48 protein-coding genes and 1 tRNA gene (2 of these 49 cut by a window edge) are annotated in these 57,671 nt (G+C 54.6%); 20 read left to right on the forward strand and 29 right to left on the reverse strand.

The genetic code is table 11. The annotated features are described in order from the left end of the window. On the forward strand, nucleotides 1–481 hold the 3' portion of the coding sequence (locus RIB44_08000) for a UvrB/UvrC motif-containing protein (protein ID MEQ8616521.1). It extends 41 nt beyond the left edge of the window; only the last 481 of its 522 coding nucleotides appear in the window; its start codon lies beyond the left edge, outside the window; it ends in the stop codon at nucleotides 479–481. A 39-nt stretch (nucleotides 482–520) separates the two neighbouring features. Next, entirely contained in the window at nucleotides 521–1,606 is a 1,086-nt protein-coding gene (locus RIB44_08005) for a protein arginine kinase (protein ID MEQ8616522.1), read from the forward strand. Nucleotides 1,607–1,667: 61 nt separating this feature from the next. Here RIB44_08005 and RIB44_08010 read toward each other — a convergent pair whose 3' ends face one another. From RIB44_08010 to RIB44_08020, 3 genes are all read right to left on the reverse strand, one after another. Then, the gene (locus tag RIB44_08010; GenBank protein ID MEQ8616523.1) at nucleotides 1,668–2,471 is read right to left on the reverse strand and encodes a polyphosphate kinase 2 family protein; all 804 of its coding nucleotides are present in this window, start codon (nucleotides 2,469–2,471) and stop codon (nucleotides 1,668–1,670) included. Between the two features lie 166 nt (nucleotides 2,472–2,637). Next, on the reverse strand, nucleotides 2,638–4,038 hold the full coding sequence (gene uxaC / locus RIB44_08015; GenBank protein MEQ8616524.1) for a glucuronate isomerase: 1,401 nt from the start codon (nucleotides 4,036–4,038) through the stop codon (nucleotides 2,638–2,640). A 165-nt stretch (nucleotides 4,039–4,203) separates the two neighbouring features. Beyond that, nucleotides 4,204–4,275 (reverse strand) — tRNA-Cys (locus RIB44_08020). Nucleotides 4,276–4,557: 282 nt separating this feature from the next. Here RIB44_08020 and RIB44_08025 point away from each other — a divergent pair. Beyond that, nucleotides 4,558–4,932 carry a hypothetical protein gene (locus tag RIB44_08025; protein MEQ8616525.1) on the forward strand — a complete coding sequence of 125 codons (375 nt, stop codon included), beginning with the start codon at nucleotides 4,558–4,560 and terminating at the stop codon, nucleotides 4,930–4,932. A gap of 81 nt (nucleotides 4,933–5,013) precedes the next feature. Then, entirely contained in the window at nucleotides 5,014–5,364 is a 351-nt protein-coding gene (locus RIB44_08030) for a hypothetical protein (protein MEQ8616526.1), read from the forward strand. 99 nt (nucleotides 5,365–5,463) lie between these two features. On the opposite strand, the gene RIB44_08035 is transcribed toward RIB44_08030, so the two are convergent. After that, nucleotides 5,464–5,850 carry a hypothetical protein gene (locus tag RIB44_08035; protein MEQ8616527.1) on the reverse strand — a complete coding sequence of 129 codons (387 nt, stop codon included), beginning with the start codon at nucleotides 5,848–5,850 and terminating at the stop codon, nucleotides 5,464–5,466. 429 nt (nucleotides 5,851–6,279) lie between these two features. Between RIB44_08035 and RIB44_08040 the strand changes: the two genes are divergently transcribed. Then, the gene (locus RIB44_08040) at nucleotides 6,280–6,453 is read left to right on the forward strand and encodes a hypothetical protein (protein MEQ8616528.1); all 174 of its coding nucleotides are present in this window, start codon (nucleotides 6,280–6,282) and stop codon (nucleotides 6,451–6,453) included. Between the two features lie 643 nt (nucleotides 6,454–7,096). Here the strand turns inward: RIB44_08040 and uvrB are convergent. After that, complete coding sequence (gene uvrB, locus RIB44_08045; protein MEQ8616529.1) at nucleotides 7,097–9,157, reverse strand: excinuclease ABC subunit UvrB; 2,061 nt, start codon at nucleotides 9,155–9,157, stop codon at nucleotides 7,097–7,099. 122 nt (nucleotides 9,158–9,279) lie between these two features. Then, complete coding sequence (locus RIB44_08050) at nucleotides 9,280–9,708, reverse strand: helix-hairpin-helix domain-containing protein (GenBank protein ID MEQ8616530.1); 429 nt, start codon at nucleotides 9,706–9,708, stop codon at nucleotides 9,280–9,282. Nucleotides 9,709–9,841: 133 nt separating this feature from the next. On the opposite strand from RIB44_08050, the gene nadC reads away from it, so the two are divergent. The 4 genes from nadC (at nucleotide 9,842) to RIB44_08070 (ending at nucleotide 15,035) form a co-directional block, all read left to right on the forward strand. Further along, complete coding sequence (gene nadC / locus RIB44_08055) at nucleotides 9,842–10,801, forward strand: carboxylating nicotinate-nucleotide diphosphorylase (GenBank protein ID MEQ8616531.1); 960 nt, start codon at nucleotides 9,842–9,844, stop codon at nucleotides 10,799–10,801. Between the two features lie 1,042 nt (nucleotides 10,802–11,843). Beyond that, nucleotides 11,844–12,680, forward strand: coding sequence for a PEP-CTERM sorting domain-containing protein (locus tag RIB44_08060; protein MEQ8616532.1), 837 nt, complete (start codon nucleotides 11,844–11,846; stop codon nucleotides 12,678–12,680). Between the two features lie 410 nt (nucleotides 12,681–13,090). Further along, nucleotides 13,091–14,311: an Lpg1974 family pore-forming outer membrane protein gene (locus RIB44_08065; protein ID MEQ8616533.1), complete on the forward strand. Its 1,221-nt coding sequence runs from the start codon at nucleotides 13,091–13,093 to the stop codon at nucleotides 14,309–14,311. 271 nt (nucleotides 14,312–14,582) lie between these two features. Continuing rightward, nucleotides 14,583–15,035, forward strand: coding sequence for an arsenate reductase ArsC (locus RIB44_08070; protein MEQ8616534.1), 453 nt, complete (start codon nucleotides 14,583–14,585; stop codon nucleotides 15,033–15,035). A gap of 124 nt (nucleotides 15,036–15,159) precedes the next feature. Here RIB44_08070 and rpsU read toward each other — a convergent pair whose 3' ends face one another. After that, nucleotides 15,160–15,354: a 30S ribosomal protein S21 gene (gene rpsU, locus RIB44_08075; GenBank protein MEQ8616535.1), complete on the reverse strand. Its 195-nt coding sequence runs from the start codon at nucleotides 15,352–15,354 to the stop codon at nucleotides 15,160–15,162. Nucleotides 15,355–15,659: 305 nt separating this feature from the next. Between rpsU and RIB44_08080 the strand changes: the two genes are divergently transcribed. Next, entirely contained in the window at nucleotides 15,660–15,842 is a 183-nt protein-coding gene (locus RIB44_08080; protein MEQ8616536.1) for a hypothetical protein, read from the forward strand. Here RIB44_08080 and RIB44_08085 read toward each other — a convergent pair. From RIB44_08085 to RIB44_08110, 6 genes are all read right to left on the reverse strand, one after another. Further along, a complete protein-coding gene (locus tag RIB44_08085) occupies nucleotides 15,808–17,466 on the reverse strand; it encodes an AarF/ABC1/UbiB kinase family protein (GenBank protein ID MEQ8616537.1) in 1,659 nt (552 codons plus the stop codon). The two genes, RIB44_08080 and RIB44_08085, sit on opposite strands and share 35 nt — an antisense overlap. 206 nt (nucleotides 17,467–17,672) lie before the next feature. Continuing rightward, nucleotides 17,673–18,167, reverse strand: coding sequence for a HEAT repeat domain-containing protein (locus tag RIB44_08090; protein MEQ8616538.1), 495 nt, complete (start codon nucleotides 18,165–18,167; stop codon nucleotides 17,673–17,675). Nucleotides 18,168–18,338: 171 nt separating this feature from the next. Continuing rightward, entirely contained in the window at nucleotides 18,339–19,862 is a 1,524-nt protein-coding gene (locus tag RIB44_08095) for an arylsulfatase (protein ID MEQ8616539.1), read from the reverse strand. Nucleotides 19,863–19,867: 5 nt separating this feature from the next. Then, the gene (locus RIB44_08100; protein ID MEQ8616540.1) at nucleotides 19,868–21,304 is read right to left on the reverse strand and encodes a sulfatase-like hydrolase/transferase; all 1,437 of its coding nucleotides are present in this window, start codon (nucleotides 21,302–21,304) and stop codon (nucleotides 19,868–19,870) included. 65 nt (nucleotides 21,305–21,369) lie between these two features. Then, on the reverse strand, nucleotides 21,370–23,028 hold the full coding sequence (locus tag RIB44_08105) for a sulfatase-like hydrolase/transferase (GenBank protein MEQ8616541.1): 1,659 nt from the start codon (nucleotides 23,026–23,028) through the stop codon (nucleotides 21,370–21,372). Continuing rightward, a complete protein-coding gene (locus RIB44_08110) occupies nucleotides 23,025–26,546 on the reverse strand; it encodes a glycoside hydrolase family 2 TIM barrel-domain containing protein (protein MEQ8616542.1) in 3,522 nt (1,173 codons plus the stop codon). Before RIB44_08110 ends, RIB44_08105 begins: the two co-directional genes overlap by 4 nt. Before the next feature lie 290 nt (nucleotides 26,547–26,836). On the opposite strand from RIB44_08110, the gene RIB44_08115 reads away from it, so the two are divergent. The 3 genes from RIB44_08115 to RIB44_08125 are packed head-to-tail and all read left to right on the forward strand — an operon-like array spanning nucleotide 26,837 to nucleotide 32,319. Further along, nucleotides 26,837–29,218 carry a beta-agarase gene (locus tag RIB44_08115; GenBank protein MEQ8616543.1) on the forward strand — a complete coding sequence of 794 codons (2,382 nt, stop codon included), beginning with the start codon at nucleotides 26,837–26,839 and terminating at the stop codon, nucleotides 29,216–29,218. A gap of 32 nt (nucleotides 29,219–29,250) precedes the next feature. Next, the gene (locus RIB44_08120; protein ID MEQ8616544.1) at nucleotides 29,251–31,074 is read left to right on the forward strand and encodes a sulfatase-like hydrolase/transferase; all 1,824 of its coding nucleotides are present in this window, start codon (nucleotides 29,251–29,253) and stop codon (nucleotides 31,072–31,074) included. Between the two features lie 9 nt (nucleotides 31,075–31,083). Further along, entirely contained in the window at nucleotides 31,084–32,319 is a 1,236-nt protein-coding gene (locus RIB44_08125) for a glycoside hydrolase (protein MEQ8616545.1), read from the forward strand. 141 nt (nucleotides 32,320–32,460) lie between these two features. Here the strand turns inward: RIB44_08125 and RIB44_08130 are convergent, their stop codons facing one another. After that, a complete protein-coding gene (locus tag RIB44_08130; GenBank protein MEQ8616546.1) occupies nucleotides 32,461–32,904 on the reverse strand; it encodes a transcriptional repressor in 444 nt (147 codons plus the stop codon). 266 nt (nucleotides 32,905–33,170) lie between these two features. On the opposite strand from RIB44_08130, the gene RIB44_08135 reads away from it, so the two are divergent. From RIB44_08135 to RIB44_08145, 3 genes are all read left to right on the forward strand, one after another. Beyond that, complete coding sequence (locus RIB44_08135) at nucleotides 33,171–34,049, forward strand: DUF1559 domain-containing protein (GenBank protein ID MEQ8616547.1); 879 nt, start codon at nucleotides 33,171–33,173, stop codon at nucleotides 34,047–34,049. A 42-nt stretch (nucleotides 34,050–34,091) separates the two neighbouring features. Beyond that, entirely contained in the window at nucleotides 34,092–35,021 is a 930-nt protein-coding gene (locus tag RIB44_08140) for a hypothetical protein (GenBank protein MEQ8616548.1), read from the forward strand. 214 nt (nucleotides 35,022–35,235) lie between these two features. Continuing rightward, on the forward strand, nucleotides 35,236–36,117 hold the full coding sequence (locus tag RIB44_08145; GenBank protein MEQ8616549.1) for an all3515 family Zur-repressed PEP-CTERM protein: 882 nt from the start codon (nucleotides 35,236–35,238) through the stop codon (nucleotides 36,115–36,117). A gap of 81 nt (nucleotides 36,118–36,198) precedes the next feature. Here the strand turns inward: RIB44_08145 and RIB44_08150 are convergent, their stop codons facing one another. The 4 genes from RIB44_08150 to RIB44_08165 form a co-directional block, all read right to left on the reverse strand. Beyond that, nucleotides 36,199–36,612: a hypothetical protein gene (locus RIB44_08150; protein MEQ8616550.1), complete on the reverse strand. Its 414-nt coding sequence runs from the start codon at nucleotides 36,610–36,612 to the stop codon at nucleotides 36,199–36,201. 133 nt (nucleotides 36,613–36,745) lie between these two features. After that, nucleotides 36,746–37,324, reverse strand: coding sequence for a uracil-DNA glycosylase family protein (locus RIB44_08155; protein ID MEQ8616551.1), 579 nt, complete (start codon nucleotides 37,322–37,324; stop codon nucleotides 36,746–36,748). After that, a complete protein-coding gene (locus RIB44_08160) occupies nucleotides 37,321–37,563 on the reverse strand; it encodes a hypothetical protein (protein ID MEQ8616552.1) in 243 nt (80 codons plus the stop codon). Before RIB44_08160 ends, RIB44_08155 begins: the two co-directional genes overlap by 4 nt. Beyond that, complete coding sequence (locus RIB44_08165; protein ID MEQ8616553.1) at nucleotides 37,560–38,177, reverse strand: sigma-70 family RNA polymerase sigma factor; 618 nt, start codon at nucleotides 38,175–38,177, stop codon at nucleotides 37,560–37,562. Before RIB44_08165 ends, RIB44_08160 begins: the two co-directional genes overlap by 4 nt. A gap of 184 nt (nucleotides 38,178–38,361) precedes the next feature. On the opposite strand from RIB44_08165, the gene RIB44_08170 reads away from it, so the two are divergent. Then, a complete protein-coding gene (locus tag RIB44_08170; protein MEQ8616554.1) occupies nucleotides 38,362–38,841 on the forward strand; it encodes a YHS domain-containing (seleno)protein in 480 nt (159 codons plus the stop codon). Between the two features lie 35 nt (nucleotides 38,842–38,876). Beyond that, nucleotides 38,877–39,422, forward strand: coding sequence for a peroxidase-related enzyme (locus RIB44_08175; protein ID MEQ8616555.1), 546 nt, complete (start codon nucleotides 38,877–38,879; stop codon nucleotides 39,420–39,422). Between the two features lie 178 nt (nucleotides 39,423–39,600). On the opposite strand, the gene RIB44_08180 is transcribed toward RIB44_08175, so the two are convergent. Next, entirely contained in the window at nucleotides 39,601–40,455 is an 855-nt protein-coding gene (locus RIB44_08180; GenBank protein ID MEQ8616556.1) for a fumarylacetoacetate hydrolase family protein, read from the reverse strand. 21 nt (nucleotides 40,456–40,476) lie between these two features. Then, nucleotides 40,477–41,256 (reverse strand): SDR family oxidoreductase, encoded by a 780-nt coding sequence (locus RIB44_08185; protein ID MEQ8616557.1) that lies wholly within the window; start codon nucleotides 41,254–41,256, stop codon nucleotides 40,477–40,479. A 187-nt stretch (nucleotides 41,257–41,443) separates the two neighbouring features. Here RIB44_08185 and RIB44_08190 point away from each other — a divergent pair, with 187 nt between their 5' ends. Further along, nucleotides 41,444–41,749 (forward strand): UxaA family hydrolase, encoded by a 306-nt coding sequence (locus RIB44_08190; GenBank protein MEQ8616558.1) that lies wholly within the window; start codon nucleotides 41,444–41,446, stop codon nucleotides 41,747–41,749. A 6-nt stretch (nucleotides 41,750–41,755) separates the two neighbouring features. After that, nucleotides 41,756–42,949, forward strand: a complete 1,194-nt coding sequence (locus RIB44_08195; GenBank protein MEQ8616559.1) for a UxaA family hydrolase — start codon at nucleotides 41,756–41,758, stop codon at nucleotides 42,947–42,949. 309 nt (nucleotides 42,950–43,258) lie between these two features. On the opposite strand, the gene RIB44_08200 is transcribed toward RIB44_08195, so the two are convergent. From RIB44_08200 to RIB44_08240, 9 genes are all read right to left on the reverse strand, one after another. After that, nucleotides 43,259–45,136, reverse strand: coding sequence for a hypothetical protein (locus tag RIB44_08200; protein MEQ8616560.1), 1,878 nt, complete (start codon nucleotides 45,134–45,136; stop codon nucleotides 43,259–43,261). 149 nt (nucleotides 45,137–45,285) lie between these two features. Then, complete coding sequence (locus tag RIB44_08205) at nucleotides 45,286–45,843, reverse strand: hypothetical protein (GenBank protein MEQ8616561.1); 558 nt, start codon at nucleotides 45,841–45,843, stop codon at nucleotides 45,286–45,288. Between the two features lie 362 nt (nucleotides 45,844–46,205). Continuing rightward, nucleotides 46,206–49,403 (reverse strand): DUF1080 domain-containing protein, encoded by a 3,198-nt coding sequence (locus RIB44_08210; protein ID MEQ8616562.1) that lies wholly within the window; start codon nucleotides 49,401–49,403, stop codon nucleotides 46,206–46,208. A 339-nt stretch (nucleotides 49,404–49,742) separates the two neighbouring features. Beyond that, nucleotides 49,743–51,611 (reverse strand): PEP-CTERM sorting domain-containing protein, encoded by a 1,869-nt coding sequence (locus RIB44_08215; protein MEQ8616563.1) that lies wholly within the window; start codon nucleotides 51,609–51,611, stop codon nucleotides 49,743–49,745. A 705-nt stretch (nucleotides 51,612–52,316) separates the two neighbouring features. Next, on the reverse strand, nucleotides 52,317–54,275 hold the full coding sequence (locus RIB44_08220) for a hypothetical protein (GenBank protein ID MEQ8616564.1): 1,959 nt from the start codon (nucleotides 54,273–54,275) through the stop codon (nucleotides 52,317–52,319). Nucleotides 54,276–54,544: 269 nt separating this feature from the next. Beyond that, nucleotides 54,545–54,976 carry a carboxypeptidase-like regulatory domain-containing protein gene (locus RIB44_08225; GenBank protein ID MEQ8616565.1) on the reverse strand — a complete coding sequence of 144 codons (432 nt, stop codon included), beginning with the start codon at nucleotides 54,974–54,976 and terminating at the stop codon, nucleotides 54,545–54,547. A gap of 29 nt (nucleotides 54,977–55,005) precedes the next feature. Continuing rightward, complete coding sequence (locus tag RIB44_08230) at nucleotides 55,006–55,950, reverse strand: DUF1559 domain-containing protein (GenBank protein MEQ8616566.1); 945 nt, start codon at nucleotides 55,948–55,950, stop codon at nucleotides 55,006–55,008. 301 nt (nucleotides 55,951–56,251) lie between these two features. Then, complete coding sequence (locus tag RIB44_08235; protein MEQ8616567.1) at nucleotides 56,252–56,659, reverse strand: hypothetical protein; 408 nt, start codon at nucleotides 56,657–56,659, stop codon at nucleotides 56,252–56,254. A gap of 51 nt (nucleotides 56,660–56,710) precedes the next feature. After that, nucleotides 56,711–57,671 carry the 3' portion of a DUF1559 domain-containing protein gene (locus RIB44_08240; protein MEQ8616568.1) on the reverse strand. It continues 53 nt past the right edge of the window, so only the last 961 of its 1,014 coding nucleotides appear in the window; the start codon falls outside the window, past its right edge — the gene reads right to left on this strand; its stop codon occupies nucleotides 56,711–56,713.

A 57,671-nucleotide genomic window follows, 5' to 3' on the forward strand; every position in this document is an offset into this window, starting at 1 on the left:
CACGGACCTCGTCGATGGCGATCCCAGTGAGTTGCATCTGTGCGAGGAGTGTGCGCAGACGTACCTGACACCGACCGAGGAAGAAGCCGCGGAAGTCATGCCCGCCATGGCCGGCCTGCTTGCCCAACACTTGGCAGTGGGGGAATCTGCCGACGATCTCGCCCGACTTGACCAGCGATCTTGCCCCGTATGTGGAATCACCTTCCTCGAGTTCCGCAAACAGGGACGCCTCGGCTGCCCGCACGATTATGTCTTCTTCGCTGAAGAACTCGAGCCGTTGTTAATGAACATTCACGACGACACGCAGCACATTGGCAAGTCGCCCAAACGCGGGGCTGCTGGCGCCGACCAGCAAACGCAACTCATTCGGCTCCGCCGAGAAATGAAAGAAGCCGTCGCCACGGAAGCCTACGAACGTGCCTCAGAGTTACGCGACGAAATCCACCGCATCGAAGAACAATTCCGCAAAGACAATGCTTAGCCCTGCACTTTGCCTGCAAGCTAACTCGCGAGCCTAAACATGAACCTCGAAGACCTAGTGAGCTCTAGCGGCGAATGGCTACGCGGTTCTGGCCCGGAATCGGACATCGTCGTTAGTAGCCGCATACGCCTTGCGCGAAATCTGGCCGACTTCCCGTTCATCTCGCGAACCACGGAATCCGACCGGGCAGAGATCGAAAGGATTCTTCATTCGCAACTTCAAGCAATCCAAGACGCGGGCAAAGCGCCAGGCGATGCACTCTATCTCAACGTGACCGACTTGGCGGAAGTCGATCGTCAGTTTCTTGTCGAACGGCAACTGATCAGTCGCGAACATGCGGAAAGCGAAGGAGCGCGGTCGGTCGTGATCGACTGTTCAGAACGGTACAGCGTGATGATCAATGAGGAAGATCACCTCCGCATTCAAGTAATGCACAGTGGGCTCGACCTCGAAGCCGCCTGGGAACGGATCAACACGATTGATGATCTAATCGAAGAGCAGGTCAACTATGCCTTCAACGAGAAGCTCGGCTATCTGACCGCTTGCCCAACAAACGTCGGCACCGGCGTCCGCGTGAGCGTGATGCTCCACCTACCTGCTTTGGTCATCACGCGGCAAATCGAAAAAGTGTTTAAGAGCCTCCAAAAGATCAATCTCGCGGTCCGCGGCCTCTACGGTGAGGGCTCGCAAGCCACGGGCGACTTCTACCAGATCAGCAATCAAGTCACCTTGGGCCAAACTGAGGAAGAGCTCGCAAAGAAAGTTGCGGACGTGGTCCCCGTACTCATCAGCTACGAACGTCAAGCACGTGAATTTCTAATTCACGAAAGCCAGGAAACACTGCACGACCGAGTCAGCCGTGCCTTTGGCATCCTACGCACGGCACAGACGATTAGCTCCGAAGAGACGCTTCATCTGCTATCCAGTGTCCGCATGGGGATCAACTTAGGCCTGATTGGCGATCTGCCGATCCCGACGATCAACAAGCTGCTAATCCACACCCAGCCCGCCCATTTGCAGAAGCTCTCGGGCAACGAGTTGGACGCGACGGATCGGAATATCGAGCGAGCCAGCTACTTGCGCGAGCACTTAAATTCTGGCAACGCCGACCCCTCGAATAATTAACCGCCACCGCTTGCGGCTTAGCCGCGATAGTATTGGATAGCGGCTAAGCGACAAGTCGCGGTCACTCGACCACCACGCCGTCGAGCCCCTCTTCCGCGGCAGGGAACTGTGGATCGATCTTTTCGAGGGTCTCCCGCAGCAAGTTACTAACGGTCAGGTTGCGATACCACTTCCGATCCGAAGGCACAATGTGCCAGGGAGCATACTCGGTGTTGCACTTACTCACCGCCGCTTCATACGCTTGCTGGTAATCGTCCCAAAGCTTTCGCTCCGCTAGGTCCCCTTTGCTGAACTTCCACCGCTTGTGCGGTCGATCCAGCCGAGACTGCAGACGCTCCTTTTGCTCTTCCTTGCTGATGTGGAGAAAGCACTTCAGTATCACCACGCCGCCTTCGGTGATGAGTTTCTCAAACTCGTTGATCCGCTCGTACCGCGTTTCCCACTCGCTTTTAGGCACTAAGTTATGCACACGCACAACGAGTACATCTTCGTAGTGCGAACGGTTAAAGATGCCGATGTTCCCTCGACGAGGCACAGCCTTGTGAATCCGCCAAAGGAAGTCGTGATCGAGCTCCTCGACGCTAGGCTGCTTGAACGGCACGATCTGACAGCTCTGAGGATTCACTCCTGTGAACACCGTACGAATCGTCCCATCCTTGCCAGCGGTGTCCATGCCTTGCAGAACGAGTAATACAGCGCGGCGATTTTCCGCGTAGAGCCGATACGCCAAGTGACGGGTGATCTCAGTATTCTCAGCGATTCTTTCAGCGGCAGATTCTTTGTCCCAATCTCCTTCGACGTGGCGGGGATCGAAGTCCTTTAGGTCGATATTGGAGAATGGTTTCGGAGTGAGTTTCTGTGACATGATGTTCTCAATCGGATTTTTAGCAACGAGTGATCACTCGAGATTATGCCAGCCGAGCCTCAAGAAAACCACCAAGGAAAGCGTTTAGCCGCCGAGCGTGCCCGGCGCTTGTCACATAGCCAGTAGATCGCGGAGCAAGCTCGGCGGCGAAATTACCAGGGCAAAATCAGCCGAGACCTAAGTACGCTTCAGCATTGCCATAGCACAGATCGCGCACCATGCCGCCGATCAGGACTTCGTCATCAGGAATAGCACCACGTTCTAGGTCGCTTCCAAGCAGTTCGCATAGGCAACGGCGATAATACTCGTGACGCGGAAAGGAAAGGAGCGAACGCGAATCGGTCAGCATCCCCACGAACCGCGACAGCAGCCCCAGATTCGACAGATCGTTGAGGTGCCTCGTCATGCCCTCCCATTGGTCGTTGTACCACCAGGCAGCTCCCCATTGGAGCTTTCCGGCACAGCGACCATCTTGGAAATTCCCCAGCACCGTCGCCACGGCAAAGTTTGCCGCGGGATTCAAGTTGTAGAGAATCGCCTGTGGCAGCGAATCCTCTTGGTCGAGTTGATTCAAATAGCGTGAGAGAGCCGCCACGGACGGCATATCGCCGATCGAGTCGCACCCCGCGTCGGCCCCAACTTCGCGCATCAGGCGATCACTGTTGTTTCGCAACGCGCCGATGTGCATCTGCTTCGTCCAACCACGCTTCGCGTCCAACCGACCAAAGTAGAGCATCATGTAGGCACCAAATCGCTCAGCCAGATCAGGTGCGACCGCTTCGCCTTTGGTGGCACTGGCGAAAATCGCTGCGGCGTTTTCATGAGAGCATGCGTCAGCCAAGACTTTGGTCACGTCATGATCCGAAAGCCGTCCCCCCATCTCGTGGAAGTACGTATGCCGGCGTTCGAGTGCATCTAGAAATGCGTCGAAGTCTTTGATCTCAACGTCCGCAGCTTCGGCAAGCTGGGCGAGCCAAGCATTGAAAGGCTCAGGGCGATCCACCCATAACGCTTTGTCTGGCCGAAATGTCGGCAGCACCTTCGCCGGGCAATCGCTGTTTGCGATCTGATTGTGATAGGTCAAGTCGTCCATCGGGTCGTCCGTTGTGCAGACGACTTTCACTTTGAAGTTCCGCAGGATGCCATGGGCGGTCAGGTCGTCGCTGGCAAGCCGCTCGTTCGCTCGCTTCCAGATCGACTCCGCGGTGGCGGGGCTCAGCAGTTCTTCAATCCCGAAGTACCGCTTCAATTCGAGATGCGTCCAATGGTAGAGCGGATTACGCAGCGTCCGAGGAACGGTCTCCGCCCACGCAAGGTATTTGTCGTAAGGGTCAGCATCGCCGGTAATGAGCCGTTCTTCGACGCCATTGGCCCGCAGTGCCCGCCATTTGTAGTGATCTTCGGCAAACCAGATTTCCGAAAGATTCTCAAACCGTCGATTCGCGGCTATATCTGCCGGGCTGAGATGCGTGTGGTAGTCGAGAATCGGCTCATTCTCGGCAAACTCGTGATAAAGCCGGCGAGCCGGGTCGGTGGTCAGCAGAAAATCGTCGTTGATGAAGCTCATTGAGGGGGCAGGGGGCAGGGGGCAGGGGGCAGTCAGATGTCATACATTTTGACTGAAAACTGCCGACTGCCCACTGCCCACTGCCGCATGCGCATGAAAAAACCGCTCATTTCAATGAGGCTGAAACAAGCGGCAAGGTTGTGACCGCGAAAAACCGCGGCCTAGAGGCGCCGGGCGGATTCGAACCGCCGATGTCGGATTTGCAATCCGATGCCTTAGCCACTTGGCCACGGCGCCATAGGTAGCCACCTCGCTCCGCGAGATGAACTGCAAATAAAAACTCCTCATCTCTCAAAAAGCTATGAAATCGTGCTGATTGGGTCAAGTGCAACCATTATATCGGCTGGGCACCCCAGGTGAAATGAGGAATTCCTGTCGGCAAAGTCGAGACCGACACGCCAGCAGCGTTCTTCTGAAGTGACGCCTCCCTGCGATTCGATGGATTAGACAGGCGATCTAGGCTCACGGGTTCAGGCCCTGCCGAGTATTTACGGCCCGTATTTCCATGGAAGGAATTGCATGCTCCAGCACTTGAAGACTCTCATTGCCGGCCCACTCTCCGGCGCTGCCACCCAGAAGAAGATCGAGCAACTCAGCCGGCAAGTCGCCGAGCAAAGCGTCGATTTTGTCTGCCAATTGATCGCCAACTCCACCCGCGGCATGACCCTTTGCGAAACACGCGGCTACATCCGTGCCCGTGCTGGAGCCGAAATCCGCAAGCAAACCCGCCTGCTGCTCGCTTCTGAAGCTGCTTCAGTGACCGAGCACCGGTCGATGATTGTCGAGGCGGCGACCAACCGGATCGTGCCGCAGGTCCTCCGTCAGTTGGTCCGAGCCAACGTTGCCGTACCAGCAGCAGAGCCTCAAGCCAGCCCACTTCGCATCGCTGCGTAGAGCCTCTTCACACCAGTACAACTTCTCCAAGTTTTCCTCGCCCCGGTGGGGAGAGGGCAGGGTGAGGGGAAAGAACCGTCTATGGATCGCGATGCCTACCCGTCGCTACCAAAGCTTTGCGTCTTGACGACGCGGCTTCGCCAACAGAACCACCGTGTTGATGCGTGGGTGGCTGAGCGCGACGCCAACTTCGAACGATTGCGGTGCGCGATCGCCCAAAGTTCACGCGAGCAAGCCCTAGCCGCAATCTCCGGCATCCTGGGCGACCCGCGTCATGCAAATCGCCCAACGCTGCGGGCCACAGCTGAAAGACTCATTGAGGCCCTGCAAAGCAAGCGAACCCCGGCAACACGCATCTCGCGTCTGTCCGCAGAGTTGCTGAACGAATGCCGCTACGTGCTACAGAAATCGCACGGCAGAATCGCAGCGTAGCAAGACCCAATCAGCCGCAGGGCGTTAGCCCCCGGTTGTCCAGATTCAGGGAACTGGACGCTAACGCGTTGCGGCTGATTTCTCGACACGCAGGAGATCCTACCGATGGTAGTGCCCCGGCGAGACAACCACGACAGGCCGTTGCGTCGTGAACCACCCAAACGGGCGGCCGCCGGGCATCTGCCACGAGTGGCTATACATCGAAGTAAAAGGGATACCACTGGCCGTGGGTCGGCTTGGTGTGAATCCCCAAGCCTTCGAAGCGGCAATGCGGGCGGCTCGTTGGTTCGCGCGAGCCATCGATCGTTGCTGGGCGATCGTCGGCTGCAGGCCGGCTCGTTCCACGGGCTCATAGTACCAGCCTGAACCCTGCTCCCCTGGGCCAACCTTGCCGGCATCGCCACCTTCTTGAGCCTGGGCCGAAGAGGCCACCGCGATCATCATGCAGAGAGCTAGGAAGGACTGGCAAAAGTGAGTCTTTTTCATCGTGTCTCTCCACAATTTTCGTAAGAAGCAGCGCCTGAGGGCGAACTATTGCTGTTGGCTGATCCCATTTCGCCGCGGTGCTCGCACCGCGCTGCACGAACACTTAGCGCGTAAAGTGAAGGTGCAATCGATTGATCGGCCACCGAACCGCCTCGCATTGAGCAGGCCTGCCAACTGGGGGGCCTTTGTCGAAGATTTGCTAACGGTGAGGAAATATGAGTAGACTTTGAGGATTACCTGCCTCGCTGGAGTGTCGCGGGCCAGCATGAGAGAGCAGAGATGACGGAGGAGTTTGAGTTGAGGATTGTTCACGGCCTGCCGCACTGGTAGGCTTACATCATCACAAACAGCGGGACGGGCCACCAATTACCCAATCAGGGCCCACGGCTTTAGGCGGCGTCCCCAAACGAAACATGGAGATACGAAAAGATGAAGACTCTTGGAATGTGGATGTTAGGATTCTGCCTGACCCTAGGCACCATCAGCATGGTCGGCTGCAGCGGCGAAGAAAAGAAGGCTGCTGACCCACCTGCCACAGGCGCTGACGCCGGCGGCGAAGAAGGTAGCGAAGCCAAAGAAGAAGCTGGCAGCGACGCGAAGTAGAATCGCTGGCTCAGCTAATTCGATACATATAATACGAAACGGGCAGGCCCTTAGGGTCTGCCCGTTTGTAATTACAGCCAAGTCTTGGCTCGACACATGAATCGAAGCAGGTAAATCTTGCCCCGTAAATCAACAACTCATGCGTTGGACATACTGCAACCTGGAACGTAAGAGATTTCGTCCTGTACGCTCCGTTTCTGCTGCATGTATCTGGGCGATGTGTGCATACGTAGTTTTTATTGCTACGCCTTCTCCCGGAGGATGGATTCTAAGTACCCTCAGCATTTCCAGAGCAATATGGTCTCTTGTTGCTCAGCCGAGCTGGAGAGAAGTCTTCCTGATTTCAAGCGTCGTTCTTGCACTTAAGATTGTTGGCGATAGCGAAGCGACCTGGGTTTTCTGCGCCTTCGGATTCTTTTTTGTATGCCTTGGATATGTGCTGGGAGCTTTTGCGGACATAAAGATCGACGAAGCTGAATTCTATCGCTCCTTAGTGCATGCGAATGGAACCGAGTATTGCCAACGCCCCGACTGTAACCAGAAGCGTGTTCGAATGAGTGTCCTATGTCGCGAACACCACTTCCAAATGATTTGCAGGGAGCATCCTGAAATCCTATCAGGGTCACTTCGACGGTAGCACCGATCACCCCCGCTTCGGTCGCGGCACTTTACTGCCACCCTTCCGCCGTCGCCCGCGTCCTTTCGTTTTGCTCTCCTTCACGGATTCAACCGGCTCACCGATCGCGTCTTGCATTTTTTCGATGCGGTCGCGGAGCTTCGCGGCTCGTTCGAACTCCAACTCTTCGGCCGCTTCGAGCATTTCCGTTTCGAGTTCGTTGATGTACTCCTGCGTAATGACTTCCGTCTCGTCGGTGCGGCCCACGGCGGCGTTGGCCTTGGCGTGGGCGCTCGCTTCGGCTTCGATGCCGCGGTAGATCGCTTTCTTGACCGTTTCGGGGGTGATGCCGTTCGCTTCGTTGTACTCCTGCTGCAACTTGCGGCGGCGTTCGGTCTCGTCCATTGCCCGCTGCATCGAGTCGGTCACTTTGTCGGCATAGAGAATGACCTTCGAGTTCACATTCCGCGCGGCTCGTCCGATGGTCTGCATCAGCGAGGTCTCGCTCCGCAAGAACCCCTCTTTGTCCGCGTCGAGGATCGCCACCATCGAGACTTCGGGCAGGTCCAAACCTTCGCGAAGCAGGTTGATACCCACCAGTGCGTCGAATTTCCCCTCTCGCAAGTCGCGTAACAAGTCAACCCGCTCGAAAGCGTCTAACTCACTGTGCAACCAACGGGCGTTGACACCTTGCTCAGTGAGATAGTTGGCCAGATCCTCAGCAAGGCGCTTGGTTAGCGTTGTAACGAGAACCCGCTCGCCCATCGCTGTCCGTTCTTTGATTTGTTCCAACAGATGAGGTACTTGTCCCCGTGCGGGCACCAGTTCGATCACTGGGTCGAGCAGACCAGTTGGACGGATGACTTGCTCGACGACTTCGCCAGCGGTTTGGCCGAGCTCGTACTTGCTTGGCGTGGCTGAAACGTAAACGACCTGGCCGATTCGCTCTTGCCATTCCTCAAATTTCAACGGGCGATTATCCAAAGCGCTCGGCAGTCGGAAGCCGTGCTCGACGAGCGTCGTCTTCCGGCTGCGGTCACCGGCGTACATGGCACCGATTTGGGGAATCGTCACGTGCGATTCGTCCACAAACAGCAGCATGTCCTTCGGGAAAAAATCGAACAGCGTCGACGGGGCTTCCCCGGGCGGGCGACCGCTCAGAGGTTGGCTGTAATTCTCTACGCCGGGACAGTAACCGACTTCCAGCATCATTTCGATGTCGAACCGCGTTCGCGCATTCAATCGCTGCGCTTCGAGCATCTTGCCCTGCTCGCGAAACAATTCCAGCCGTCCGGAAAGTTCTTTGCGAATCAGATCGACCGCACGCTCGATCCGCGACTCCGGCAGCACGAAGTGCTTCGCCGGATAGATGTAAAGCTCTTCTTGCTCGTCGATCGTCTCGCCCGAGGTGGGATCGATGAACGAGAGCTTCTCGATCTCGTCGCCCCAGAATTCCAGTCGATAGGCGAACTCTTCATACGCGGGCCAGACCTCGACGCAGTCCCCGCGGACGCGGAACTTGCCCCGCTCAGGGTCCGTATCGTTGCGGGCGTACTGAATGTCAACCAAGCGAGCAAGTACATCATCGCGATCAACCGTCTGCCCGACCCGCACGCCGACCATCATTTCCTTGTAGTCGTCAGGCGAACCTAAGCCGTAAATGCAGGACACGCTCGCCACCACGATCACATCCCTTCGACTTACCAGGCTACTAGTGGTCGCCAGCCGCATGCGGTCGATTTCCTCGTTGATCGAAGCGTCCTTCTCAATGTAAATGTCACGCTGCGGAATGTAAGCTTCGGGCTGGTAATAGTCGTAGTAGCTGACGAAATAGCTGACGGCGTTGTGGGGAAAGAATTCCTTGAACTCGGAGTAGAGCTGAGCCGCGAGCGTCTTGTTGTGCGAAAGCACCAGCGTCGGGCGTTGCACCTGCTGGATGATGTTTGCCATCGTGAATGTCTTGCCCGAGCCTGTGACACCCATCAAGATCTGCTCGCGTTCCTCGGCATTCAAGCCCTTCACGAGCGCATCGATTGCCGCAGGCTGATCTCCAGCGGGCTGAAACGGGCTCTCTAAGCGAAACTCCATCGAAACCTCTTCCTAAATCTCTTCTTTGAACAGGAGGTAACAGAGGAAACGGAGAAACTCCGTACTATTACCTCTATCTCCTCCGTTGACTCCTGTTCAATTCCCAACGTTACTAACTCAGGCTAATTCACTTCAGCTCCAAACCGATTCGGCTCGCCTACCATTTGTTGCTCGCCGGGTATCGGAATCAAAAACGGGCGGATGTTTTCCAACGTTCGTGGGCCGATCCCGTTGACTGCTTTGATCTCGTCCAAGCTTTGAAAATCGCCGTGAGCTTCACGGTATTCGACGATTCGCTCGCCCAATTTTTTTCCTACGCCCGGCAACTGGCTCAGCTCTGGCCACTCGGCCTGGTTGATATCTACTAGAAACTCTGCTTCCAACGGTTCGGCTCGATCGATTTGGATCAGCTCCCCTCGATGCCCGCCACGGTAAAACCAATAACAAACCAGCAAAAGCAAACCGGCCAGCGTCAGCACCCAAACACTCGCTTGGTCACGAGCATTCAATAGCGGCGGCTTTTGCGAAGGCGGGGTGTCAAGCTGAGACATCGTCGGCTGAACGAAGGTCTGTAAAGAGTACCGGGACAGGACGCGTGGACTTAATGCCTACAGGCTGTTAGAAACGCAACTGAAGGCAACCCGATAGTATACCGGCTAAGGCAATCAAGGTGAGGGCGGCAGTGTGAGCAAATCAGAAACTCCAAAAGTAGGATTCACCGATTTCGAGCAGTTTTCCTGGGACGACCGTCTCGAAGCGGACTGCCAGGCGATTGTTGAGCTAGCTCGTCAGGAGGATCTCGGCGAGGCGGGCGACTGGACAACCAATGGACTAGTTTCCGAAGAAAGTCGTGGTTCCGCCACAGTCGTGACGCGAGAAGAAGGAGTGCTCGCCGGAGTTGCGGCAATCGAGACGTGCCTAGGAACATTGGACGCTGACTTAAAGTGGCAGCCGCTGCTAAAGGATGGCGACCCGTGCAAGGCGGGACAAAGCCTCGGCGAGCTTTCAGGGAAGGTCCGCGACCTGCTTTCCTACGAGCGAATTCTGCTTAATCTTGTGGGGCGTCTCTCAGGCATCGCCACTTTAGCCAGCGAATACGTGGCAAGGGTTGAGGGAACGCAAGCCCGTATCTACGACACGCGGAAAACCACCCCTGGGTGGCGGAGGCTGGAAAAGTTCGCGACCCGTTGCGGTGGAGCTTGCAACCACCGGACGGGGCTTTTTGACGCCGTGATGATTAAAGACAATCACTTGGCGCACTTTCGTGCGTCGACGGGCTCGGGCAATGGTGGTCCCCGGACTGCTGAAGCAGTCACGGTCATTCGTAAATATTTAGAAAACGAGGCACTTGGCGCGAGCATACCTATTGAAATTGAAGTTGATACGATCACCCAGCTAGAAGCCGTTTTACCGGTCCAGCCAGACATCGTTTTGCTCGACAATATGTCGCTTGAAAACCTCCGCTCTGCTGTCGCCTTACGTGATGAGAAATCGCCGAGTGTTCAGCTCGAAGCCTCGGGCGGAGTCACCCTGGAAACTTTACGGCAAATCGCTGAGACGGGGGTCGATCGAATCAGCGTGGGCGCTCTAACCCACTCAGCCTGCTCACTCGACATCGGGCTCGACTGGAATTCGGTCGGCTGAGTTTCCCCATCGCGACTGGTGGGGAATACGTTCAACACTAACGCGGTCCGAGAGGTTGTTTTTTCGCAACGGGTGCTTCTCGGCTGAAGCGAGATGGCCACACTGTGGCGGCTCTCGCAAGGCGAATTTCTCAAGATTCAAGCGTTTCGTCGCCTGATGGTTTCGCTCAGTTTGACACCGGCGGAAGCTGATCTAGTTTTGCCTTAGAACCGTCCTTTGGGGAGAGGTACGGTCCACGACGCGGCGGGAACATCGCTGGGAGCGAGAGGGGGCCCGCCGCGTCATTTTTTACTTTTTACGCGAGCTAACGAGCTCAACCAAGAAGTCTGTTGCCAGTCAGGCGTCTAACGAGAAACAGCCCAATTTGCCAGACCCTCCCTGCCGTTTTCCCTTAAAAATCGCGGTTTTCTTGGTAAAATCGTTTGACAGTCGTCAAAGTCTGTGTATTCTAGAGGGAAAGGCGAGGAAATTTCCTCGCAAGCACTATATTTTCACTTTTTTGATTGGGTAACGGACCTCATGAACATTCGATCGGCGGCGAGTCAACAAGCTCAGCCGTTGTCCGAACAGGCAATTAGAACTGCCGGGTCCGTCACACCATCTTTATTTCTCAGCATTGGGCGATTCTCGCTCTGCTGAATATCACGGTGGACTTTGACAGCCCTGCTTGATGATCATTGCTGGGATGAACTGCGCTGCCAATCCAGGTAGTCGGTCATCTGCAATGCTTTGAGATTCTCTGATTGCTCATTCTTAGAGCTGCCTTGATGTTCCTCGGGCCCTGCGCCTGGGTCTTCATGTGCTGCCTGTGTGGCATCGACTTGCGTATTGTGGCGCGTCTCACGCACATCCCGTTAGAAGCTGCGCGACCACTGCGCTGCTTCTCTAGAGCGAATCCGCCTATCGGATGCCGCTTGCCTATGGCCTTGTTGGCCGACAGCAAGCTTTCTTGAGTTTCTTTCCCCTACAGAGCACACAGGAGACGTCACCTGGCACAGGCAAGCTGGAATGCATGCACTGGCCAACGACGGGAAAGAGCACCATGAATTTCAAACTAGACTTTCTGACAAGAAGCGCATCACGCGTGACAATCGCGTTGGCAATGATCGCCATTTTTAGCGTGGCAGCCGAACAAGCAGACGCCCAGAACAACTATGAGGTGAATATTTCATCGAGCGATCGATTCCTCATGTCATTGAACACTTCCATGGAAACGATCGTCGCTCAAGAAGAAATGTGCGACAATCCAAACAATCGCATCCAGAATCGCAATCGCCCTGCTGTAAGGGTCGATAATGCCGCCACTTCGAACAGTGATTTGACTTCATTTACATTGCGTATCGCTGCGGACGACTATCTATTTGGTACTGGCGATAACGCGTTTGACAACTTCAATGGGAATCCCATTCGTGTTAGTGCTTACAATATGCCTGGCATTGAGATTCTAGGAGCAACCATCACCGACGTGACGAACCAAGGCAGCGAAAATGGAACAGACAAGCTATTAACAGTAAACTTTAGCGGTCTTGCTCCTGGAGAACACGCGATTTTTAACATCGACATTGACACATCAAATGCGTCTGAATTCCAGTTGCCAGATTTCCGCGGCGTACTCTTTGGTTCCGATGTCGGATCAGGAATTACCGTTCCGGCATATCACTCAGCAAACTTTGCTGACAATGTGAATGTCGCTGAGACGCAATTTGTAACACCGGATACGGCTATTCCCTACACAGGCATGAACGTCCGACCTTATCAAGCGATGGACCCAATTGTTCCATTTGGTGGAAGCGGTGGTGGAGCTATTCCCGAACCGACGAGCTTAGTTCTCTTAGGAGTAGGTCTTGCTGGCTTATCGCGGGTACGCCGCCGGGTCTAGCCACAAAGAAGAGAAATTCTGCTCGAACTCAAGCTGATAGACGGTGCCACCGGACGGCAAGCGTCCAAACCGTATGTGTGCTCTGGAAAGCGAGGTTGGCCTCAGGTTGACCTCGCTTTTCTCGTGCGCTGACAGCCCCCACAAGACGACAAGTTGGCTAAAACTAGCAAAAAATGCCGATTACCCGGGCTATACGTCTCGTAGCAATCCTCTCAATTTTATCGCATTTGCCAAAATTTCGGAAAGTGCAGCCGCGTGTGCTACCGAACTACTACCCTAGGTTCGCATGGCTACCATGCTGAGGGATTGGACTTAGCAAGCCTGCGACTTTTCCGAATCACTTATCTTGCAGGATAGCGTCCTGCAGAGGGCCGCGTGGCCTTCGAAACGCTCATTTGGGGGGAACTAAGATGAGACTCAAACGATGGGGTACCGCTGCGCTTGCACTATGTTTGTGTATCACAGGCATGGCACAGGCTCAGCAGCAAGGCGGTCGCGAGTATCAAACGGCAGATGCCGTTATCGACGAGAATGTCGATCTCGCTTCTTACAATGACTGCAACACAGGCTGCAGTGTCGACGGCTGCAGTTCTTGTGGTGGCGACGGGGGGATGCTGGGTGGCATCATGGATCGCCCGCTCATGCTGATCGCAGGAGCAGAATACATTTATGCTCGGGCTAACTTCAGCCAGGCATTGTCGTACATCGAAAACGACACTGTAAACAATGTCGTCACTTTCAATCAATATGACTTCGATTATAACTCGTCATACGGTTTCTATGGCGGCATCGCCGATTGCTGCTGTGGTGGAGCGATCATTTTCGATTTTCAGCGACTACGTAGTGATGCTGTATTCGGGCCGATCTCCGACGATACCGCTGCCGGCATCGTTAATATCGTACCCTTCGAAGTCAATCCTCCAGCAAACGGATTCACCAACGGATTTGCAAGTGTTGATCTGCAATCCTATGGAGCTAGCTTCCAAAAAACGATCCCTCTGGGCTCGCCACTTTGTGCTGACACGTGCTGTGATTGTGGCGATACCTGTTGTGGAGACGATTGCTGTGGCGACTCATGTTGCGGAGACTCCTGCTGCGGAAGTGGTTGTGGCTGCGGTTGGTGCCCAGCTTGGGATCTTACATGGCGTGGCGGTATCCGCTGGGCGAACGTGGACTGGAGCCGGGGTGCCAATGCTTTTGACACCACAACGGGTACAGCAGTCGCCGACGACTCTTATGTGACTCAGCTTGATTTCGAAGGCTTCGGCTTTCGTACAGGGCTAGAAGGCCGACGTTACTTCGGTCGTCGAGGACGCTTCAGTGTCTTCGCCGGTGGCGATATCTCGGTACTACTGGGTGATATCAACATTCGAACGACGGTTGTCGACGGGGGCACGCCAAGCGTTTTCCAAGACAGTTGCACACATATCGTGCCTGTCACCGAAGTTGAAATGGGTGGCACCTACCACATTGGTTGCCACGCTTCAATCACAGCCGGCTACTTCTTCTCGGCGTGGCACGACCTCGGCATGCGAGACGAATATGAAACCAACTTGCAGATGTCGCATTACGACGACGCCAATATTCTTGGCTTCGACGGCTTGTTCGCACGTGCAGAGGTTGCCTTCTAAGCAAATGTCATTACGCTTCGCAGTCTGGGTAGTCCGTCTCAAGAGTACTCAATTGCAAAAAGTTCGATCAGAGACCTGTCGCGTATTCTCGCGGCAGGTCTTTTTTCGTTTTCATGTGAACCTAGAACCGAGATCGCAGGTTTCACACATCGTAACCCGAAGCGTAAGCGAGGGAATATCGCAGCTAGCCTAGCCCCTCGCTTACGCTTCGGGTTATGATTCTCAGAATTGGAACGTGTCAGCTCTAGCACCCCAGAAAAGATTACCCCCCATGTCAGCAGCCGATGCCAACTTGCCGCACGTCTTGTTCCTCTGCACAGGCAACTCCTGTCGCAGCCAGATGGCTGAAGGTTGGGGACGTGAACTGCTTGCCGATCGTTACCAGTTTTACTCCGCGGGCATCGAAGCCCACGGGCTGAATCCGAATGCCGTCGAGGTCATGCGAGAGAGCGGCGTGGACATCAGCGGGCAGAGATCTCAAACGCTTGAAGAAATCGATCGAGAACTGGGCCTGGAAAAGCTCAACATCGTGATCACCGTGTGTGGTCATGCCGACGAGAACTGCCCCGTGCTGCCGATTAACTGCACGAAGCACCACATGCCCTTCGACGATCCGCCGAAGTTAGCCAAAGAAGCGGCGACACCCGAGGAAGCGATGTCGCACTATCGAAGAGTCCGCGACGAGATTCGCGAACAGGTAGCCAAACTACCAGAAATCCTTTAATCCCAGAGACCCTAATGGTTAGTCAAACGAATATTTTTGGGTTTGGTGCATCATGAACCATTGTGCCTGAATCGATTCCGTCGCACCTAACCCGAAAATTTTGGCTTGACGCAGGAATATCGCCCTAGCGTCCGTACAAACGCTCGCGGCGGGCACGGCGGGCGGCTCGCAAACGGGCGCGACGCTTTGTCTCGCTTGGCTTCTCGTAGAATTCGCGAACGCGGATCTCTTTCTTGATTCCACTTCGCTCGACCAGCTTGCGGAATCGACGGACAGCCTCCTGCGCGGTCTCCTTATCTCTGAGCGTCAACTTAACCAACTCAAACTCCTTCGTCACCTAGTCACGTTTGTCAAGAATAAGCTATGCCAGCCGAGCTGTGTCGCACTGGTAGCCCTAAGTCGTTTCGACCAAACAGGTAAGATAACATCGGCAGAAGCACGCGTCCAGCCGCAATCTCTACCCTCTAAACTCCCCCAAGTCGGGCCGACCAAAATAACCCTTACAAGCAGCCATTTTCGGGCGAAAGACAAGCGGAATGGGAACAAACTGCCTGGATGGGTCCTCTGCTGAGCGTCGAAATAAGCCTTCGGAGACAACCCCGAAGCCCCGCATCGAGTAATTCCTTGGCCAGCAAGAAAAGCCACTCAACCTCTGCGAAGCAGAATCGCGAGCAGCAATTACGCGGTATCGCAGAGAATCACGATCGGCTGATCGAGGAACTCACTTTTCTTGAGAACCGCATTGAGCTCGCACTCGAAAACCTTGCTCAACCTACTTCCGGCGATCCAGATGGCCGCTCTTGTTGATTGCTCTCAACAATCGCATTCCCAGCCCGGCACTAAGAATCATCCCCAAGAATCCTGGGGTCGAGACGCCGCGAATCGGCCAAACATCGTTGGTCACTAATAAGACAGAGCCGATAAACAGGGCGCTGGTGAGCATGCCGAGAACCAACCGATTCACCGAAGGCTCCAGACCGCGGTGATCCAAGTGCACATCGAAACTGCCGGTCTGCACTTGTTGCAAGATATCCCTTAGCCGGCGAGGGAGCACTTCAGCAAGCTGTTCTAACTCGTAGGCGATTCGACGCGCTTTCTTCAATTGCCGCGTTGGCGAAAGACGCTTCGCCATCATCCGTTTACGATACGGCTGTAAGACTTCCATCAAGCTAAAGTTGGGCGTCAGCCGCCCGCCCGTTCCCTCAAGCATGACCAATACCTTTAGAAGCAATGACATGGTCGAGGGCAGAATAATCCCGTGGCGATTCAGCAAATCGAGCATCTCCGTCAGCGCCGCTGCCAACTCGAACCGGTCGACGGATTGATGGGCATAGTGCCCCGTGAAATCGGCTAGGTCGTGATGTAGTGCTCGCTCGTCAAGTCCAGCGGGCGTTGAACCAACCCGCGTCAGAACGGCAGCGAGCTGGGCGGGGTCTTGGTCAACGATCGCGAGCAGCATCTCGACGATATCCTCACGAAGCGACTCGTCGATGCGTCCCACTTGACCAAAATCAAGCAAGCCGATTCGATCGCCTTCCATGAGCAGCAGATTGCCCGGATGCGGATCTGCATGATAAAGACCGAAATCGAAAATCATATCGAGATAGATCTCTGCCCCAGCACGTGCAATTTCTGTCGCCTCCTCTGGAGGATAGCTGCCGCTGGCAACGCTACTTAACGGTTTGCCTTCGAGCCACTCCATGACCAGAACACGATCGCTCGAAAATTCGGGGATCGGGTTCGGCACGCACAACGTGTCGTGTTTGTCGAATCTTCGCCGGAACTCCTCCAAGTGCCTTAGCTCACGATCAAAATCCAACTCACGCCGCAGGGCACGCTGGAACTCAGCAACGGTGGCGCTGGGGCGGTAGGCACGCAGCTCGGGCAGACGTTCTGCGAGCTGGGCAAGTCCCGAGAGAATATCCAGGTCAACATGCACTCGCTGTTGGATGCCATGATGCTGGACCTTCACTGCCACCACTCGTCCATCAGCCAAGACCGCTTTATGAACCTGCCCAATTGATGCCGAAGCAATCGGCTTGATGTCGAATTGCGAGAACACCTCTTCAACTGGGCTACCAAGTTCACGGAGTATTGTCTCTTCAACCAACTCGCTCGAATCAGAAGGCACATCGATCTGCAATCGTTCAAGCTCGCCGGCCAACTCGCTTCCCACCAAATCAGGTCGCGTGCTAAGAATCTGCCCAAGTTTAATGAAAGTAGGCCCCAGGTCCTCAAGGGCAAGTCGAATCCGGGTGCAACGATCGTGGTTGGCGATCACCTGACCGGATTGATTTTTCAGCCAGGACTTGCCAAACGAGAACTCAAACTGGCTGAGCCAACCGGCAAGTCCGTACTTACTGAGCACCGAGAGAATTTCCCCCCAACGGCCAACGTTACGATAGATTTGGGGGATCGCGCGGATTCGCATGAGACGATTGCTTAAATACACGAGTGGCGAAGCTGCGATGAAACCATCGCCGTCAGCTCAATCATTCTAGTTGAGCAAGCTCACTCGTGCCATCACACGGCATGCCATCAACCATAGCGAAGAAATAACATCCATAGCACCTTCGCCCTTTGGTGAGAGGATAGGGTGAAGGGACCAGAAGTAGAAAAGTTATTTTTTCTTCATTGCTAGGCAGCCTTAAGTCGCTTCAACGCTCGTTGAACCTGCGCTGCCAGCGGACCGCCGCTGTGGGATGCGACTTTCTCCAAAGCGAATATTACTGGCTCGGAACCCTGACCGATGCGTCCCAGCGCCCAAGCGGCTCGTTCTTGGACGGTAGGAGCGTGGCGATCTTGTAGCCGTTCTAGCAACACGGGAATGGCATCCTTCGCCTCGCTGCCTGCGCGGCCCAGCATGGTAATCGCCCAGAAAGCGACATCCGAGTCCGCCGCCTGTGCCATATTCGCCAGATCCGACAAGTGCGATGTTGCGGGTGGCCCCGCTTCCTCAAGCGCTGCAACACACCAATTGCGTACACTTTCTTCGTCGTCACCACAGAACTGGACCAAAGCTGGAATCGCTGGCTGCGCTCCATCACCTAACGCGGCAATCGCTTCAGCAGCTTCTGCTTGTTGGGCGGTCTCACCAGTACGTAGCTGGTGAAGTGCACTTTCGAGGTCCATGGCCGTGAACTCCTAAACGGTAACCGAGGGATAACCAGACCTTTGTAATCTACCGTGCTTCGAATCGATCGACCAAGAGTGATTTCTCGAATGAAGATTGCCTCTGCAGAGGGGCATCGAATGTCGGGACAAGGTGACACCACCGGCTATCTGCACGAGTCGTAGGAATAATTAGCGTGACCTGGAAGGAACGGTTCTTTCACGCGATTTAAAAACACGAAGATAGTCACTCTTCAACTTCTCAACGAGCAACTGATGCTCTGCAGATTCGACAAAGTTCTCAGCAGTCCGCTCCTGAGGATTCTCTGCAAGGTTGTAGAGCGCGATCGGCTCGAATTTCGAGAGTGTGTGGTTACTCTGAAGAATGAGCTTCCAAGGCCAGCGGCGAAACATGACTTCCTTTTTCGAGCCGGCTTGCTGGATGAAATAGTCACGTTGCCTGAATGTTCCCTCACCGGTCAACAGGGGAAGCAAGTTATTGGAGTCCATCGCTTGCCCCTCAGGAATGTGCGTTCCCACCAGTGCGGCAAAGGTTGCCACCATATCAAGGTTGACCGCCAGTTCGTGCGTGACCCCTGGCTCGATGTGCCCTTTCCAAACAGCAAAGAACGGTTTTCGGTGCCCTCCTTCAAGTGGTGAGTTCTTCGTGCCGGCAAAACCGCCGCTCGAATTGTGCCTAAAGTTCGCCTTCGATTTACCTCCTGAGAGACCCCCGTTGTCCGAAGTGAAAACGATGAGGGTATCCTCGAACACTCCGTTCGACTTGAGTGCATCAATAATCCGCCGAACCTGCTGGTCGAGGTCCAACACCATGTCGAGGTGGGCTGTAGGTGTTGCCCCCTTGACTTTCTTCCCGTCGAATTCCTCAGGTGGGCAATGGGGCACGTGAACCATCGGCGAGCAATAGTAGAGAAAGAAGGGAGACTCTTGATTCGCATGCTTCGCGATAAAATCGACCGCCTTTGCGGAAATCAGCTTGCCGATCTCCCGAGTGTCCCAGGCGGTGTCTCCCATGCCGGTCCCCTTGGAGCTCAAATCCTTCGGATGGATCGCGTTGGACTCGTCGAGGAAGACGATCTCCGAGTCCTCAGACAGCGGAAACCATTGGTCATTCTCATAGACCAAATAATGGGGACCTTGAATGCCGCAAGGCAGCGTGAAGTCGTAATCGAAACCCCAAGTCCGCGGTCCGTTTCCAAGGCACTTGGTTAGATCGACCTTTTCGGACAGATCCTTGTGACGTTCCTTTCCACGGTAAATGCCACCAGTGTTGAGGTCTCGAAAGTCCCCGCCTAGGTGCCACTTGCCAATGAATCCCGTTGAGAAGTCAGCATCTCGGACGACCGTGCCAAGGGTGACTTCGCCTTTCTCAAATGCCGTTTCGCGAAACGTTCCCCACACGCCCCAGGGTGCATTCGAGCGATAGTTGTTATTGCCGCTCATCACACAGTAGCGTGTTGGCGAACAGAGGGAAGTCGCCGAATGCCCATCAGTGAACCAAAGGCTTTGACGGGCTAGCTCGTCGATCGCTGGTGTTTCGACATTGGGCTCAAGCTTCATGTGTGTCCGTACATGATGACTCACATCGCCGAGCCCCAAATCGTCCGCCATGATGAGCACGATATTCGGGAGTTTGGCCGAAGCGACACTGACCAAGAGCAAGGAAAACAACGTCGTTCGAAAGAGAACAAGCATGAGGATTACCTGAATGTAGGAACAGGCTCGGGTGTATAGTCTTCGCCGGCTGCCTTCTTGGGTATCGAATCCAGGAAGAACTGATCCCGCAACTGATGGTAGTGTTCGTAGCCCTCCATGCGGCAGTGAACGTTCGATTCATTCCATCTCTGCCATGAATCGCGAAGCTGCGAGGCTAGTTCAGGCCGCTCTGCTCCCAAGTCCTGCTGTTCGGCAATGTCCGAGGGCAAATCAAACAGTTCGGGTTTGCCGTTAGGTCGATCCTTGACGTGCTTTCTGCGACTGGAATCGAGAATCGACCAACGCACGCCCCCATCTCGCCAATAAAGAAAATCGTGCGGGGCAGAGGAGTCTTCTTTTTTCAATGCCGGCATGAGATTGACACCTTCAAACCCGTCCGGCAGCTGATCGTTTTGCGTCGCTAGCGCAACGGCAGTTGCCGCGATGTCGAGTGATATAACAGGGTTCTCAAACGTAGAACCCTTCTCGATCTGCGCAGGCCAGGAGGCGATAAACGGCACATGCACTCCCCCGTCGTAGAGATTTCCCTTGCCGCCACGGAACGGTGTATTGGACGAACCATTCCAGTTGCCTGGCCGATTCTTACTGGATTGAGGTCCGCCGTTGTCGCTCAGAAAAAAGATGAGCGTGTCATCGCGCAATCCGTTCTGCTCAAGAGCATCGACAACCTTGCCGATTCCTGCGTCCATCGTACTAACCATTGCCGCATAGATGCGTCGCTTGCGCTGCTCGATATGCGCGTACTCCTGAATGGCTTCTTTCGGAGCCTGTAGCGGTGCATGCGGGGCGTTGTAGGCGAGGAAGAGAAAGAAAGGATTGTCGCGGTTGGTCTCAACAAACTTAGCAGCATCTTCGCTGAGAGCAGTCGTCAGGTAGCCTTTGAACTCAGCCGGCTTGCCATTGCGTTCCAACGCTTGCAAATAAGCTTCTTTCACGGGCTTTCGCAGGTCAATCTTGAAGTAGTCGTGACCTCCACCAAGGAAACCATAAAAGTAGTCGAAGCCTCGATGGTTCGGATGGAACAGTGAAGCAGCCCCCAGATGCCACTTGCCGATGACTCCTGTTCGATAACCTGCTTTCTGCAGTAGCTTAGGAAACAGGGTAATCGTGGGATCGATGCCCATGTAGGGATTTGACGGATCGTAGGCGGGATTCGTCTCGAAACCGAATCGTTGCTGATATCGCCCCGACAACAATCCAGCACGGCTCGGGCCACAGTACGGATGCGTCACATAGCCATTGGTGAATGTCACTCCGGAAGCGGCGAGCGCGTCGAGATGCGGAGTCCGAATGTCCGTTGACCCAGTGAAGCCAGCATCGGCGTAGCCCATGTCGTCGGCCATGATCACGATGATGTTCGGCCTCTGGGCAGAAGCTAAGGAGCTAAGCGATAAGAAGACCAGGCAGATGGAGTATTTCATAACCAATTCTCTGTATGCGAGTATTTGATCTCGTAGTGATTCTATTTCATTGGTCAGAGCAGCAGCTACTTCTTCGAGCGACCTTCGCGAATCCCCTCAACCACGATCGAAGCGGGGGGAGCGTCGACATCACCTTTCGCGAAAGTTACCAGTCGCTGACATTCGCTACGCATTTCCTCAAGCACTTCTGCGTAGGTAACTCTGCTAGCCAGGTTGTTGCTTTCGCTCGGGTCGGAAGCAAGATGAAACAGTTCTTCGTAGACAGGCTGTTCACCACGGATTGAGCTCGTCAGCCAGTCGGCGTAGCTCTCGATTTGGCTTGGAGTCACCTGATAGAGCGTTTTCTTTGTGACGCTCGAAAACTGAGCTCGATCATTCTTGAAGTAGCGAATGTATTTCCACTGGGCGGTTCTCACGCTTTCAATCCGCGGATTGCCAAAGTACGTTGACCAGAGATTCTCAGCAAAACTGCTATCGCGAACTTTTTCGACGGCTCCTTCGACTAGCCCACGGAGACTCTTCCCTTGCATGCCGTCAGGAATATCGACTCCCGCCAAATCGAGCAGCGTCGGGGCGATGTCGACCGATTCCACTAAGGCGGTCGTCCGCAGTCCCTGCTTCGACTCGTCGACCCTCGGGTCCATAACAATCATCGGGACACGGAGGCAGGGCTCGTAATTAAGCGCCTTGCCGCCCAGACCAAACTCGCCCGCCATAATGCCATGATCGCTGCTGAAAACGATCACCGTATCCTCGGCGAGCCCCTCCTGCTGCAGTGACTCACGGATGCGACCAATCATGCGGTCGATCCCCGTAATCGTCTGTGCTTTGCGGACTAGTTGCTCGCGAAGCAAATCCGGCGTGTCGACATACTCGTAGTTGATCTGCCGATACTCGGCGAACAGTACGTCCGTCGGTAACTTTGGCTCTGTGATCTGATCCTTGGCAACGTAGGTCTTAGGGATCGAGAGCTGCCCCATTTGATCGCGATAGGCAGTGCGATAGAGCTGGGGGTCGGTGGCGAGCATTTCCATCGACCGAGTCCCAGCCCCATGCGGGAGATTCAGAGCGATTGTTAAGCAAAAGGGCTGATCGGACGGTCGCATCTTCAGAAACGACTGAGCGCCGGCAATGTAATCAACGCCAGAGTCGAGGAAGCTGTTCGCCCCTTCGCTGACGATTTCAATTTGCGTGTCGGCCTTGGCCTGTTTGAAAATCTCGTGACGCCGTTTTGGGTAGAACGTCAAGTGACCGTGACCGGCATACCAGAAGTCGAAGCTGTTGTTGATCAGGTCAGAGTCATACCCTTTCTCGCCGATCGGTACATGGTTCTTACCGACGTATCCAGTGTAGTAGCCAGACTTTCTCAACAAAACCGGATAGCTCTGCGACCAAGCCTCCGGCTTCATCGAGGTTCCGGAGTTGAAATTGATGCCGTGTTTGCGCTCATATTGTCCCAGGAAGTAACAGGCTCGGCTCGGGGTACAAATCGCGCTCGTCACCGCGGCATTGGCAAAGAGTGTGCCCTCGGCAGCGAGCCTGTCGAGATTGGGCGTCTTGATGAACTCGTTACCGGTGCATCCCAGGGTGTCATAGCGCTGATCATCCGTGAGTACGAAGATCAAATTCGGACGTTCCGCTGCCGCACCGCGCTTGTATCCGATCAACGTAAAAAGAATCGCGAAACAGGCTAGACCGATCGCTAAAAGACGTTGAACCCTCATTCGTGCACCTCCACAATCAGTGGAATCTGTACGTTGAAGGCGTGGCGGACATTCAGTTCGTCGATGCGATCAGCAGCGCAGATAAGTGCGACCGGTTTGCCATCCTCGAATACGACTTGGGGCCGTTCGAGATGATCAAGCTTTTCCGTCGTCCCATCCTCCCAAGTGATCGTTCGATCAGAGATCTCATGGAACTTCGCGGGCTGCCAATTGATTCCGTCGATTGAATCGTAGTGCACTAGCGAAAAGATTCGCTGCCCTCCGAGATGCTTCATGCGTTTCACGATTGCTCGATACTTTCCTTCTTGAAACCAGATATAGGGATCTTCCGCGGGAAAACGCTCGTCGCCGTGGGTAAACACGGGGTTGGGTGACTTCACGAATGGCCCGAGAGGATTGTCAGCGATCGCCACCATGTGGACCACGGGACCGCCGCCGGGCAGGGGGAACTTCTTACCGACCGCTTTGTAGACCATCAGAATCTCACCACTGGGACGCTGACAAACGGAAGGGTTCGAGGTCATCAGCGAATCCAACGCGGTATCGTCGTCGCTGATATCCATAACTGGCTGCTTCATCCGTACCCAAGGGCCTTCGGGTCGCTCCGCAACGGCGACTCCAATGCGTTGGTTGTTGCGGTGCTCCCAATTTAGTAATTGTTTCCCAGGCGATCCCACGACTTCACCTGCCCCGGTGTTGCCCATGTAGTAGAGATAGTACTTGTCGCCGAACTTGTGGACCGTCGGGTTATGAGTACACCAGCCATCCCAAGGCTCCTTGCCCAGCCGAGGAAGCGCAACACCATGGTGCTCGTAAGGACCAAAGGGGCTTTTCGAAGTCGCGTGAGCGATTTCCGAATCGGTGACCCAGGCCCAGCCCAGCTTCTTCGGCCAACGCGAATAAAGCATGTGAAAAAGTCCGTCCTCTCCCTGCACCACCGATCCGCCCCAATGGCTCCAGGTTTCGTTTTCGAAAACTGATGTCTTGCTGACTTGACCTAACTTGATTTCTAAATCGGGGGCCTGGCCTGCGCTTCCCTCCGGGATGACGCTCAATGTCGTACTGTCAGACTGAAGTCCCTCAGACTGAGCTTTCACGGTGATTGCACCAGCTTGCTTGCCTGCCTTGACGATCAACATGCACAGGCCGTTGAACGCATCGCGCTCGTCGGCAATGAAGGGTGCGGTGGTGGCGGCGTTTCCATTGCCGACCGCGGCGATGGTTCCAGCTCCTCCTACTGAGAAACGGACCTTATTGGAAGCCAGCGGGCAGAGATTTCCCTTCGCGTCTGCAATGCGCACGGTGACGTAGGAAAGATCGTTCTCTCCAGCGGAAAGCATGCTGCGGTCGGGGACCAGCCGAACTCTCGCTGGTGGGCCAGATGTCCTTATTTCTTTCTCGGCAACCGGCTCACCGCCGATGTAGCCGACGACTCTTAGTGAGCCGGGGGCAAAGGGAGCCTCCCACGACAGACGATACTTTGACATGAAGTGAGCTTTTTCGTACCGGAGAAACTTCACCGGGAGCTTCGTGAGATTCTTCCCTTTGACCTTCCGTCCCAGCGACTTGCCGTTGACGAACAACTCAACCTCTTCGCAATTCGTGTAGGCGAAGATCGGAATGCGCTCTTGGTCAGTTCCCTCCCAGTTCCAATGGGGAAGCACATGCACCATCGGCTTCGTGGTCCATTGGCTCTGATAGAGAAAGAAGCGATCCTTTGGGAACCCACACAGATCCACCGCGCCGAAATAAGAACTGCGCGCGGGCCAGTCCGCATTCCAGTAGCCGTTGGTACTGTTATCTCTGCCGCCGTATGGAGTGGGCTCGCCGAGGTAGTCAAAACCGGTCCAAATGTACTCACCGAGCACTTCCGGGTTTTTCTCTAGGGCATCGAATTCAACATCGGGTGGGTAAGCCCAAGGCGGGCCTATGATGTCGTAGCTGGATACCTGTAGCGACTCATGCGTCTTGTATTTCTCGATCGGCAGGTGATAGACACCTCGGCTACTCGTACATGAAGAGGTTTCTGAGCCAACGACCAAGTTGTCTGGCAAGAACTCAGCAACGGGCGCTCCGTAGGACAATGGCTTGTAGTTCATGCCTGCGATGTCGATCTTCCCGGCCATGCCTGACTTGTAGGGGCCGGGCCAATAGTTGAAGCCGCAGATGGTCGGCCGTGTTTCGTCGATCTCCTTGACATAACCGTTGAGCAGCTCAGCCAGGCGATTTCCCTCATTCGGTTTTCCTTGCTCAAGAATCTCGTTCCCGATGCTCCACATGAACACCGAAGGGTGATTCCGATCGCGCCGGACCATGTCCTTAATGTCGCGCTCCGCCCACTCGTCGAAGAACTTGTTGTAACCATTGGGCACTTTGGCAATCCGCCACACATCGAAGGCTTCGACTTGCACGAGGATTCCCAGCTCATCGCAAAGGTCAAGGAACTCATTCGACGGCGGGTTGTGGCTGGTGCGGACCGAGTTGACGCCCATCTGCTTCATGATCTGCAGCTTTCGCTCGTCCGCGCGACGATTCACAATCGCACCCAGCGGCCCGTTGTCGTGATGCAAACATACTCCTTGGATGCGGATCGGCTTTCCGTTGAGGGAAAACCCGTTGGCCTTGTCGAACTCCAGCTTGCGAATGCCAAAACGCGTTTCAGTTGCATCAACAACGGTCCCGCCGCTTTGTAATGAAGTGCGAAGCCGGTACAGACGTGGCGAGTCGAGATCCCACAGTTTGGGCTCGACGACGTTCAGTTTGGCAGTCGCTGAGGAACCATCGTCCGATATGCTGCCCGAAGTTTGTGCAACGACCTCTCCTTTCGGATCAACGACCTCGTATTCGACATGGAGATTTGCGTCCGGTTTCTCACCAGTGATCGTAGTCACAACATCGACGGCTGCTCGATCAGAACCAACCTCCGACGTAGTAACGAATGTTCCCCAGTGAGGGATGTGTACCGGATTCTTATAGTCGAGCCAGACATGGCGGTAGATTCCTGCGCCCGGGTACCAGCGTGAGGAAAGATCTTCCGGCGCGAGTTTCACCGCGACAAGATTCTCACCTCCAAAGTTCAGATGCTTGCTCACCTCGTACTGGAACTCGATGTACCCAAAGGGGCGGTTCCCAAGGAAATGCCCATTGACCCAGACGTGTGCGTTGTACATCGCTCCGTCGAAGGTGATGAACACCTTCTTCCCCTTCGCCGCGGCAGGGACTTGAAACTGCTTGCGGTACCAACCGGTCCCATGAAAAGGCAAACCGCCGCAGCGGGCGTTGTACTTCTCATCGAAAGGGCCCTCGATCGCCCAGTCGTGAGGAAGATCGAGGTCACGCCAATCGCCATCCTCGAAGGAGGAAAGCTCCGCGCCTTCAGCTTCACCTAAGTGGAACTTCCAGTTGTCATCGAAGGCCTGGCGTCCCAAGTGATCGCTATTAGCAACGCAAGTCGTTGCCGCCGTAATAAGCAGCAGTACACAAAGAAAGAAAGCCTTGAGTGAAGATCGACCGCCCATAGATACCTACAGTTTGTTTTGGGGAGGGGTTACTAGCTTGTTCAGTCCACTCATGTTTTGGAGCCGAAATTAAAGCCAACGAGCACCGAGACAACCGTGCGTGCCCCATTGAACACGACCAGGAAGCACTTCACAACCAAACTGACATTGAATTGACAAGTTTTCGCTACCTCTTCGGGCCGCTTCAACCGCTTGCTCGCACCCTGAAGGACTATTACATTCCCGATCTCGTCTACGCTAGAATAGCGACTCTTTTCTTTCGCGACTTCCTCGAATGAACAACAATCGGCATGGCACCATCTTTTCGTTTCCTCCGACAACTTCAGCTTCCCCTGCTCACTGGCCTTGTGCTTTTCTCGCCAGCAGTATTCGCTCAGTCGCCGTTGAGTCCCGAGGGAGAGGAGCAACTAGCAACTCACAACTTTCTCTTTGATAGTTTCTCCGAAGGACGCAAGACCGTCTATCAAGGCCAGGGGGCAGACCGCGGCCTGAAAGAACTTACTCTGCTTGAAGAGACGCGACAGATTCGCGATGGTTACGAGCTCCTTGTCCCCGAAGGCGCAGAACGAATCGCCGGACTTTTCCGTCACTTTGGTTTCCATGGCAAGAATCTGGATCGCATCAAGGAGGTGCACGTCTTTCCCTTTTCTCCTGACAAGGCGCCGCCTCGCAGTGTGCAAAAGAAAGACTTTTACCGCGTTCAAATGCCCTCGATCCCGCTGTCTGACGAACCCTTCGGACAGATGAAGATCAAGTTTCTCATGAAGCATAAGGATGCCGTCTGCCAGATTGACGACCTCATTTTCTACGCTCAGAAGGCGATCCCACCTGAGTTCGACACCATTCCTTACCGCGACCTTGGATCGGAGCACCCTCGCGAAGCGGTGGAAATTCTGATCGACACCGACAACGAACTGTGGATCGGCGGGTCGACGGACTTGCAGCGAGACCGTTGGTTCCGCATGCATGAGACGCCCGGCGTCGTGCATCAATCTTTTGAGAAGTGGGCCGCTGAGCGGAACTTTCTTCCCGGACGAGGTGCCTTCAAATTCAATCCGGCAATCACCCGCCGCTGGGGTAAATGGGAACCGCTCAAGGAACGCGACGACAAGCCAGGATCAGCTGACTTGACGTTTTTCGATCAGTACGATGCAGGGGTCAGGCACCGCAAAACGATTCCTTTATTCAAGAGCAAACCCTTCGCCCTCTGCTTCAATGATTGGCCAGAGTTCATGTCTGTGCCACTGGTCGGCCGCGGCACACCTCAAATTAGTCGCTTCGCGGAAGCAGCGGAGCTGGCGGCCGCCTATGTCGAAGATCAAATCGAAGATGGTGGTTTCACAGCCCATTGGTGGGAGGTAAAGAACGAGAGCTCGGTACAGTCGGAATGGGCCCACCATTGGAAGGAAAAGCAGGGAATCGACGGCTGGGGGCTGCTGGCCGATTTCCATAATCAGGTTGCTGATGCGGTCCATGAACGCGCACCTGAGGTGAAAGTCGGCGGCCCTTCCTCCGCTTACATGCAGGTCCAGGTGAAGGACTTTACGATCTATCACAATCAGGCCCGGTTTATCGAAGAAACACGCGGACACCTCGATTTCTTCTCGCACCATTTTTATGAGAACGCCCTCATGCTCGGCGCTCACGAACGACGTGGCATGGGCTACTCGAACTACCTACTAGGGCGATACGAAGCGATTCTCGACATGCTCCGCGCGCACATGCACAAGGTCGACAACGTGCTGCCCATCCTGATTACCGAATGCGGCTCGCTCCAGAACGGACGCAACCCTTCGGACAATTGGTTACGGCTCCTCGCATGGAACGCCTATCTGACGAAGTCGATGCAGCGACCCGATCAAATTGATCTATTCGTCCCCTTCGTCTTCCTCCACATGTCATGGAATCCCATGAGCGGCGATGCCGCCTTCACTCCAAAAACGGATCGCGAACGCCACTACAAAATCGAGGACTTCGAACCGACTACGATCGCCAATTATTTCGAACTCTGGCGCGACTTCGACGGTCGACGACTCCCTGTGAGCTTTAACCGTCAATGGTTAGATGTCATCGCCGTCCATCAAGATAATCGCATTTCGCTAGCGATCACGAATATGGGCGGACGGCAGCTCTCGGTCGATCTTTCCAAGGTCGCCAAAAAGCTTGGTGTCAAACAAGCGGTACAAACCCGACTAAACTATCACCGCGGAGAAGTCGTTTTTGAACCCGAACACAGCATTAAGGTCGATAGCATCCCTGTCGATGTGAACGAAACCACGATTGTTCGGCTGATTCTACCTCAACCGCTTCGCCCCAGAGGAAAGTTGAGGAGGGAACGCTGCTACGCACATGCAACGGCGGTCAAATCGAACGGCGAACCAATTCTTTTCGAGGTGCAAGTCGATCAGCCAGAGGCTGTTAGCTCCGCCCAGCTTATCGTCGGCATCCACCGTCGTGGCGGGGTCACCAAACCGCTGCAGGTCGAGTTCAATGGTGAGCCAATCGCTATCGATAAGGGAGACGCCCACGAGTTTACCGAATACTTCGCACCACTCAGCACGCAACTCCCGCTCTCGAAGCTACAGGCCAGCAACTCCGTGAAGATATCCTCGGAGAGCGGTGCGACAATCACTTCAGTTCAAATTGTTACTGATAGTACAATGCCGAACTAACTTGCAGCCCCCAATCTAAGCGAACGAAACTTATGAGACCAATTCTATTTGCGGCTCTATGTTTGGCGACCACGCTCGTCCGTGCGGAAGTGCAGCCGAACATCTTATGGATTCTCACGGACGATCAGCGTTACGACTCGATCAGTGCTTTCAATCGTATGCTGCACGACCGCGATTCGAGTGAACTGGGTTATGTCGATTCCCCAAGCATCGATAAGCTCGCAAAGATGGGCACTACCTTTATCAACACGTTCTGCCAAGCGCAAGGCTGCGCACCGTCTCGCGCAACGATGCACATGGGCAGGTATCCGTTTCGATCAGGGGTGTATGAATTCGAGTACTTCAATAACAACGCAGAACATTGTCGGCCGATGCTTCCAGAGCAGATGGCCAAGCTGGGGTATCAAACATGCCATGTAGGCAAACTGGGAGTCCGGATCAAGACAGTCAAGAATGGCCGCGTGCGCCCTCACCAGATCTATCAAACCGACGTAAAGTTCAAGCAGATGCACAAGGATGGTCTCACCGGTTGGGGTAAAGATTGGTTCTATGAACTCGACGGAGTGAAGCTTATCCCTCCCATCAAGCAGCTTCGCTACTTCGTAACGCCCGAAGGAGAGTTCGAGTACGCGTCGCTAGAGCTCGAAAAACGAATGCCCAAGTACGCCGGATCAGCGGCTGCAACCATGAAGAAATACGACCTGTTGCGTCACTACAACAGGAAAAAGCCCAAGAGCCCTGACGAAGGGATGATCCTGGCTGGGGTTAGTTCCCAACCCGCTGGAAAAACCCGAGACGGGTGGTACACCACCGTGCTTGGTCAGTTCCTGGAGAACGAGAACCAGAGTTTCGCTGTCGGATCTCAAACCGTTCAGGGCGTTGATCCCGCCAGGCCGCTCTTCTGTCACCTTGGGTTCGACTTCCCACACACGCCTGTTCTGCCCCCGGCGGATTATCGTGCCCGCTTTCAACAGCATACCTATAAAGTTCCAACTTTCGACGAGAGCGAACTCGAGTCGATGCCCGAGCAGCTACAGAAGCAAGTGACTCACGGCTTTTCCAACCATTTCTCGGACGAGCAGAAACAAGCGATGATTCAGGACTACTTCGCTTTCTGTGCCTACGGTGATTCGCTAGTTGGCCAAGCAAGCGAGGCATTCATCGCGTACAGCCAATCACACCAGCAACCGTGGATGATCGTCTACGTTTGCGGCGACCATGGCTGGAAGCTCAATGATCACGGCTCGGTCAGCAAGTTCACTCCTTGGAAAATCGACTGCCACAATCCGATCATCGTGATTTCTTCCGACAAGGAAACCTTCCCCGCTGGCAAGGTCGTAAAGGACTTCACCGAGTTCGTTGATATTGCCCCCACCTGTCTGGCAGCGGGCGGCGCGAATTTGCAGGATCAAAAATTTGACTATCTGGATGGCTATGATCTTGCGAATGTCATTTCGGGAGAGATCCCAGCTCGCGATTACGTTCTCGGAGAGAGTCACGCCGTCACGGGGCCGCGAGCCTTCATTCGCACGGAGGACTTCGTCTTCTCCATGCAGACCCGCCCACACCGAAATCGAGGAAAACAACTTGATTGGGCCCGTAGTGCATCTTGGGAGGACCTTGACCCGGCACTCTACCACATGCCGACCGACCCCCATGAAACTCAAAACCTGGCACATGATAAGAAGTACAGTGAAGTAGCCGAAAAGATGCAGAAGAAATTGCTCAACATCGTCCTCGGTGACAATCGCGTCGAGGTGGACTGGGGACCGAAGGCAGACGGCACAGAGATCTATCGCAGTAATTTCGCCCCCGGCGCGGATGACAAGAAGTTAAATCTCACAGCGAAACAGTAGAACCACATCATGCGAAAGCTCCTCTTCTCCACGACAATAGCCGTTCTGGCAGTCTCTTCAAACCTACCTGCGCAAGAGCAGGGACCGTTTCCCTACAAGCTTCCGAAGACGAAACCTGATCGCCAGATGAGTCTGGCAATGGAGCGAATCTATACGGACTATCCGGCTCCAGAACCTGAAGACAACGAACTCTTCAGTCAGTTCAAGTACACCGAGCTCAAAGGGTTTGACTACAACGGAGGAGACGGCACGATCTCGCGCCGTGACCCTTCGAAGATCTTATTTGCTAATGACAAGTACTACGTCTGGTACACGTGCCGCCGGACAGCACCGCCGCCGCGTGGTGCCGCCAACTCCACCGATGTCATTCCGTCGGCAGACTGGGACTTGGCGGAAATCTGGTATGCGACCTCAAATGACGGATTCACTTGGGAAGAGCAGGGCGTCGCCATCAAGCGTCCCGCCAAGCCGTTGGTCGGCTGGCGTTCCGTCACGACCACAGACATCCTGCATTGGAAAGGGAAGTACTATCTCTACTATCAAGGTTTCCTGGAAGCGAGCGGCACCCGCGGCGACGACTGCCCCGTGGCACTGTCCTACGCGGATTCCCCAGACGGACCTTGGACTCCTTACAACCAGATCGTAATTCCTAACGGTCCCGAGGGGGCGTGGGATCAGTATTCGATTCACGATCCGTATCCCTTAGTACGCGACGGTAAAATCTACCTTTACTACAAGTCCGACTTCGGCAGGAATCCAAACCCGGTGCGCATGCAAGGCTTGGCAATCGCGGACAATCCGCTGGGCCCGTTCGAGAAACATCCTTTGAATCCGGTCATCACGTCCGGTCACGAGACTTCACTTTTCCCCTTCAAAGGTGGGATCGCCGCCTTGGTCTATAAAGACGGCCCAGAGCATAACACCATCCAGTATTCCGAAGATGGCGTGAACTTTTCGATCGCTTCGATCACTGAACTGATGCCCTACGCGGCGGCGCCCTTCGTACCCGATGCTTTCACCAACACCAAGAACGGGCGAGGTATCACGTGGGGCCTAGCCCACTTCATCAACCAGGGCGGCAAGGACCAATATCACTCGATCTTGGTCCGGTTTGATTGCGACCTGAGCCTCGACCTAGACGATCCTGAAATGAAAAAGCATCGTGTCAATCATCGGCCCGATGTCTACTACCGGCAGGGGCTGAACAAGAAGCAGCTCAAACGGATCAAGGCGACTAGGCCCTAAGGCAATTTTCCTTTGTTAGATTCGCAATTTATTCTTTGCTCGCAGCGCCATTCCATTTTCCGGCAAGCTCAAAGGCGATCACCAGATCGCACAATACTCGCTAGCTGAGAGTGTCGTGGCGACCAAGACTAGGCATGCTGCTCAACTCTTCTGGCACTGCCCACAGTGGCCGCGAATCATGATTTCGGTAATTGTACCGAGCTTCTCACGCCTCGGCCCTCTTGAGGGATTGATTTGAACCGTGAAGTCATTCATGCAAGAGAGCTGCCCGCAATCGACACACATGAAATGCGGATGCGTGAACTCTGCCTTGTTGCTCGTTTCGCGCAATTCGAACCGCCGTGTCTGATCACCCAGGTCGAGTCGCGTGACAAGCTGAGCGTCGGCTAGCTCATTCAGGCAACGAAACAGTGTCGATTGGTCGAAGCCGAAGTCGGCAAAAGCTTCGACGACTTCCGCGTGGCTCATCGGGGCTCCCGTTGAAGCCAACAATTTCAGCACGGCCACCCGGGCTGCCGTCGCCCGGAGCGATGCATCGCGCAGGGCCTGCTTTGCCCACGCTGCATCAGATTCAGTTCTTTTCACGGTCTAATTTCCTCCCAAGTAGTCCAGAGGGAATTCTGGCATTATTGCAATTGCATTGCAAGTACACAGATCGGTTTTATTTCGCAATTAAGAGACCAAGGCCCACTTGCAACCAAATTGCAATCCACCTACAAATGCAAGTCGTTTGCATGTTACTCCATCGCGCATAAACAGCACTGGGTCGACAGCCTAACGCTAGTAATCCAATGTCGACAAAACCTGAAATCCAAACTATCAGATCGCCTAAGCGGGTCGCGCCATCACGGATCCGATGGTCCGAAAGCGAATTACCCAGGGCAGCTAACGGCAGGAAAGGTTTCACGCTGATTGAGCTGCTAGTGGTCTTCGCGATCATCGGAGCGCTGATAGCAATTCTGCTTCCAGCCGTGCAAGCAGCCCGAGCTGCGAGCCGTCGGACGAAGTGCGCGAACAATCTGCGACAAATTGGGCTAGCAGTCCTGCAATTCGTGGATGTCCATCGCGGGCATTGGCCGCACTTGGCGGGCCACGTCCACGACTTGCCCGCGGGCGTGAATCCCCAGGATGTTTCCTGGATCGAGACGCTCGCGCCTTACCTTGAAAATGTTGATGCGATCCGGGTCTGTCCGGAACACCTCGAACTGGTTGAGGGGACCTATCGCATCCGACGGCAGGCAACCGATGCGACCGGAGCGGCAATCGATGATGGCGACAAGCGGGTTGTCGCGCCCTCTAGCTATGCGATGAACGGCTACCTCCGCGAACCCGGCCCAAGCCCGCAAGGTGCGCCGCCCCCCGTGCTGGCCGCCTGGGAGAAAAGAAATGCCGGGCTCGTCGACAACTTCAACAAGCTTCAGTCCACTTCCCAAACCATCGTCGCTATTGAGGCCACAACGTGGGCGATTCTCAATAACTACGACCACGCCCACACCTACGAGTGGTTCAGCGAGGTGAATCTGGCCCGCAACTCTCCTGCAGAACGAGCCGTCTGGCGACGGGTCGCCGGAGAGCCGGATGGCAGCTTTCCAGGAGAACTAGCTGTCAACCGGCATCAAGGTTCGGTAGCCAACTACCTGTATGCCGACGGTAGCGTGCGTGGCATCGCGGCAGAGCAAATCGCCGAGTGGTGCGACGCAGGATTCAACTTTGTCATTCCCCCCCAATAGCTCTGTCTCAGCAGAGTCCTTCCCTATCGATTGTGTCCCAACATGATTCAGCCGAAACAATTACTGCTTTGTTCTCTGATGTTGCTGTCGACTTCATCTGCCGTCGCTCAACACATCGATATCCTTGTGTTTGATGCCAACGGAAAAGCGGCTGTTGGAGAGTACGACTTCATCTCGCAGAGCGCTAGTGAACGACTTGTGCATCTCGCCCGCTTCGATAGCGACTATACCGTCAACAACCCGGGATTCATTTCCGTCCTTGGACTCGACCCACTGCCTGGCAACCAGCAACTCCGCTGGGAGTTCTTGCCTCTCACGATCGACTCAGGCCCACATGCCGGCCATCGCTCAACCTTGCTGTATTGGGATGGCAACAGTGCTTCGCCCGAGTTTGGCCCCACGGCCACGAACGACTATGAATTCTCCCTCTTCGGGATCCACGGCTCCGCCACCGCGCATGGCACTTCCGATGTCGAGGAAGGCAGCATCATCGCCCCCACGCCTCCCAATGGGACGATTCACGAACATCTCGATTTCTTTCTCGACGACAACGGCGACGGACTGAACACCAGCTTGCCCGCAGCGGGCATCTACGTGCTGGGAATGCGATTGAAGATCGCCGGGCTGGAAGATTCAGACCCGTTCTACATGGTTTGGGCGACGCCCGAAGTCTCCATACTGCCCGACATTCAGCCCGCCGCAGCGTGGGTCACCGCGCGTGTTGATTCGCTGTTCGTTGACGCCATCCCGGGGGATTTCAACGGGGACAACTCTGTGGATGGCAATGACTTCCTGGCCTGGCAGCGAGATCACGTTGCGTTGGGCGGCGACAACGCACTGATGCAGTGGCAGACGAACTACGGCGAGGGATCGGCGGCAACCGTCAGTGCGCTGGCGGTTCCAGAGCCAGAGGCCTTTTTGTTGTTTACAGCGGGTCTTAGCGTGCTTGCGCTACTCCCGAGAAGGAAGTGATTATCGCCATCGTTCAACGAACTTTATTCCGAGAGGAGGTGACCGCAGCCACTCACTTAGATGACCTTTCGAAGTAGGGACATTCGCACCAATCAATACGTTGAATGTTCCATTGAAGCCAACCACGTTAGCAAGCGGTTTCTGTCGGTTCGTGAACCGGAACGCCGCGTGCTGTGAACATCCCTTTATCTCTCCAAGAAAGTAATACGTTCTCATGACTCAGACGAAGACTATCCTTGCCATCCTCGCTTGCACCGCTTTAGGCATGGCAGCCACAAGGGCAGATGCGGTAAGCACCAGCGATCTTTCGCACTACTACATTGGCATCGACAACAACGAATTCGTGGGCTTCGGCCCGTACACAGGTCAGGTTAACCCGAACCATAACCGCGTGACGCTTCTGTTTAACCATTTGAGTTTGACCACGGTAGAGAACAGCCATTACCACCCAATTGGCAACTATAGTTTGTCGGGTGACATTGGTAGTACGACGGTCGTACCTACCAATGGGAACAATCGTTTGCCGGAAACCTACACGGGGCTGAGCCTAGAACTTGCCGCGGCACCTTCGGGCTCGCCTTACGACGGTATGCTCATTAGCGGCATGGGGGCCGGGTCAGCCGACGCCGAGTACGGGAATCTGGAGATTCGCGAGAACACAACGATTCCCGATACGGATGGCTACGGCCCGACCGGTCAGGCCGGCACCACGACCCTAGGTAACGCGGCGTACTACATGTACACCCGCGAGAGCCAGAACTTCACGCTGGCGCTCGATAACCTTGATCTGGAAATCGAACTCGTTGGTATCACGCCAGGCCTCGCCGTCGGCGACTCTGCCGGCAACGTGTTGATGGACGAAGTCGGTGACACCGCACCGATCTTCGACAACGCTGGCAACTTTACACCGACGTTCTATACAGCTGCCGATGCCCCGCCAGGCGTTTACTCTGCATCGTTCCAGCTTAACGACAATAGCGGCACGTACATGTCGGGCGGCACGTTCCACTTCGACTTCTCCGTTATCCCCGAGCCGTCTTCGCTCGTGCTCTCAGCGTTCGCGACGATTCCGGTTTGTGGAATTCGCCGAAGATAACGCGATCTCAAGAAAGCTTGTGGAGGCTCGACAACTTGGAAACGTGTTGCCGAGCCTTCTTTTCATATTACGTAGCGCCACTTACGCTGCGACCAGCTGAGAGGTTTCATCAGCCGCCTCTGAAGTTGCCGGCTTATGCAACGAAACCACGAGTAGCACAGCCCCTGCGTTTGCCCAGTAGTACCAAGCATCAATACCTGAAAAACGAAAAACAAAAGGCGCAACCCAAAAGGTAATACCAACTGCGAAGTCCACGGCAAGATGCAACTTGTATGGCAAGACGCGAAACACTCCCAAATGATGATTCGTTAGCAACGTAAGAACAAGCGCAGCGATTCCTGTACCTATTGCAAGCCACCTCGCCATTGGATGAGAACTTCCTAAACCGAGCAAAAGTGGAGCCGTCATCAAACTAAAAGCAACCGGATAGTCCAAGAAAGCGTGAATACGTTTCGTTACAAATCGCACATTCATCTCGATATCTCCTTGAATCATTTAGTTTCGCCTGGAGTTAAGGAGCCAGGGAAGTTCCCTGCTCTCAGGAGATGAGGTGCTGAAGAGTACGAGAATCTTACTTCAAGCAAGCGGCAATTGCGCAATACAAGAGGTTCAATGCGCGAGTAGGTGCTTATGTCAGGTTCTTAATTCGACGCCTGAGATACGGCAATACTTCGCTCGCAAACCAAGGGTTATTCTTAAGCCACCGATTGTTTCTCGGGCTCGGATGCGGGAGGGGGATCGCTGCAGGTCTAAACTCCCTCCAAGCCTGCAGGGTCTTCGTCAGTGTTGCCTTGTTTCGCTTTCCTAACCGATACGCTTGCGCGTAACGACCAATGACCAAGGTCAGTTTCACAGCTTCTAGTTGCCCAAGTAATCGCTCATGCCAGAGTGCAGAGCACTCTTTTCGAGGAGGCAGGTCACCAGACTGACCAGTACCCGGATAACAGAACCCCATCGGCACGAGAGCCACCTTACGAGGATCGTAGAAATCGTCACTCGTGATGCCCATCCAGTCGCGGAGTCGGTCGCCACTAGGATCGTTCCAAGGAACCCCCGACTCATGCACGCGTGCCCCAGGTGCCTGCCCGATAATCAAGATGCGTGAAGCCTTATGCGCTGCAAGAATTGGGCGTGGTCCTCGCGGCAACTCTGCTTCACACTCACGGCAATCGCGGATTTCACTTAGCAAAGAATCCACGGTACTCATGGGTTCGCCATCTCCTCGCCGAGGGCTGCTTTTAAGGTTTCGAACTCTTCCCGACATTCACCGCAGCTTTCGAGGTGTTCGTCGATACGCTGTAATCCTGCAGGGATTGATTTCCCTGAAAGAGTTGTCTCAGCGAACTCAGCCATGTGCTGCATGCACTGACCGCAATCAGCCTCATCATCCTTGGTGTTGGAGAGCATGCTGAGCAAAGCTTGAACTTGTTCGTCAGTGATCTTCATCGTGATGTCCTTTGGTTGGGGGCCAAGTCCTCGCGAGAGTACCCGGCTTCAAGCATACCCTTCTTCAAACGCTTTCGTGCATCATGAACCAGTTTGTAGATCGCATTTCGATTGCTCCCGGTGCGACGTCCAATTTCTTCCTGCGGCATGCCCTGAAGTTCAGCCTGCAGTGCAATTCGTTGCTTATCCGTGAGTTGCTCGCGAATAATTTGTTGCATCTTCTCGATCATTTGGGCACGCTGCATCTCTCCTTCAGCACTACTCCCAGAACTGCTCTGCCGAATGGCCGTCGGCTGGCTTTCTTGGAGCTGATCAAGCGACACGTCTTTCCAGCGCCGTCTTCGCATCTCGGTCATTGCGATGCGAATCGTGATCGTCGTTGCCCAAGTCGTGAACTGGCTACGGCCCTGGAAGTCGTTCAATGAGTCAAGGACTGCTAGGAGTCCGTCTTGAACCGCATCCTCAATAAAGGCCTCATCAACTTTCGCATTCGAGTAGAAGGCTCGCTCGAGTCGCCTCCGCAAGAGCTCACGAAGTTCAGTGAGAGCACTCTCCTGCTCCTCTCCAGAATTCGAGAGTTTTGTTACCCACTCTTGGCCCAAAGCTTGCGTCATATCTTATCATCGCTGCGATTTCGTCAGGACAAGTCCAGCACCCGACCTATGGTGTTCTAGCACACGGAGATCTTACCTTTAGAAGAATAATAATGCGATTTTTAGTTGGCAGGTAAGATTCGCTCCGATTCGACCACCTCAAGGGGTATTGAAATCCCTTCCACCTCAGAATGGAGAATCCGAAATGAAGACCACTCAACAAACAGCGATGTTGGCTCTTTCCCTCTTGCTGGGTTTAGCGGCGAATTCAGCAAAGGCAGAATCGCGTGCGTACCTGAACAACAACAATATTCCGAGTAGCGGCTTGGCGCTCGAAGGCTACTGTCCCGTGGCTTACTTCGCAGTAAATAATCCAGTCATGGGAAAGAAGGAATACTCGGTCGACCACAAGGGAGTGATCTATTACCTCGTGAACGCAGATGCCAAGGCTGAGTTCTTGAAGAATCCAGAAAAATACGTACCCGCCTATGGTGGCTGGTGTGCCTTCGGAATGGCGATTGGCGATAAGTTTCCCGTTGACCCGACCAATTTCAAGATTGTTGATGGCAAACTCCATGTGTTCCTGAGGAACAAGAAGGTTGACGCCCTAAAGCTTTGGAACAAGGGCCAGGAGAAAGAGCAGGTGAAGAAAGCTGCAGCACACTGGAAAAAAGTCAACAAATAGCTCAACTCGTTAAACCTGCTCAAAGGAGTAATCACATGCCTAGAATCAATCCTGTGAAAATTGAAACGGCCAATCAGAAAACGCAAGAAATCTTAGCCACCGTCAAGAAGAAGATGGGAAGAGTTCCAAACCTGATCTCGACCATGGCCCAGGCTCCGGCAGTTGCCAACGCCTATCTCGGATTCAGCCAAGCTCTAGCGACCGGAAATCTTCCGGCCCGCCTGCGAGAACAAATTGCTCTAGCTGTCGGTGAGGCGAACTCTTGCAATTACTGCGTCTCAGCGCATACGGCGATCGGTAAAGGAGTCGGCTTGGACGAAACCTCCGCGCTAGCGGCGAGACAAGCTTCTGCTGCCGAGGGTCGGTCACAGGCAGCTCTTGAGTTTGCTCAGAAGCTTGTTCAAGCCCGTGGCAAAGTGACGGACGCTGACTTCAATCAGCTCAAAACGGAAGGCTTCAGTGAGGGCGAGATTGGGGAAATCGTCGCAAATGTTGCGCTGAACATCTTCACTAATTACTTTAACCATGTTGCCGACACCGAGATCGACTTCCCGGTTGCTCCTGAACTGGTCAGTGCATAAGTCTTGCATTCTGTGGGGCATCGCGAGTGTAATACTCGCGATGCCTTTCTTAACTAGGATGCCGATTTCACCATTGCCAAAAAATTGGCGGTGCAATCGTAGACTTCTGCTCGTGCGAGCCTAGTTCGACTGGCACTAAAGACAGGCCACAAAATGGTCACCCAGCCGATGCCTACCACTACCGCGAAGGTTTCACTTCCTGCCGTGAAGAACCCAGCCCCTCGATACTCAGCTCTACCACATCTCCAGCCTTGAGGTACTGTGGCGGGTCGAAGCCCAGCCCAACGCCGTGCGGCGTTCCTGTAGAAATCACATCGCCCGGCAGAAGTGACATGTGCTGACTCAGATAGCTAACGACTGTCGGCACGTCGAAAATGAAATTTGATGTCGAGCCGTTTTGCTTTTGCTCGCCGTTGACCGAAAGCTGCATGGCTAGCGAATTGACATCGGCGATCTCGTCTTTCGTGGCGAGAAAAGGACCAAGTGGAGCAAAAGTATCGCAGCTTTTTCCTTTGACCCACTGGCCGCCGGTTTCCAACTGAAAATGGCGCTCGGAATAGTCGTTGTGCAGGGCGTAGCCAGCGACGTAGTCCAGCGCCTCCTCCTTGTCGACATAGCTGGCTTTTTTTCCAATCACCACGGCCAGTTCGACTTCCCAGTCGGTCTTCTCTCCTCCACGAGGCAGGACCAAATCGTCGTTCGGTCCAACGAGCGAACTGGTCGCCTTGAAGAAGACAACCGGCTCGTCGGGAATTGCCATGCCAGATTCCTCAGCGTGCTCGCGGAAGTTAAGGCCGATGCAGATAATTTTCGATGGGCGAGCGATTGGCGGCCCCAAACGGACAGCATTGGAAACCTCGCTGCAGGTTGACTCATTCTCTGCGAACCACTTTTTAAGTCTTGCGAGCCCGTCGGTGGCAAGGAAGGTTTCGTTGTAATCTTCGCCAAATGCTGAGCAGTCCACCCGCTTTCCGTCCGCAAGCTGCAGGCCGGGTTTCTCTTGGTCGACTTCGCCAAATCGAATCAGTTTCATCGCTTTCTCGTTGTCGTGGGGTTAAGGTTTAAGGTTGTGGAATCCGCCGTCGATCTCAAAATTTGCGCCGGTAACGAATGACGCTTCATCGGAAGCCAAGTACACTGCCAGCGAAGCAATCTCCTCGGGCTGCCCCATCCGACCTAGCGGTTGAGTTGCGGAGAGGTTCGCTAGCATCTCTGCTTCGTTGCCTGGATAGTTGTCTTTTAGGAAACTATCCACGAAGGGAGTATGCACCCGCGCGGGTGAGATGCAGTTGCAGCGAATGTTGTCGTCAAGATAATCACACGCCACGGAGCGCGCCATCATCAATACGGCCCCCTTGCTCATGGAGTAGGCGAATCGATCAGGGATGCCAATCGTCGAGGCGATCGACCCCATATTGATGATTGATCCCCCGCCACGGCTCTTCAGAAACGGAAGACTTGCTCGCAGGCAATGAAACGCGCCCTTCACGTTGACCTGGTACAACTTGTCCAAATCTTCCGGGCCGGTCTGTTCCACATTCCCAATGTGTGCGATGCCCGCGTTGTTTACCAGCGTTGTCAGTCCGCCGAAATCCTCTACTACACGAGCCAACGTTTCTTCAACATTCGCCAGATTCGATACATCACACGGATAAGGTTGAGCTTCTCCTTCATTCTCAACAATCTCAGCAGCAACTTGCTCCGCGGCATCTCCGTCGAGATCGAGTACCGCCACCCGAGCACCCTCGGATGCAAACCGCAGGCAAATCGCTTCGCCGATACCGGAGCCACCTCCGGTGACAACGGCGACTTTCTCAGTGAGTCGTTTACTCATTTTTTGAGAAACCTCGGAGAAGAAAGGTGATTACCAGCAACAGTTTTTATAGTCGTTTACTCCAGCGTTGGTGAGGGGAAAAACACGCACGACCTTATCTCACGCAGAGGCTTCAGGTTAAGATAATGGTTATCGAAGCAAGTCTATCGACCGGCAATCACTGATACGAAAACTCTCGAAGTAACCTATGGGTTCTGAATCCAACGCCGCTGAGAATCAAGTTCACCTCTTGCATATCAACCCTGCAGACAACGTGGCGATCGCCGTGCTGCCACTAGAAGCAGGATATCAAGCAACCTTTGATGGAAGTCGAGTGACGGTCCGAGAAGATGTCAATCTAGGAGCGAAGATCGCTCTAGTAGACATTGGCTTTGGTCAGAAGGTGATTAAGTTTGGCGAGCCCATCGGCTCCGCAAGTACTGACATTGAGGCAGGTGAGTACGTCCATACCCATAACCTCCAAAGCGATTACATTCCTACCGCGAGTCACTGAGAAACGATGCAAGGCTACCTCCGACAAGATGGGCGAAAAGGCATCCGCAATGTTGTCGCGGTCGTCTATCTCGTTGAATGTGCTCATCATGTCGCTCGGGAGGTGACACTGCCGTTTCGGGAACAAGGTGCCCACCTGATCGGCTTCCCCGGATGCTACCCAAACGCCTACGCGCAGAAGATGATGAGCCGGCTCTGCACGCACCCGAACGTGGGTGCTGTATTGGCCGTTTCGCTGGGTTGTGAAAGCTTCAACCGGTCCGAACTAGCGTCTACGGTCAAAGCTTCGGGGCGCCCCGTGGAAACTCTCGTCATTCAAGAGACCGGCGGAACTCGATCGACCATCGAACAAGGTCGACAATGTGTGCAGCGGATGCTTGAGCAACTGCAGCAGACTCCGCGTGTCGAACTGTCCATTAGCGACCTCGTCGTGGGAACTATCTGCGGCGGGTCGGACGCCACCAGCGGAATTACCGCTAATCCTGCCACCGGGATGGCGTTCGATCAGCTCGTTCAGGAAGGAGCCGCTTGCATTTTTGAAGAGACGGGCGAACTCGTCGGTTGCGAATCACACCTCGCCCGTCGTGCCGCAACCCCTGAACTGGCGACCGAGCTAACCGCCTCCGTTGAGAAAGCCCGACGTTACTATCAGACCCTAGGCCACGGCAGCTTTGCCTCAGGCAACGCCGTCGGCGAGCTAACGACTCAAGAAGAAAAATCGATGGGCGCCTACGCCAAGAGCGGCACAGCATCGATCAACGGCCTACTAAAGCCTGGTGACTTCCCCGGCCAGAGCGGCTTGTACTTGCTGGATGTCGTCCCCGACGGCGAAGTCCGCTTCGGTTTCCCCAACATCAACGACAACGCGGAAATCGGCGAACTCATCGCCTGCGGTGCGCACGTTATCCTCTTTGCTACCGGACGCGGCTCCGTCGTTGGCTCGGCGATTTCCCCCGTGATCAAGATCTGCGGCAACCCTCAGACCTACCACCGACTCGAAGAAGACATGGACATCAACGCCGGCGCAGTCCTCGAAGGCAAGGCAGACATCGCTCAAGTCGGCCGAGAAATCTACGACTGCGTACTGGAAACTGCCGCTGGCCACGCAACGGCTTCAGAGTCGCTCGGCCACCAAGAATTTATCATGACGTATAAACAGTTCGAACCCCTCGGGCCGAGTTGCTTGCCGGTGGTGAGCTGACCCGGAAATCGCGATTCTTCCGACAATACATGTCGCAAGGAAACCACCCTGCCAACGCCGTGTGCCACTGGCTTTGCCAGTGCAGACGCCAGTAGCAGGCAACAAATTCTAGAAGCTCTGTGGCCTCGCGACCGCAAGCTGATCGATTCTTACTGCGGGCTTGTAGTTTGACTCTGGCCATAGGTTACCCAAGTCCTAGCGTTCTCGGAATGAAATCCACATAACAATTCAAACACTGGCAGAGCCAGTGCCACTCTTCCGAAACTTCGTGCCTTTTAGCTAATCTGATGCGTTGTAGACAGCCAAAAACTAAACTTGCTGATGGCCCTTAGAATCTCGTCCGCGCCTCTCTGTCAGAATCATCGCAACCACGAAAGCAAGTACCGCCGCCGAAGCGGGCTCAGGCACCGCCGTAGCGCTTGCAGTCGATGTCGCTCCGGTTCCGTAATCGGCTTGCCAGTCTGCCAGATCACTGGGGCTCAACGGGTTGGGCGATTCGCCTCGCTGCCACTGGAGGAAATCAAGCCCGTCGACATCACCGTCGATATCAAAGTCGCCGGGCGAGACGAGCGTTACCGAAAGAATCGCATTGAAGTCGACGAAGTCATCCCCTGGATTTGGAGGAAGCGTGTTCAGGTCAATTTCAAACGGCGTGCCATCCGCCAGCGTCGCGGTGAACGGAACGCCCCCTCGCGCGAAGATGGTCGTCGGCACTCCTGGCACGAGGCCGGCCACGGGCACGCCATCTACTTCGAAGTCGCTACCGAGGACGCTCACTTGGGCATTGGCGGTGGCCTCGAAACTTCCCAGTAACTCACCACCGCTCAGGTTGACGACACCATCGCTCTCGAAGTTGTCACCGACCGTGCCGCCGGAGATGTTGACCACACTCCCGAAATCGCCGGTAAAGTTATGAGCAACGCTGCCACCACTGATGTTGATCAAGCTAAAGCCACGGGCCATCGTGCCGAAGCCCAGACTGCCACCGGAAATGTTGATCGAGGAATCGCCCTGCGCTTCTATGCCGTTGCCCGCCGATCCTGACGAGATGTTCAACACACCACCCGCGAAGACTCTTGCGCTCGAGTCCAAAGCCCCACCGGTCACGTCCACGGTGCCTTCGATATCCATGAACCGCCCCACGGTTCCGCCGGAAATCTCCACCTCGGAGTCAGCAAAGGCTTCAAAGAGGTCGAGGACGGACCCGCCCGAGACATGCACGCGGCTGCCAGCGAACGCCAACAACAGGTTGCCGACGGTTCCTCCCGAAATATTCACTTCGCTGCCAGTCTCAGCCCTGGACGAACCCTGCACCTGGCCACCCGAAACGTTCACGACGCCGCCATTATCGGCGTCAAAGCTGCTGACATCGGCCGTGCCGCTGATGTTCAGCACACCGCCCATTTGGGCATTTACAAGAGGGCCCACCGACCCACCGGAAATGTTCGCCACGCCGCCAGAGCTAACATCAAAGTTAATCGAAACGTCGGCCGTGCCAGAGATGTTTACCGTGCTGTTGTTTTGAACTGTCAATCCACTGCTCACCGTCCCACCGGTGAGGTTAACCACGGCACCATCAGTGACAGTAAAACCCTCGCCGATACTGCCGCCAGAGACGTTCACCGTCGCCGCACCCGAGGCAGTGAAGTCGCGTCCCACGTTCCCGGCAGTGACATTCACTTCACTACTGGCAAGTGCTTGAAAGTTATCGCCGATGATTCCGCCCCTGAGGTTCACCTCAGCGGCAATGTCGGCGGTGAAATTGTCATCAATACTTCCACCCGAAATGCCAACGCGATTCGACTCAGTACGGAAGTTGAGACCAATGACACCACCGACAAGATTCACTTCGCTTCCGCCCAGCGCCCTGAAGTTGTCACCTACGACACCGCCGTCGATGTTCACTTCTGCACCGAACGCGGCAGTGAAGTTGTTGGTCGCGGCCCCACCGGGATTGATGTTGAGCTGCGCCGTTTGCCCCGCAACCCCACCAACCCCGCCGGAAACCGAAACGCCCACCGGCGGCGGACTCGGCACATCAAGAACCGTATCAAACAACCCGGGCAACGAAGGCCCTGGAGCGAACACCTGCCCCGCAGCGGGCATTATGCTTATCGTGGAGAAAACAAGACCACCAACAAGGCTGAGCGCGGTTCCGCGGAGTCGAATTTTCAGATCGAAGGCCATGGTGCTAACTCTTCTTCGACAACAATTGGCTAGGCCAATGAACAGCAAAACGTAAAGGACAGAAATGAGGAGCCGGCGTCAATAACAACTCATGCGTGAGTAACATAGGCGATGCTACTTGTAGACTGCCAAAAGATCAAGAAAAGGTGCTACCAAGTCAGCCGCGACCGGACTTGTGCACGCCGCGGGCTGGGTAGTTGCCCGCTGGCTGCCCGTTTCCAAGCGGCCTTCGTTTCCTCGTCGTCGCCCCAGTACCCGCGGACTTGGGGAAAATGCTGATAGAGGTAGCCAAAGCCTTGGGCCTGCGCGTCGGAGAACCGGCCATCGCCGATCCGCACCAAGCACCAGCTTGCAAAGTCGCAGTTGATGTGGAAAAGTTCGAAATCGTCGATATCAGCGGGCCAAGTGCACTGCTCGACGGGGGTGACAAACTCTTTCTTCTCCGAATCAAAAAGCAGTTTCCCGTCGACGTGAATCGGCGCAGGATGCTCGTCGCCGAAGCGAATCAGATCGCAAACGGGCGCAAGGGCGGCAGCACGCTTGCGACGAACCTCACCGCAGCCCATTCGCAAAGCTAAAAAGTGAGAGGTCAGCAATTCGCGGTAAGCAAAATACTGATTCGGGGGCGGCAAGCGGATGGGCTCGGTACGACGCAACCCCCACGAAGGAAGGTGCGGCAGCGTTAAGCGAGAGCGTATTTGAAACATCGCCCCGCATGAACACCGCAGGGTAGCAGCCCACTTAGCAGGTCGAACCGCTGGTAGTTTCTTTAAGCAAAGCGGACAAGCAATCATGCGTCAGCTTGAGTTTCGTTGGAGCGTGAAGCTGAGAATTCTCGTGGCGTCTGGGTACTCAAACTACGGTGAGGCCGCACTGGGTTATAGTCGATTCTCGAAGCTGGGCAAGTTGCAAATCCGCCGAAGGAGGGCCAGCAGTGGTACTCGCCGACAGGCGGTTCGCCCGCGGCTACGACAACGTGTAGAGAGGCTGGCTAGTTCATTCGCAAGTAAGCACAATAGTGATCCAAGGTATCAATCGATAAGAAAGAAGTGTTCAACGAGTCGAAAGATTATTCGTCTGTATTTAGCGACATCACGTAGGCGGCCAGATCCTTGAGCTCTTCCGCGTTCAGACTGTCAACTAAGTTGCTAGGCATTTGAGAGACTTTTGAGACGGTCATCTCTTCGACATCCTCACGCTTAATCACTTGAGGTGGCTTGTTGACGTCCTCGGTGTAGACGTGAATTTCGTCTCCGATTGTGACGACGCGACCAGTGAGTCCTCGACCATCAACGGTCCAAACGTCGTGGGACTGATACTGGTCGGAAATCACCTTACTCGGTTCCAGCACCGCTTCAGCGAAGTCGGCGTAGGAGTATTTGCGACCGACCGTGGAAAGGTCTGGGCCGATCGCGCCTCCCTCGCCGTTGAGGCGATGGCACTTGGCACATGAAACTGCATGAAACAAATTCCGGCCGGCCTTCTTGCTGCGATCAGTGAGACCTTGGGAGAGAACCTCGATGGCTCCTGATTTCGTCCACTGTCGACCGGGTCCCTGCGGAGGAGTTGAAACGAAAGGCCTCGCGGTGAGTGATTGGCTGGTGATTGGATCAAGTGCAACTTTTTCCGCTTCCGAGCAGGTGGCTAATGCGTCGTCTCTGATGTTGGTGAGATACTGAGAGTAGCTTGCCCCGCCAGAACGCTTCGCCGCCTTGAGAAAGAACTTGAAGTACCGTCGCCGTTGCTCGAGCGTCCAGCCTTCTTTCACGTTCCTTAGCGTGAAGGCAGCCAGAACGGCTCGACTTGTGGGCATTTTCTTGAGCATCCTTTCGACCGTCCCTCCATAACGAGCGCTTCGGCGAGCGAGATCAGCCCAGTCGGGAATCGGATCCGGTCCGAGTTCATCCATCAGGCCCAAAGTCTTCTCGATAACCGATGGCGAGCGGAGATAGACCAACAATTTAGCTAGCTCGGCGTTCGTATTGCTGTCGGTTGAAGCCGGATAGAGTGGGTCCAACTTCGTCAGGATTTCTTGCCGCAGCTTCTCACTTGGTTCACCCAAACGAATAAAGATCAGCGAATAGGCTCGCAATATCGCGAGCTGCTGCTGTTCATCGAAGTCTTCGACTTCGATTCGGTTGAGCGTTTCGATTGCAGCCGATGCATCTGCCGATTTCCCTTGTCGGGCGAGTGCAATGATCGCGTTGATCGTGGTTCGCGGAGAGAGTTCGGACAGCGCTCGCTCGCGCCATTGAATGACAGGCTGCGACTCCAGGGCAATACGTGCCGCATAGCGAATGAAACGATCCTCGTGACCGAGATTCGCGAAGATGAGATCGAGATCGCCGTTCTGAGAACCGTGTGTCGCCTCAAGCTGATGCCGCAGGGCACGAAGTTCCTCACCAGCCTCATTCTTGTACTCGACGGGAGCAACGGACTCATTACCCGAATACGTGACGCGATACAGCGCAGACTCGGTCCCTCGACCACCAACAGTAAAGTAGAGTGCGCCGTCCTGACCGACGACCGCATCGGTCACCGGCAAAGGCAACCCCGTGATGAACTCCTCTTTCTCGGCCGAATAGGAAGAACCTTCGGGCGTGAGATGGACCGCGTAAATGGTTCCGAAAGTCCAATCGAGCAGATAGAGAGCCTTCTGGTACTTGGCGGGGAACGCGGCCTGGTAGCCGAACACAACCCCAGTGGGCGATCCGGGACCGATCTCCAAGGTTGGCGGTAGCGAGTCCTCGTAGTAGGTCGGCCACTTGCCCGTTCCTGATCGCCAACCAAATTCGCTGCCGCTGGTTGCGTGCAGCAGTCGTGTTGGTCGGTACCACGGCATGCCGAGATCCCATTCCATGTCCGCATCGTACGTGAACAGCTCGCCATCGGCGTTGAAAGCTATGTCGTACTCGTTACGGTACCCAATACTGTAGACTTCCCAGTTCTTCCCACCGGGATCGATTTCGCAGATCCAGCCTCCCGGAGCCAATCTTCCGGCGGCATGGCCGCGCGGATCCCAGCGGCGTGGGAGCAGGTGATCTTCTGACCAATTGGTTGGCAGTCGACTGCCGGAAAAATGGTCGGGCAAATTCGTCATGTTACCGGCCGCGACGAAGAGCGACTGCCCATCGGGAGAAACGGCCAACGCGTGCGGTCCATGTTCCCCTCTGCCGGCAATCGCTTTGAGCAACTCATCCGTGTCGAGCTGCCCATCCCCATCCTCATCAGTCAAGCGATGCAACCCGGGTTGGGGCGGAGCATGCGACATCACATAAAGGGAATCATGAGCCCAGACCAAACCTTGTGCTCCGCTTAGTTCAACGGGTAACTTCTCAACTTTTGGCAGTTCGTCAGAGCCAACTCTGCCGGGGGTGATCTTGAAGATCCCCTTGTCCCCTTGATCCGAGGTAAATAGTTCGCCATCCGGTCCTCGCGTGAGAGAGATCCAAGAGCCCATCGACTTGGGGACGTCAAAGATTCTCTCGACCAGGAAGTCGGACTTGGAGTTGATTTCGGCTGAATTGTTCGACCCTTCCTGAGCAGCTCGCCCGAGAGGTTTTTTTTTCTTGGGTCGTTTGTAAGTCTCCAAACGGATGTCTTTGAAGTAGGCTGTCATCGGTGGCCCCCGGTGAACCTGCAGGGCGATGACGCCACGCTCGCGCCGCTTCTTATAGCTATCCGTAATGTCAACGGTAACCTTGCCATCAAGCTTGTGAATCAGCCGGTCGCCCTCGGCGATGACTTGGTACTCGTGCCATTGAGAGATGTCGACCGGCTTTGCCTTCGGTCCCTTGGCCAAGACTCTCGTCTTGCCTGTCTGCTCGTCGGCGACAACCCGTTGACCACGTTGCACCATGATGCCACGACCGGTCCCTTCGCTATAAAGCATTCCCATGTATTCGGGCTTTGGGTGCATGTCGATTTGATAGCCAATGACCCTCCACGACTTTGGATTGACCACTTCGCTACGGTACTGAACCCCCGAGTTGTTGTTCCCTTCAACGCGGGCCTTGAAGGTCAATCGAAAGTCCTCGACCTCACCACCTTCCCAAATGAGAAAGGTGTTCTGCTTGATCTCATTCCCAACGCTTGAGCCAACGATCTTTCCGTCGACGACTGACCAGATTTTCGGGTCGCCGGACCAACCTGACAGGTCACGGCCGTTGAAAAGTTGGCGTGGCGGATCGGCTTGTGAAGAAGATGCTAGGCAGGCAAGAAGAATCGCTAGAACACGAGGGAAGTGTTCGAAGTTTTTACTGTTCACAATAGGGAGATCTCGAAACGATGGATTCAGATGCTGCCGGCATGGCCGACAAAAAAGCTACTTTGATTGTTTCAGCCGCATGGGTTTTCCAAGTTCACCCTATGGGTTCGATTTGGCAGCGAGGCCGCCCTTAATATTACTCCAATAGAGTGCGAATCATTACGGACTACTACACATTTCTTCCAATACGGAGCATTCTTTAGAGCCAGCAGCGCCCGTTAAATGCGAGGCCAACGAGGTGGCAACTGTTTTGCGGTCAAAAAAACATGCGAAGGAGGTGCTGCCCCAGCTCCTCCTCCGCATGCTCATACTTCGTATGACTTAAACCGAAAGAATCTTCTAGCTACGCCGGCGACCTCCCATCGAAGCCGCAGCAATTGCAAAGCCAACCAAGATCAGCGAGCTAGGCTCAGGTACTGCAGCATTTGAAGCTACAGCCGATGACGTACCATAACTGGCCTCCCAGTCGGGGATCTGTGACGCGTCTGACTGCTGCAATCCGAGGAAGTCGGCACCGTCAAAGTCACCATCGCCATCAAAATCGCCGGCGACCGTTGTCACCAGTGCGGCAATCGCATCCACGTCGGCTTGGTCGAAGAAGTCGTTACCTGTCAGATCAAAGTCTGCCAAGTTTAAGGACGCGAGAATATCTGACGCGAATGGCGCCGAAGGAGCGTTAGCAAGATCATTCTGTCGTTTCGCTGCAGTTTCGCCACCGTTGCCGTTCAGATAGTCCGTCGCAAGGTTGACGTCAGCTTGTGTCACGACACCATCTTTGTTGACGTCGCCAGTAACCTGAACGAATTCCTTAATCAGCGAGAAGTTGTCAACTTGCACCTGCGTGAACACTGCCGAATCCACATGATTGTTGGGGACGGGGGTCCCTGGGAAATTCACAATCGAGGTATTGGCCTGCGTCTGAACAATTAGATTTACTTCGCCACTACCCTGAGCGGCAAGCAGGTCGGCTCCGCTGATGGTCAAAGTCTGACGATCACCAGCGGTGATATTCCCCAAATTATCGTCGAACAGAGAACCGGTCACAGCTGAGTTTGGATCCGTGGAATTCGTCCCCACGGTCAACGCAACGGTAAAGTCAGAACTTGGATTCGCAGGTCTTGTATCGTTAAAGTTTAGATCGAACGAAAGCTCATAGTTCGCGGAGGGGTCAATAGTGACACCGTTGAGAACATTCGTTTGAATAAGGCCGTTCTGATAGCCGCCAGCGGAGTTTAACGAAAACTGTTCGGCGGAAACGCTGTAATGTGTGTCGAGATAGAATGACCCTTGATTGCCGTTGCTTGTATGCAGCAAGTTCAATCCCGTTCCGTCTGGGCCATTCACAGCCTCGACAATCATGTTTGGATTATTGTTGTAGGGAGTCCAATGATCGACGTCTCCCGTGTTGCCACGGAAGGGGCCGAAATTGCCATTACCGCCATTGATGTTAAACGCCCCCTGGTTAGTACCAGTCAGTGATACATTACTGGTGTCAGAAAGATCGCCGTTCTTGACGATGTTTGGTTGGACGGGGGAGATCGCGGGAAATGCCTCGGTTGTGGTCGTGCGGCCCAAGATCACATTGTCGATCGAGAACTTTGCCCCCAGGACAGGTGCTGGCTCGGCGTTTGGCACCCCGTCTACCATATCGATGCGAACGCGATTGATCACACCCTCCCATGCCGCATCGTTAAAGTCACGAACGATCGTGTAAGTGCGCCAGTTGTTGTCAGTGGGATAGGACGAACTAGGAGCGTAGGTTACTCCATGCGTGAGGTTGCCACCACCGAAGGCATCGCCTTGCAAGAAGTGTCGACCTCGAATGCGAGAGTCGGCGGGCTGTGGTGGAAGTGTATCAAGCCGAATGTCAAACTGGACAATGTCGTACTGCCCTGGAAGTTCTCCCACGGTATACAGGGGATTCGAACCTGTGTTCAGCCAGACCCAAGAGTCGCCGTTGCCATCACTACCCAGACCAGCAGTATTGATGTTCGTTAAGACGCCACCAACAGACTCAATGGCGGGCATGCGAACGCCCGTCCAACCTTGAGTGGTGCCGTCATCAAAGTCGCCGATCACCAACGGATGATTGAGTGTTGGGGCCGGATTGCCCATGTCGTCGAATCCATCCGTAAAGGATGTGGCTGCTTGAGCTGAGCAAGCAGCTAACGACACAAGGATACAAGCAACAGCTTTCAGAGTCTTCATAATTAGGTCCACCTCCCAGTGAAGTTGCAAGTTTCTTTCCTAGGGAAGAAACAGCGAAAGAAGTGCCGGACTTCTGTCCAGCTAGCAGTTTCGAATTAAGATTAGTGGTGAGAATTGACGAGATTTCGCTTCCGTCTTGGCAGCTTGAGGTCTTCCAAGTGCAGCCATATTAGTCTGGTGCTACAACACGACCAGAGCTGGCCACATTGGACAAGAAATTCTCGCTCTCTGACTGATTCTGGCAGGCAACTTGACTTGTTAAATCCCACGACGCTTCAAGTTAAATACGTAAACACCTATCTCAGAACGACTTAGAGTAATCACTACGAGACAAACCGACACCCGCATGTAAGGCTCACCGCGCGCGAGAAGCGGTGGCAGGAATGAAAGACCTGAGAATGATGCCGCCCAACCCTTGCAATTCTGTCCAGAAGATCCTGGTGATTCACAATCAGTGGTCGTTGGGCGCCACTAGGAAATTTACTTCAGGGGGAATCTCAACTCATACTTTGCCGAAAACTGATCATGGTTTGCGATGCAGGCAAGAGATGGTTAGCGGGTCTCGTGTGGCTGCTGAATGCTCTTTAAAAAGGGAGCGTGAGATTACGTAGTTTTGTGATCCAATAAAAATGGGGGAGCGCTGCCCCAGCGCTCCCCCGTGTTGCTAACGTGAAGATCACGTAGCTGGTCGGATACCTTCCTCGCTTAGCTGCGAAGTCGGCCAGAGGTCGTGACGACTGTGAAGCTCAGAAATGCGACCAGGGCTAACGAAGTAGGCTCAGGAACTGCGGCATTTGAAGCAACAGTCGAAGACGTACCATAACTGGCCTCCCAGTCGGGGATCTGTGACGCATCGGTTTGCTGCAAGCCAAGGAAGTCGGCTCCGTCGAAGTCGCCATTGCCGTCGAAGTCACCGGGAGAGGTTGTCACCAGTGCGGCAATTGCGTCCACGTCGGCTTGGTCGAAGAAGTCGTCACCTGTCAGATCGAAATCCGTCAAATTGAGCGATGCCAAGATTTCCGATGCGAAAGGTGCCGAAGGAGCGTTGGCCAAATCGTTTTGGCGTTTCGCTGCAGTTTCGCCACCGTTGCCGTTCAAATAGTCCGTTGCGAGGTTGACGTCAGCTTGGGTGACCACGCCATCCTTGTTGACGTCGCCCGCCTGGGGAGTGAACACCTGACCAAGGAAGAAGTTGTCAGGGTTCATCTGAGTGACTGTCTGGGGATCACGATGGTCATCTGGAACCACAGTACCATTCGGGAAGCCGAAGATACCTGTCGTGTTGACTGTCTGTAGGACCAGATTCACAGGATTACTGCCGTTCTGCGCGGCTAACAGATCGGCACCACTAATGGAAAGAGTATGCGTGTCGCCTGTGGTGAGAAGCCCCACGTTTTGAGAGAAGACTCCACCGGTGACTGTCGAGCCGAGATCGGTCGGATCGGCACCCGTTGTCAACGCTACTGTGAATGTGGTGTTTGGATTGGCACTCGGGCGATCAAGGAAGTCCAGGTCGAACCTGAGTTCGTACGTCTTGCCAGCATCAATGGTCACACCGTTGAGAATATCGGCCTGCATCATCCCATTAACGTAACCTGCTGCCGAGTTCAGCGAGAACTGCTCGGTGCCCCCGTTCCAATGCGTATCAAGATACCAGGAACCCTGAATGCCAAGCGTAGAATGGGTGAGATTCAATCCGGTGCCGTCTGGGCCGTTAACTGCTTCGACGATTCCGTTCGGATTGTTGTTGTAAGGCGTCCAGTGATCGACATCTCCTGAGCTTCCTCGGAATGGACCGTAGTTGCCGTTTCCACCAGTGATGTCGAAGGTATCTGGTCTGTCAACCGTAAAGACTGCGTTGCTTACCGCAGAGACATCGCCATTCTTGACAATGTTTTGCACGGAAACTGGAATCGCGGGAAATGCTTCCGTTGAGGTCGTGCGACCGAGGACGATGTTGTCGATCGTAAACTTCGTCCCCAGCACGGCCGAGGTCCCGACTGCGTCGAAGCGGCTGATGCCATCGGCCGGATCGACACGAAGGACATCTTGGACTGCCCCCCAGTCACTGGAATTAAAGTCACGGACAATCGTGTAAGTGTGGAAGCTGGTGTCGTTTGCGTCCTTCAAGGCTTGTAGCCCCGAATTGCTGAGGAAGTTTGCACTGCGAGTGACAGCGCCTTGGAAGAAAGCCGCTCCTTTCAGCCGCGGTTCAATCAGCCCTGAACCAGGGTTGTTGGGGTCTTCAGGAGGGAATTGGTCGTACCTTAGGTCAAACTGAAAAACGTTGAACTGGCCCGGAAGTTCACCCACGACAAAGTTGTCTGGTACTCCGGGAAGCGCGGTAGTCCTGTCGGTGTCGAGACGGATGTAGTTATCCCCTTCTCCAGTCGTATTCGTTCCGAAGCCACCACCATTGCGGTTGGTCAGCGCTCCTCCGAAACTTTCAAGATTTGCCATGCGAACAGGCCTCCACCCCTGCCGTTCTACATCGGTGTCACCGTCGCCGTCTTCAAAATCGCCAGCGACAGTCTGATGAAATACTGTCGGGGCTGGGGTTCCACCATCGAAACCATCGATGAAAGAAGTAATACCCGTCTGGGCCTGTGCAGAGCTGGCGACCAACAGGACGCCTATGCATGTTAAAGCCTGAAGAAACTTCATAACAAATCACCCTCCGGAAACAAAAGAAAATCGTTTTCAATCACACGAGCTCGCGTACCTCGCAATGCCCTTTCATCCTGCTTGTAAGAAGCAGACCAAATTGGACAAGAAAATGCAGAAAAGTTTCGGAGCAGCCAGATCCGTGTCACAGCACTACTCCTACAAGCAGTAACTTCCCAACTCCCAGGGATTGGACAGAAATAACTGTGAATTCTTCGCGGTTCTCAGGCAATAGGCCCGCATCCGCTCAGTCCCTTCATCTTTGCGGCCTAGAATCGGTCGATATAGGGACCATCATGGTCGCTGCCTTCCCAAGTCAGCTCGATATTCAAGCTGTCTGTCGGACCATCGATGGTGACCTCTAAGTCAGTTGCCACTTGATTGGCATACTCAATTGGAGCGTGCCAACGATTGGACGTCTCGGTCAACTGCTCCACTGCGGTAACGGTGACGCGATGAGTCCCGATCGGCGCGCCGTCGTTGAGCTTATAGCTAGTCAGGGCAAACTTGCCATTCTTATCGATGCTACCAACTGCCGCACGGTGCCCCGGGGTAGAGATCTTCACCTGTCCGATCGGGACTGGCTTGCCATCAATCGTCACGGTACCAGAGACGGGCACCAGTTCCGGATGCTCATTGCATCCCGAACTGGAGAGGCCTGCCAGAATGAAAAGAAGCAGGAAAATGTTTTGTCGCAACATTCGTTCCTCGGCAATTAGCAACAAGCCGGTTAATAGAGGTCTGCAGCTTCGAAGCGAGTCGACATCGCTCGATAGGTTCGTTCGTCGATATCATCTTGCACAAACCTCACACTGCCATCACCCATTGCAAAGTTCGCGCCCCCCGGATGGAAACTGTTGAAGCCACAATGCGTTTTATTTGCCCCACCTGCACCTGCAGTGATCACGAGTCCGGCAGCCTCAACAGGAGTATTCAGCGGGTGGTAGGTACTCCTCATCGAGGAATTGCAGCGGTTGCCATTCGCCCATGTGTTATTGGCTAAGGCTCGATGTCCAAGGGTTGTCTCGCCAAAAAACATAGTGTTGCTGATGCCGTCGGTGATCTCACGAAGTTCAATTCGCCTGGCATAGAAGAAGATTCCCGTGTTGTTGTGCTTCAAATGAAATGGTACGCCACCATCATGACGGTTCGGCCACAGCAAGTCGCGTCCGTTGGGTGGACCCACGTCGCCGGCGACGCCTGCATAGCTGCTGGTCGGCATAAGGATATCTGGCGACATACCGTGATTCCACTCAGCATACGGCTCTTTCATGTCACTTGGGCAATTGAACTGAGACAAAGGCGTTGCTACAGCGTCGCGATAAGCGGGTATCGAGATAGACCCACCTCGAAAAGGATGCATTGGTCTATTCCTGATATCTAACACATCATACAGAGCTTGCTGCTCTAATTGCGGCAGAAGCTGAACGAAGACGCTAGCCCCATGGAAGTGCATATCAGTTGCAGTGAGTCCTGGTAAATTACTCGTCGAGTTGACGCCTAAATCTCTGCACGGCTGCTGCTGGCCATCGCAGGCTAACCGTGCAGGAGGTAGGTCACCTTGTGCGCTTTCGTGGTTGAGCGCTGCCAAGGAAAGTTGCTTACAATTGTTCACACATTGCAGTCTTCGCGCCGCCTCGCGAGCGGCCTGCACTGCGGGCAGCAAGAGGCCCACAAGGACACCGATGATCGCGATGACTACCAAGAGTTCGACAAGAGTGAAGCCATTTTTGCGTTGACTAGACAAGCCTGGTACCTCCAAGAAAAGTGCAACCCATCCTTAAAAAGACACGCGCGGAACTGACGAGATTGGACAGAATTGCTTGCCTCAAAAACTGATTTTCGTCCGAAGCGAGACGTTTCGGTGCGTATTGATGCTTGGAGCTAGTACGTAAACCCAAATCTCAGAGTTGCTTATGGCGAGCTTTTTGAGGTCAGGTCCGTAGAACCCGCTCAATTGCATGCAATATCTAGCACTATTTTTTGGGAAGAAGCACCAGATCGATCGTATTCTCACCCGCCTGAACTTCTGCTTCGAACCCAGGAGCTAGCTTGCCTGGGACTGGCGAGCCCTGCTGAATCGGTGCCAACTCGACTTGGTGTTTCCCCACCGCCGCGCCATCGCCTGGAGTCTTCGTGCTAAGGCTGTATATTCCCTCAGCATCGGTTTCACCCAGCGCCTGACGCGTTGGTGCGTTGATCCCGCCGTCTTTCACACGGGGATGAAAAATCACAAACAAGTCGGCCACCGGTTCTCCTTCAAGCGTGACTTGTCCCGAAACTTGGCCCATCTCAACATCACTGCCGCTGCAACCATTCAGCACACATAGCCCCAAAGAGAGAAGTAGGCCGAGCGGAAGAAATTTTATGGAGTATTGAGGCATTCACAGGGTCCCGATTGAAATTGACAATTCTTGAGTCGCTTCGAATTCACACTACGGCAACTCGACGGGCAGCTCGTTCCCTGCCCGGGTTCCCAAGGCGGTGTAGACATCCCAGGAGATATTCTCCGAGAGGAACTGGACGGAAGAGTCGCAGAACCCAAAGTAGACTCCGCCGGGGTGGCTGCTGCTGGCCGAATCGCGATCACCGCTATTCAAAGCAGAACGAGCTGCGTCCCACATATTGAACAGCACATCGTCTTTATCGCCATGAGCACCGGGCCAAGTCGGCCAACGAGCTGTGTCAGGGTTCTCGTCGGAAGCATTCGCTTCTCCCCACTCTTCGAAGCTCGCTAACAGAGCTTGCTTTGCATCCACTTCCCCAAGAGCGATCGTTTGAGTCGTCCCATCAACGATCTGCCGGAGTGTTGTTGGCTCCTCCACACGATAGCCGGGATAAAGCGTACCGATCCAACCACTTAGTTCGCGAGACTCTCCATTGGCGCTGACGATCCGCGCTAAGCCCAGGCTACTTCCTGCCGGATTATCACGCGTACCGCGGCAGCCACGGTAGTTGCTTGTTCCGAAGCGTAACGTCGTTGAATCGTTAATGTTGGGATTGGGATCGATCTCTTCCATGGTCGATGAAGGGCAACGAAACGCGGCATTCGCCGAGTTGACAATGGTTGCGAGCGCGGGGGAATAGATAATCTCCGGCGTCCCATTGTTCGGCAAGATCGCGTCGTAAGTGCTCTGCTGCTCAATGTAAGGCAACAGATAAGTAGTCCAAGCGGCCGCATGCTTGAACTGAGCGACACCAACGTTGACCGGCTTGGAAATACCACTAGGAAATTCCTCTTTCGCATCAACGTGGCTCTGCAGCCCCAGACACAACTGGCGAAGATTATTGCTGCATTGCGTCCTGCGTGCGGCTTCGCGCGCTGCCTGAACTGCAGGTAACAGCAACCCTACCAGCACGCCAATAATCGCGATGACGACTAACAGTTCGACAAGC

This window comes from Lacipirellulaceae bacterium (assembly GCA_040218535.1).
In the GTDB taxonomy this organism is placed as follows: Bacteria; Planctomycetota; Planctomycetia; order Pirellulales; family Lacipirellulaceae; genus Adhaeretor.

Bases quoted from the DNA above. Each gene is read 5' to 3' on its own strand.
- RIB44_08005 (MEQ8616522.1), top strand. From the start codon at position 521: ATGAACCTCGAAGACCTAGTGAGCTCTAGCGGCGAATGGCTACGCGGT.
- RIB44_08010 (MEQ8616523.1), bottom strand. From the start codon at position 2,471: ATGTCACAGAAACTCACTCCGAAACCATTCTCCAATATCGACCTAAAG.
- uxaC (MEQ8616524.1), bottom strand. From the start codon at position 4,038: ATGAGCTTCATCAACGACGATTTTCTGCTGACCACCGACCCGGCTCGC.
- RIB44_08025 (MEQ8616525.1), top strand. From the start codon at position 4,558: ATGCTCCAGCACTTGAAGACTCTCATTGCCGGCCCACTCTCCGGCGCT.
- RIB44_08030 (MEQ8616526.1), top strand. From the start codon at position 5,014: ATGGATCGCGATGCCTACCCGTCGCTACCAAAGCTTTGCGTCTTGACG.
- RIB44_08035 (MEQ8616527.1), bottom strand. From the start codon at position 5,850: ATGAAAAAGACTCACTTTTGCCAGTCCTTCCTAGCTCTCTGCATGATG.
- RIB44_08040 (MEQ8616528.1), top strand. From the start codon at position 6,280: ATGAAGACTCTTGGAATGTGGATGTTAGGATTCTGCCTGACCCTAGGC.
- uvrB (MEQ8616529.1), bottom strand. From the start codon at position 9,157: ATGGAGTTTCGCTTAGAGAGCCCGTTTCAGCCCGCTGGAGATCAGCCT.
- RIB44_08050 (MEQ8616530.1), bottom strand. From the start codon at position 9,708: ATGTCTCAGCTTGACACCCCGCCTTCGCAAAAGCCGCCGCTATTGAAT.
- RIB44_08060 (MEQ8616532.1), top strand. From the start codon at position 11,844: ATGAATTTCAAACTAGACTTTCTGACAAGAAGCGCATCACGCGTGACA.
- RIB44_08065 (MEQ8616533.1), top strand. From the start codon at position 13,091: ATGAGACTCAAACGATGGGGTACCGCTGCGCTTGCACTATGTTTGTGT.
- RIB44_08070 (MEQ8616534.1), top strand. From the start codon at position 14,583: ATGTCAGCAGCCGATGCCAACTTGCCGCACGTCTTGTTCCTCTGCACA.
- RIB44_08085 (MEQ8616537.1), bottom strand. From the start codon at position 17,466: ATGCGAATCCGCGCGATCCCCCAAATCTATCGTAACGTTGGCCGTTGG.
- RIB44_08090 (MEQ8616538.1), bottom strand. From the start codon at position 18,167: ATGGACCTCGAAAGTGCACTTCACCAGCTACGTACTGGTGAGACCGCC.
- RIB44_08095 (MEQ8616539.1), bottom strand. From the start codon at position 19,862: ATGCTTGTTCTCTTTCGAACGACGTTGTTTTCCTTGCTCTTGGTCAGT.
- RIB44_08100 (MEQ8616540.1), bottom strand. From the start codon at position 21,304: ATGAAATACTCCATCTGCCTGGTCTTCTTATCGCTTAGCTCCTTAGCT.
- RIB44_08105 (MEQ8616541.1), bottom strand. From the start codon at position 23,028: ATGAGGGTTCAACGTCTTTTAGCGATCGGTCTAGCCTGTTTCGCGATT.
- RIB44_08110 (MEQ8616542.1), bottom strand. From the start codon at position 26,546: ATGGGCGGTCGATCTTCACTCAAGGCTTTCTTTCTTTGTGTACTGCTG.
- RIB44_08115 (MEQ8616543.1), top strand. From the start codon at position 26,837: ATGGCACCATCTTTTCGTTTCCTCCGACAACTTCAGCTTCCCCTGCTC.
- RIB44_08120 (MEQ8616544.1), top strand. From the start codon at position 29,251: ATGAGACCAATTCTATTTGCGGCTCTATGTTTGGCGACCACGCTCGTC.
- RIB44_08125 (MEQ8616545.1), top strand. From the start codon at position 31,084: ATGCGAAAGCTCCTCTTCTCCACGACAATAGCCGTTCTGGCAGTCTCT.
- RIB44_08140 (MEQ8616548.1), top strand. From the start codon at position 34,092: ATGATTCAGCCGAAACAATTACTGCTTTGTTCTCTGATGTTGCTGTCG.
- RIB44_08145 (MEQ8616549.1), top strand. From the start codon at position 35,236: ATGACTCAGACGAAGACTATCCTTGCCATCCTCGCTTGCACCGCTTTA.
- RIB44_08150 (MEQ8616550.1), bottom strand. From the start codon at position 36,612: ATGATTCAAGGAGATATCGAGATGAATGTGCGATTTGTAACGAAACGT.
- RIB44_08155 (MEQ8616551.1), bottom strand. From the start codon at position 37,324: ATGAGTACCGTGGATTCTTTGCTAAGTGAAATCCGCGATTGCCGTGAG.
- RIB44_08160 (MEQ8616552.1), bottom strand. From the start codon at position 37,563: ATGAAGATCACTGACGAACAAGTTCAAGCTTTGCTCAGCATGCTCTCC.
- RIB44_08165 (MEQ8616553.1), bottom strand. From the start codon at position 38,177: ATGACGCAAGCTTTGGGCCAAGAGTGGGTAACAAAACTCTCGAATTCT.
- RIB44_08170 (MEQ8616554.1), top strand. From the start codon at position 38,362: ATGAAGACCACTCAACAAACAGCGATGTTGGCTCTTTCCCTCTTGCTG.
- RIB44_08175 (MEQ8616555.1), top strand. From the start codon at position 38,877: ATGCCTAGAATCAATCCTGTGAAAATTGAAACGGCCAATCAGAAAACG.
- RIB44_08180 (MEQ8616556.1), bottom strand. From the start codon at position 40,455: ATGAAACTGATTCGATTTGGCGAAGTCGACCAAGAGAAACCCGGCCTG.
- RIB44_08185 (MEQ8616557.1), bottom strand. From the start codon at position 41,256: ATGAGTAAACGACTCACTGAGAAAGTCGCCGTTGTCACCGGAGGTGGC.
- RIB44_08190 (MEQ8616558.1), top strand. From the start codon at position 41,444: ATGGGTTCTGAATCCAACGCCGCTGAGAATCAAGTTCACCTCTTGCAT.
- RIB44_08195 (MEQ8616559.1), top strand. From the start codon at position 41,756: ATGCAAGGCTACCTCCGACAAGATGGGCGAAAAGGCATCCGCAATGTT.
- RIB44_08200 (MEQ8616560.1), bottom strand. From the start codon at position 45,136: ATGGCCTTCGATCTGAAAATTCGACTCCGCGGAACCGCGCTCAGCCTT.
- RIB44_08205 (MEQ8616561.1), bottom strand. From the start codon at position 45,843: ATGTTTCAAATACGCTCTCGCTTAACGCTGCCGCACCTTCCTTCGTGG.
- RIB44_08215 (MEQ8616563.1), bottom strand. From the start codon at position 51,611: ATGAAGACTCTGAAAGCTGTTGCTTGTATCCTTGTGTCGTTAGCTGCT.
- RIB44_08220 (MEQ8616564.1), bottom strand. From the start codon at position 54,275: ATGAAGTTTCTTCAGGCTTTAACATGCATAGGCGTCCTGTTGGTCGCC.
- RIB44_08225 (MEQ8616565.1), bottom strand. From the start codon at position 54,976: ATGTTGCGACAAAACATTTTCCTGCTTCTTTTCATTCTGGCAGGCCTC.
- RIB44_08235 (MEQ8616567.1), bottom strand. From the start codon at position 56,659: ATGCCTCAATACTCCATAAAATTTCTTCCGCTCGGCCTACTTCTCTCT.